We start from the raw sequence: 55757 nt of genomic DNA on the forward strand, positions 1-55757 counted from the left end.
CCCTGCTCTCGGTGTCCCACTTCTCCCCCCTCGTCCGCCACGACTACCGACTCGGCGTACCCCACGACATCCCCGCATGGCACGAGGCACTCAACACCGACAACGCCCGCTACGGCGGCAGCGATGTCACCGGCCGGGGCCTCGCCGTGCCGCACGACGGACACCTCCGCGTCACCCTGCCGCCGCTCGCGACGGTGTGGCTGGTGCCGGCGCCCGCGGTCTGATCCGATCAGTTCGCCGATCCCGACCCCAAGCGCGCTCACCTGGGCTAGATTCGAGCACCGTTGAACACAATCGTGTTCAACAGCGTCACCCTCCGTACATCCCAGGAGCAGCGCATGCGCGACCCCGCTCTCGCTCCGGACCCCACTCCGGACATGCACGGCGGGCTCGCCGACACCGTCTTCGACACGGCGGCCCGCAATCCCACCCTGCCGGTGCTCGCGCGCCGCACGGACGACGCCCTGGCCGCATGGCGGCAGGTGACGGCCGTCGAGCTGCGGGACGAGGTGGTGGACCTGGCCAAGGGCCTGGTCGCCTGCGGGATCTCCCCGGGCCACCGGGTCGCCGTGATGGCCCGCACCCGCTACGAGTGGACCGTGTTCGGCCACGCGCTGTGGACGGTGGGCGCGGAGATCGTGGCGATCCATCCCAACGCCTCGCGCGAGCAGGTCGAGTGGATCCTGCGCGACGCCGGCTGCGTGGCCGTGCTGGTGGAGGACGAACAGGGCGTCATGACGGTGGGGACCCTGTGCGCGCGGCTGCCGCGGCTGCGGCACGTGTGGCAGTTGGACACGGACGCGCTGCCGCAGCTCGTGGAGCGGGGCGCGATCGTCCCGCTGACCACCGTGGAGTCGCTGCGCCGGATCGTGCTGCCGGACTCCACCGCGGTCATCGCCTACACCTCCGGCACCTCCGGCCGTCCGCTGGGCTGCGCGCTGAGCCACCGCAGCCTGGCGTATCCGTGCGACACGCTGCTCGCGGGCTGGGCGCACACGGCGGCGCCGCCGGGCGAGCAGGCGTCGGTGCTGGCCTTCCTGCCGTTCTCACATGTCTACGGGCTCATGATCCAGGTGTTGTGTCTGCGCGGCGGCATCCTGCTGGGCCACGAGCCGGAGATGACCGACGCGGCGCTGGCGTCGGCGCTGCGCTCCTTCCGGCCCACCTACTTCTGCGCGGTGCCGTCGCTGTTCGAGAAGCTGTACAAGAACTTCCTGCGCGCGGCCCAGCAGGGTGGCCGGGGCGCGCTGTTCGAGCGGGCGGCGCAGACGGCGCGGGACTTCGCCGCGGCCGAGGAGCGGCGGCGGCTGGGCGCGGGGCCCGGCCCCGGGTTGGATCTGCGGCTGCAACACGCCCTGTACGAGCGGACGGTGTACCGCAGGCTGCGGGCCACGCTGGGCGGCCGGGTGGTCCGCGGCTCCTCGGGCGGCTCGTCGCTCAGCCGGGAGCTCTCCCTCTTCTTCGAGGGCATCGGCATCTATGTGAACGACGGTTACGGGCTGACGGAGTCGGGCGGCGGGATCACCATGCAGCCGCTGGGCCGGGAGAAGTCGGGGACCGTGGGGCAGGCCCTGCCGGGCACCCGGATCCAGGTCGCCGAGGACGGGGAGGTCCTGGTCCGCGGCCCCTCGGTGTTCCAGGGCTACGTCAGCGACGAGGCGGCGACGCGGGCGGCGCTGAGCGGCGGCTGGCTGGCCACCGGGGACCTCGGGCGGCTGGACTCCGAGGGCTATCTGACCATCACCGGCCGCAAGAAGGACATCATCGTCACCAGCGGCGGCAAGAGCGTGGCGCCGGCCGCGCTGGAGCAGCGGCTGCGCATGCATCCCCTCGTCCATCAGGCGCTGGTGGTCGGGGACGACCGGCCGTGCGTGGGCGCCCTGATCACCCTGGACCCGGATTTCCTCGCGTACTGGCGGTCGTCACCGGCGTTACAGGGAAACGCGCCCGGCCGGGAGGCACGGGAGGAGAACGCGCTGCGGGAGGAGATCGCGCGGGCCGTGGCCGCCGCCAACAGCGCGGTGTCACGCTCCGAGTCCATCCGGGTCCACCGGGTGCTGCCCGCGCCGTTCGACACGTCCAACGGGCTGCTGACGCCGTCGATGAAGCTGCGCCGGGACGCCATCACCCGGCACTACGCCGCCGAGATCGAGGCGATGTACCAGGCACGCTCCGACACCCTGCGGCGGCCGCCCCAGCAGGAGCCGGCCGACTGGGACGACCCGGACAGTGTGTTCCGGTGAGCGGGAGGCGTAGCCGGCCCGACCGCGGGAACCCAGCCCAAGGAGAGAACGGCCGGGACGGCGGTCCGGTTCACACGGCGCTGGGGAAGACACGATGGCGACCGGACGACGACGGGACAACACACCCCTCTCGGAGGAGGCCTTCGACCGCTGGGTCTCCTTCTCGGGGGAGCTGCGCAGTGTGACGGGTGCCCGGCTCGCCGCGCAGGACTTCCTCGGCGACCTCGCCCGCAGGACGCCGCCGGCCGCCCTCGAGTACTGGGACGACATCCTGCTGGTGGTCACGGAGCTGGCCGCCAACGCCGTCCAGTACGCGCCGGGGCCGTTCGCCCTCCGGCTGCGCCGCACGTTCGACGGTGTGCACATCACGATGCACGACACCAGCACGGTGCGGCCCGAGCCGCGGCCCTTCAGCCCTCGCACGGGTGGCGGCGGGGTCGGCTGGCGGCTCGTGGACACGCTGTGCGACCAGGTCAGCGTGGTGATCACCGACGGCGGCAAGGACATCCACGCCTTCCTGCCCTGGTGACCGGGCGGCCCGGGCGGCCTGCGGGCGGGTGCCGTCCGCGGCGCGGCGTCAGCCGGGGTGGTGTGCGACCACGCCGAACATCGTCACGGACATGTGCAGACCGCCCTGCTCGGCCGCCTCGGCGAGCGTGGCGTACGCGGCGTCGCGCCGGTCCTCGGTGAGCAGTCCGCGGTGCACCGCCGAGTCGCCCAGCATGCGGATGATCGGCCAGGCGACCGACCGGTGGTCCTGGAAGAGGGCCTCGGAGCCGCGGTCGTCGACCACCAGTCCGGCCGCGGTGACCTGTCCGACGAGCCGGCGCCCGGAGTACGGGTTGGCGGCGCCGGTGAGGGCGCCCGAGGCGAGGGCCCACGTGGTCTCCGGATCCCCGGGATGCAGCACCGTGGTGGCCCAGTCGGTGTCGAGCAGCGCCACTCGGCCGCCGGGGCGCAGCACCCGGGCCATTTCGGCGACCGCCCGGTCCGGCTCGGCGAGGTGCTGGAGGACGCGTTCGCACCAGACCACGTCCACCGAGGCGTCGGGCACCGGCAGGGCCAGCGCGTCGCCGTGCGTGAAGCGGGCCCGGGTGTCCGCGGACCGCTCCTCGGCGACAGCGCGCAGCCCGGGGTTCGGTTCGACGCCCAGGGCCAGGCCCTCGGGGCCGACCGCGGCGGCCAGTTCCCGGGTCTGCGAGCCGGTACCGGCGCCGACGTCCAGCGCCCGCTCGCCGCCCTTGACGGCGAGCGCGGCATGGGCCCAGGCGCGCAGCCGCCGTACCCCGGGGTTGGCGTCCTGCGCGTCGAGCGCGCCGGTCAGGGGTGCCACCTCGGCCGGTTCGGTGGTGTGCGTGCGGAAGCCCGGGCCGGGCCGTGTCTGCGCCATGGCGGGCACTCTACGGTCCCCACGGCCCGCGCGTGGCCCACTCGCACAGACGGACGCCCCCCGCTCCGCCCGGCCGTCGCATACCCCGCAACGGCAGCCGGGACACAGGCACGGAACGGACCGTACAGAGCAGCCTCCGGCACACCGACCCGGAACCGACGGCAGCCCACGTACGGACCCGACCACGGCCCCACACCGGCCGAGACCTCGACGCAATCACTCAGCTCCCCGGCGACCACGACGACGGCCGGGACACAGACGCGGCACGCGTCGTACAGGGCGGCCGCCGACCCGAGGCCGACGGCAGCCCCCCGTACGGACCGACGGCAGACCCGCACCGGCCAGGCCCTCGACGCGGGTCACTCAGGGCCCGGGTGCGGTGCGGCTCGTACGGGACGGCCGTTCGGGGCTGCCGGCCAGGCCGGGCGAGGCCACCCGACCCGGGACCGACGGCAGCCCACGTACGGACCCGACCACGGCCCCACACCGGCCGAGACCTCGACGCAATCACTCAGCTCCCCGGCGACCACGACGACGGCCGGGACACAGACGCGGCACGCGTCGTACAGGGCGGCCGCCGACCCGAGGCCGACGGCAGCCCCCCGTACGGACCGACGGCAGACCCGCACCGGCCAGGCCCTCGACGCGGGTCACTCAGGGCCCGGGTGCGGTGCGGCTCGTACGGGACGGCCGTTCGGGGCTGCCGGCCAGGCCGGGCGAGGCCACCCGACCCGGGACCGACGGCAGCCCACGTACGGACCCGACCACGGCCCCACACCGGCCGAGACCTCGACGCAATCGCTCAGCTCCCCGGCGACCACGACGACGGCCGGGACACAGACGCGGCACGCGTCGTACAGGGCGGCCGCCGACCCGACGGCAGCCCCCGTACGGACCGACGGCGGACCCCGCACCGGCCAGGCCCTCGACGCGGTCGCTCAGGGTCCGGGCGGGCAGGCGTGGTGGTCGTGGGTTCGGCTGCCTGTCGCTCTCGGCTGGCGGAACCGCTCGGGGCACGGTGGGATCAATGGGGTGCGCGGCAGCGATCCGGGGCGGGGTACGGCGCCGAACCGGACCCGCCCGGGGCCGCAGAAGGGATGGACACCGTGACACGACCCAGGATCCTGGTGGTGGGCGCAGGCTTCGCCGGTGTGGAGTGCGTGCGCCGCCTGGAGCGGAAGCTGGCCCCCGACGAGGCCGACGTCACGCTGGTGACGCCCTACTCGTACCAGCTCTACCTGCCGCTGCTGCCGCAGGTCGCCTCCGGCGTGCTGACGCCCCAGTCGATCGCGGTCTCGCTGCGCCGCAGCAGGAGGTACCGCACCCGGATCATCCCGGGCGGTGCCATCGGCGTGGATCTGAAGGCCAAGGTGTGCGTCGTCCAGACGATCACCGACAAGGTCGTCGACGAGCCGTACGACTACATCGTGCTCGCCCCGGGCAGCGTGACCCGCACCTTCGACATCCCCGGTCTGATCGACCACGCCTACGGCATGAAGACCCTCGCCGAGGCCGCCTACGTGCGCGACCACGTCATCTCGCAACTCGACCTCGCCGACGCCAGCGACGACCCCGGCGAGCGCGCCGCGCGGCTGCAGTTCGTGGTGGTCGGCGGCGGCTACGCCGGCACCGAGACCACGGCCTGTCTGCAACGCCTGACGCACGCGGCCCTGCGGCGCTACCCACGGCTTGACCCGGCCCTGATCAAGTGGCACCTGATCGACATCGCGCCCCAGCTGATGCCGGAGCTCGGCGACAAGCTCGGCCGCAGCGCGCAGCAGATCCTGCGCAGGCGCGGGATCGACATCTCCCTGGGGGTGTCGATCGCGAAGGCGGGTGCGCGGGAGGTCACCTTCACCGACGGCCGGGTGGTGCCCACCCACACCCTGATCTGGACGGCCGGAGTCGTCGCCAGCCCGCTGATGGCGACGCTCGGCGCCGACACCGTGCGCGGGCGGCTCGCGGTCACCGCGGAGATGACGCTGCCGGGGCACGACGGGGTGTTCGCGCTGGGCGACGCCGCCGCCGTCCCGGACCGGGCCGAGCACGAGGAGGGGGCGGTCTGCCCGCCCACCGCGCAGCACGCAAGCCGGCAGGGCAGGCAGGTCGCCGACAATGTCATCGCGACGCTGCGCAACCAGCCGCTGAGCCCGTACGTGCACCACGACCTCGGGCTCGTCGTCGACCTCGGGGGCCGGGACGCCGTCTCCAAGCCGCTGGGCGTCGAGCTGCGCGGGCTGCCCGCCCAGGCCGTCGCCCGCGGCTACCACTGGTCGGCGCTGCGCACCAATGTCGCCAAGACCCGCGTCCTGACCAACTGGCTGCTCAACGCCATCGGCGGAGACGACTTCGTGCGGACCGGGTTCCAGGCGCGCCGCCCCGCGAAGCTCAAGGACTTCGAGTACACCAACACGTATCTGACGCCCGACCAGGTGCGGGCGCACGTGGCGGGCCGGGCCCTGGACAGCCCGGCCGACTGAACCGGGCGCCGTGCCATGCTGGGTCGCAGATCACGGGGCGGCACGGGAGAGAGCGCGGCGGCGTGAGGACAGCGGAACGGTCGATGCGGGCGCAGCCGTGGGACCGGCTCGCGGCGGCCGACCCGGGGCTGCTCCGGCTCACCGCCGGGCTGCGCACGGTGACGGCCGTGGCCCTGGCCCTGCTCGTCCTGGCGCTGCTGCGGGCCGGGGTGACCCATCTGGTGGCCGGGGCCATGGCGGCGATGGTCGCCACCTTCGCCGTCCGTGAGAAGCGGCGCGACCGGCAGGCCGTGACGCTGGCGCTGGGCCTGCCCGTGGCGCTCGTCTCCCTGTCGCTCGGCACGCTGCTGAACGCGCACGTCGTGATCGGTGACCTGTTCTTCGTGGCGCTCATCTTCTGCGCCGTCTACGGCCGCCGGTTCGGCGACCGGGGCACGGCGCTCGGCCTGATCGGCTTCCAGGTCTACTTCCTGTCCCTCTTCGTGCGCGCGACCGTGCCGTTGCTGCCCGGGCTGTACGGGGCGCTCGTGCTGGCCTTCGGGTGCAGCGCGGTGGCCCGGTTCGTGCTGGTGGCGCAGACGCCCGCGGGCGTCCTGGACCGGCTGCGCCGGGCCTTCCGGGCCCGGCTCGCCCAGTTGGTCGCGGCACAGACCGAGCTGCTGGACGCCGGCCCGCAGGACGTGGAGAAGGCCCTGGAGGTGGTCCGGGTCAGGACCGCGCGGCTGCACGAGAGCGCGCTGATGATCCAGGGCCGGCTGGAGGACGGCACCTCGGACGAGGCGGTGGCGCGGCTGTTGCAGCGGCGCGTCGCGGAGGCCGAGATCGCCGCCGAACGGCTCGGCCTGATGCTGCTGACCGCGCGCAGCGCCGAGCGCGCGGACACGCTCACCCTGCATCTGCCGGGCGCGCCGCTGCCCTCGGGGGTCGGGCAGCCGGTGCGGGACGAGGCGACCGAGGTGCTGCGCCGGGACCTGGAGGCGCTGCGCCTGCTGGTGCTGCGGCCGGACCGGGGGGCGGCACTGTCCCGGGTCCGCAACCGGCTGCTCGGCTACCGCGACGAGGAGAACCTGCCGCACGCCTCGGCCGCCGTGCAGGACGTCTTCCGGGGCCTGGGCGAGGCCGCGCGGGCGGTCCTGGGGCTGCGGACCGCCCTGGACGGACCGCAGGACGAGTCCGACGACTCCCCCGCGACGACCCGCTCGCGCGAGGAGCTGGACGCGGAGGACGCGGCGATCGGCGGCAGCGAGGAGCGCGAGGCGGACGAGGCGGCGCCCACGGGGCTGCGGCGCCCCACCACGCGGGCGGCCGTGCAGGTGGCCGTCGGGTCGGCGCTCGCCATCGGCGGCGGCGAGCTGCTGTCCAGTCAGCGCTGGTACTGGGCGGTGCTGACCTGCTGGATCGTGTTCATCAACACCGCGTCCACCGGTGAGATCCTGGTGAAGGGCTACCGCCGGCTGCTGGGCACGGTCCTCGGGGTCGTGGCGGGCATCGGGCTTGCGGGGCTCGTCGGCCACCACACGTGGACGGCGTTCGCGCTGGTGCTGCTGTTCATGTTCGCGATGTTCTACACGGCCCCGTTGTCCTACACGCTGATGTCGTTCTTCGTCACGGCGATGCTGGGGCTGCTGTACACGCTGCTGAACACCTACAGCCTCGCCGTCCTGGTGCTGCGGGTGGAGGAGACGGCGCTGGGCGCGGCCTGCGGGATCATCGCGGCGGCGGTGGTGCTGCCGGTGGGCACGGACCGGCGTACGAACGAACTGCTGGTCACCGTGCTGGACCGGCTCGCGGACGTCACACGGTCCGCGGTCGACCAGCTGAGCGGCGCGCCCCCGGCGGATCTGCTGGACCGGGCGCGCGAGCTGGACCAGGCGCTGGCGGACCTGCGTGCCTCGGCGCAGCCGCTGACCCACCCGATCACGCCGTTGCGGACGCGCCGGGACACCGCGCGCTATGTGGTGGCGCTGCTGGAGACGTGCGCCTATCACGCCCGGTCCCTGGCGGCCACCGCCGTGCTGCTGCCGGCGAAGCCGTCGATAGCGGCGGATCCGCGGCTGCGCGGGGCGGGCGGCCGGATCGTGCACAACGTGGAGGCGATCGCCGCGAGGGTCGCGGACCGGCAGGCCGTGGCCGAGGTGGAGACCGGGCAGAGCATCGCGTCCCTGCTGCGGCCCTGCACGCCGGCCGTCCCGCGCTACGGGCAGGTGACCGACCGGGTGCTGCGGCACCTGCAACGGCTGGACCAGGCGGTGGTGGGTCTGGCCCGGCCGCTCGGCGTGCCGGTCGCGCGGGGCGCGCAGTGAGCGCGGACCGTCGGCGGCTTCGGCACAGCCGCGTCCGGGAGATGCCGAGGCGGCCGGCGATGCGGCCCTTCGTCCGCCCGTTGTCCGCCCGCCGGGCCGGATTCCCGTCATTCTGCGGCCCCCGAGGTGCCCGGGGCGGCGCCAGCGGCTGAAATGGGCGTAGGGAGAACTCCGGAATCCCCCGGCGAGGAGCCCTGCGCCATGACCAAAGCGATAAAACTGCTGACCGCCCTGCCGCAACCACAGCGCGAGCGCCTCATGGAACTGGCGCGGGAGGTGTCCTTCGCCGAGGACACCAGGATCTTCGAGGCCGGCGGCACGGCCGACCGGTTCTGGGTGATCCGGTCGGGCGCGGTCAACCTCGACCAGCAGGTGACCTCCCATCAGCGGGTGACGGTGGCGAGCCTCGGCGCGGGCGACCTGCTCGGCTGGTCATGGCTCTTCCCGCCGTACACCTGGGACTTCGGTGCCGTGGCGTTCAGCTTCGTACGGGCCTACGAGTACGACGCGTCCGCGGTGCTCGCGCTGAGCGTGGAGGACCCGCTGCTCGGGCTGTCGCTGGTGCGGACCGTCGCCGAGATCCTCGCCCACCGCCTGGAGCTGACGCGGGGCAAGCTCATGGAGCAGTACACGGTCCACCGGCGCAGCACGCTGTAGCGGCTCAGATGCGGTAGCGGCGCAGCGCGGGCACCGCTGCGGCCAGCCCCAGCATCACGGCGACCACCAGCAGGCCGCCGCCCACGACGGCGGCGCGCGGGCCGAAGGCGGCGCCCGCCGTGCCGTGCAGCACGTCGGCCAGGCGCGGGCCGCCCGCGACGACGACCGTGAAGACGCCCTGCATGCGGCCGCGCATCTCGTCGGTGGCGGCGGACAGCAGGATCGCCCCGCGGAAGACCATGGAGATCATGTCGGCGACGCCCGCGGCGGCGAGGAACGCGAGCGCGACCCAGAGGTTGCGGCTCAGCCCGAAGCCCGCGACGGCGATGCCCCAGCCGACCACCGCGCCGATGACCATCCAGCCGTGCCGGCGCGCCCGGGAGAACGTGCCGGAGAGCAGCCCGCCGATCACCGCGCCGACGGGGATCCCGGCGAACAGCACACCGAGCGCGAGCCCTTCGCCGTACGAGGCGTAGGTCTCCGCGGCCAGCTGCGGGAACAGGGCGCGGGGCATGCCGAACACCATGGCGACGATGTCGGCGAGGAAGGACAGCAGCAGCACCTTGTGCAGCGACATGTAGCGGAAGCCGGCCGCTATCTCCCGCAGGCCGGCCCGCCGGGCCGACGGCTTGCCGAGCGGCGGCAGCGCCGGGAGCCGGGCGACCGCCCACACGGTGACGCACAGCGCCACGGCGTCGAGGAGGTACAGCTCGGCCAGGCCGACGACCGGGATCAGCGCGCCGGCCAGCAGCGGCCCCGCCACCAGGCCGGTCTGCATCACCGTCGAGCCGAGGGCGTTCGCGGCGGGCAGTTCCTCCGCCGGGACGAGCCGGGCGATGGAGGCGTTGCGCGCCGGGGCGTTGAGACCGAAGAACGCCTGCTGCACGGCGAGCAGGACCATCAGGACGACCACCGAGTCCGTCCCGGTGACGGCCTGCACCCAGAACAGCAGCGAGGTGACCGCGATGCCGATGTTGGTCACCAGCAGCAGCTTGCGGCGGTCCACGGTGTCCGCGACCGCGCCGCCCCACAGCGCGAACACCACCATGGGCAGCAGCCCGGCGAGGCCGGCGTAGCCGACCCAGGCGGAGGAGTGCGTGATGTCGTAGATCTGCTTGGGCACGGCGACGGCCGTGAGCTGGCTGCCGACCGCGGTGACGATCGTCGAGGACCACAGCCTGCGATAGGCGGGACGGCGCAGCGGGCGGGTGTCCATCGCCCAGCGGCGCCAGCCGCGTCTCGGTTCCGGTTCCGGCTCGGGGGTGTCGGACCGTGCGGCGCGGCTGCCGTCGGTGCTCTCGCTGGTGTCCACGGGCTTCCTGGTTGCTCGTTACATCTTTCGATTCGGGCTTCACTATGGCAGCAGCGGCCGTGCCCGCCGAAACGGTGCGCTCGGTCGTCTCAGGATCCGGCGACGAGCAGCGCGCCGAGCGTGATCATGATCACCGCGACCAGGCCGTCCAGGACCCGCCAGGCCCGCGGTCCGGCGAGGACACGGCCGAGCAGCCGGGCGCCGAAGCCGAGCGCCGCGAACCAGCACAGGCTGGCCAGGGCCGCGCCGAGGCCGAACGTCCAGCGCAGCGGGCCGCGGTCGGCGGCGAGCGAGCCGAGCAGGAACACGGTGTCCAGGTAGACGTGCGGGTTGAGCCAGGTCAGCGCGAGACAGGTGAGCACCGCCCGCCGCCGGGAGCCCGCGGCCTCGCCCTCCGTGCGCAGCCCGGTGGCGGCGGGCCGGACGACGCGGCGGGCGGCGAGGGCGCCGTAGCAGAGCAGGAAGGCGCCGCCGGTCAGCCCGACCGCCGTGAGCGCCCCGGGCCAGGCGACCACGAGCGCGCCCACGCCGCCGACGCCCAGCGCGATGAGCACCAGGTCGGAGAGGGCGCAGATACCGACGACCGCGAGGACCGCGTCGCGGCGGACGCCCTGGCGCAGGACGAACGCGTTCTGGGCTCCGATGGCGACGATGAGCGAGAGGCCGGTGCCGAATCCGGCGGCAGCGGCGGTCAGGGCGGCGGGCATGCCGATGACGCTAACCATGCGATCACCCGGCGTACAGCTAAAGGTTTTTACGTACCATTAGCGGATCTGCAGGCCGCCCGAGGAGGAGGTGAGAGGCCGCGATGGTGCCGGAGCTGCCCCTCGACCAGGTGCGGACGCTGCTCGCGGTGGTGGACGAGGGCACGTTCGACGCGGCGGCCGCCGCCCTGCGGGTGACGCCCTCGGCCGTCAGCCAGCGGGTGAAGGCGCTGGAGCAGCGCACGGGCCGGGTGCTGCTGCAGCGCACCAAGCCGGTGCGGCCGACGGAGTCCGGCGCGGTGCTGGTGCGGTACGCCCGGCAGCTGGCCCGGCTGGACCGGGACGCGCGGGGCGAGCTGGGGCTCAGCGGCGCCGGGGAGCCCACGCGGGTGTCGGTGGCGGTCAACGCGGACTCGCTCGCGACCTGGTTCCTGCCGGCGCTGCGACGGGTGCCGCAGGAGCCCTGGCTCAGTTTCGAGCTGCGGCGCGAGGACGAGGACCACACGGCGGCGCTGCTGCGGGAGGGGCTGGTGATGGCGGCGGTGACCTCGTCGCCCGATCCGGTGCCGGGCTGCTCGGTGCGTCCCCTGGGGCGGATGCGCTACCTCCCGGTGGCGGCGCCGGAGTTCGCCGCGGAGCGGCTGGCCGGGCCGCTGTCGGACGCGCTGGCCGTGGCGCCGGTGGTGGTCTTCGACCGGCGGGACGACTTCCAGGACGACTTCGTCCGCACACTGGGCGGCGGCTCCGGTGCCGCGAGCGCGCACCGGCACTACGTGCCCACCTCCGAGGGGTTCGCCGAGGCGGTGGCCGCGGGACTCGGCTGGGGCATGGTGCCCGAGTCCCAGGCCGGTCCGCTGCTGCGCACCGGCCGCCTCGTCCGGCTCGCCCCCGGCCGCTGGGCCGACACCCCGCTGTACTGGCAGCAGTGGAGACTCGACTCCCCCGCGCTGGCGACGGTGGCCGAGGCCGTGACGGCGACGGCCCTGGAGAGTCTGCGGCGCTGAACGCTCCGCGGGCAGGGCCGTGCCGCGCCGTCGGTCGGCTGCGGCGGCATCGTGGCCGGTCGGGCCCTCACGTGCTCAGCCCGCTTCGGGGCCGGCGCTCAGCTGGTGGGCCGCGCTGTCCAGGAGCAGGTCGAGGGCCGCCGGATAGGCGCTGGTGAGCATGCGGGTGGCCAGCAGGGGAGCCGCCTCGGCGATACGGGGGTGGGTGGCGGCGGGCAGCCGGGCGTAGGTCGAGCTCCACTTGGCCTCGTCGGCGCGCAGGGAGTCGCTCGGCAGGGCCAGCGACGCGGCGTCCAGGGCGGCGAAGGCCAGGGTCTGGTCGATGAAGGCCTGGTAGACGCGCACGGTGTCGGCGAGCGGGAAGCCGGCGGTGCGCAGGATGTCCAGGACGGCCTCGTCGGCGGCCAGTTCGTGCGCGCGGCCGGTGACCCGGTTCGCGGTCAGCAGGGCCGCCTGCGGGTGGGCCACGTACGCGGCGTGGATGCGCAGGCCGAGGGCCCGCAGGTCCGCCCGCCACTGACCGGTCCGCCGCCAGCCTCGCAGCGCACGCCCGATGAGCGCGTCACCGATGGCCAGGGTGAGATCGTCCATGCCCCGGAAGTAGCGGTACAGGGTGCTGGGGTCGCAGTCCAGGGCCAGGCCCAGGCGCCGCGCGGTCAGGCCGGCGCTGCCGTGCTCGCGCAGCATGCGCAGCGCGGTGTCGACGATCAGCCGCTCGGACAGCACGGTGCCGCTCCTGGTGGGGCGGCGGCGCCGCCGCTTCTCCTCGGGCACGACCGGCTTCGGCACGGCCCGCCTCCCTCCGGGAAGCCGGGGTGCGCCCCGGCGCTCTTATGCCAACGCCATTGACCTTACGCGGGCCTCCGGCGTTGTATTCCGGCCGGGCGCGTCCGCCCGTCCCGACCCCGGATTCCGTTCGACAGGGAGTTTTCGCCATGCGTGTACTGCTCGTGGGAGCGGGCGGTGTCGGCACCGCCGTCACCCGGATCGCCGCCCGGCGTGCGTTCTTCGACCTGATGGTGGTCGCCGACCACGACCTCGCCCGGGCCGAGGCCGCCGTCGCGGCCCTGGGCCAGGACGGGTCCCGGTTCCGCGCCGAGCGCGTCGACGCCGCCGACGAGTCGGCGGTGGCCGGCCTGTTGGCGCGGCACGGCTGCGACGTCCTGTTCAACGCCACCGATCCGCGCTTCGTCATGCCCCTGTTCCGGGCGGCACGGGCGGCCGGCGTCACCTACCTCGACATGGCGATGTCCCTGTCGCGCCCGGATCCCGAGCGGCCGTACGAGGTGTGCGGGGTCAAGCTGGGCGACGAGCAGTTCGCGCACACCGCCGACTGGGCGGAGGCGGGCGCGCTCGCGCTCGTCGGCATGGGCGTGGAGCCCGGTCTGTCGGACGTGTTCGCCCGGTACGCGGCCGACGAACTCTTCGACGAGATCGAGGAGATCGGCGTCCGCGACGGTGCGAACCTCACCGTCGACGGCTATGACTTCGCGCCGTCGTTCAGCATCTGGACCACCATCGAGGAGTGTCTGAACCCGCCGGTCGTCCACGAGGCGGAACGCGGCTGGTTCACCACGGAGCCGTTCAGCGAGCCCGAGGTCTTCGACTTCCCCGCCGGCATCGGGCCGGTGGAGTGCGTGAACGTGGAGCACGAGGAGGTGCTGCTCGTGCCGCGCTGGGTGACGGCCGGGCGTGTGACGTTCAAGTACGGTCTGGGCCGGGAGTTCATCGAGACGCTGCGGACGCTGCATCTGCTGGGCCTGGACCGCACCGAACCGGTGACCGTGCCGGGCGCGGACGGCCCGGTCGCGGTGTCGCCCCGGGACGTCGTCGCCGCCTGCCTGCCCGACCCGGCGACGCTGGGCGGGCGCATGCACGGCAAGACCTGCGCGGGCACCTGGGTGCGCGGCACGAAGGACGGCGCCGCGCGCGAGGTGTATCTGTACCACGTCGTCGACAACGAGTGGTCCATGGCGGAGTACGGGTGCCAGGCCGTGGTGTGGCAGACGGCGGTCAACCCCGTGGTCGCGCTCGAACTCCTCGCCACGGGTGCCTGGTCGGGGTCGGGCGTCCTCGGCCCGGAGGCGTTCCCGCCCCGCCCGTTCCTCGACCTCCTGACGGCGTACGGCTCGCCGTGGGGCATCCGCGAACAGTGACCGCCGCCCGGTCCCGCCGGTGCGCCCCCGGGCGTCCTGCGCAACGGGCGCGCACGCATGGGGAGTTCGGGGCGGCCGGCGGGGTCAGCCGTCGCGGGGCGGTGGGATGCCGGGCAGCCGCAGGGTGAGGACGGCGCCTTGGCCGGGCTCGCTCGCCGCGCCGGCCGTTCCGCCGTGGGCGGCGACCAGATGGCGGACGATGGGCAGGCCGAGGCCGCTGCCGCCGGTGCGCCGGCTGCGGGACTTCTCCGCGCGCCAGAACCGGTCGAAGACGTGCGGCAGATCGTCCGCGGCGATGCCGTGGCCGGTGTCGGCGACGGTGAACACGACCTCGTCGCCGTCCCGGCGCGCGGCCAGGGTCACGGTCCCGTCGGCGGGCGTGTGCCGCAGGGCGTTGGAGACCAGGTTGCCGAGTGCCTGGCGCATCCGCACCGGGTCGGCGTCCAGCCACGGGTCGCCGCCGGACTCGGTGCGCAGGGTGACCCCGCCCGCGTCGGCCGCCACCCGGTGGGCCGCGGCGACCTGGTCGAGCAGATCGCCCGCGGCGACCGGCTCGCGGTGCAGGCGCAGGGTGCCCGCGTCGGCGGCGGCCAGGTCCTGGAGGTCGTCGATGACGCGCTGGAGCACCAGCGCCTCCTCGTGCAGGGAGTCGAGCAGCGCCGGATCGGGTTCGACGAGGCCGTCCCGGGTGACCTCCAGCCAGCCGCGGATGTTGGTGAGCGGACTGCGCAGTTCATGGGCGATGTCGCTGACCATCGCCTTGCGCTGGGCTTCGAGGCGTTCCCGCCGCTCGGTCAGGTCGTTGAACGCCTCCGCCAGGATCCCCGTCTCGTCCCGCGTGGTCACCGGGACCCGCACATGCCGTTCGGGCGGCTGCTGGGCGGCCGCGGTCAGCGCCCGCAGGGGCCGGACCAGCCGGGTGGCGACCACGGCGGTCACGGCGACCGTGACGGCGAGCACGAGACCGGCCGCCCCGACGACCTTGGCCTTGTTCGCCGGGGACATGTCGAAGCGGGGGGTCGCCTGGTCGCCGAAGCCGAGGAACAGCTCGGCCACGGGCGCGACGTACGGGTCGAGCTGAGCGCGGCGGGCGCTGTCGACGCAGCTCTGCACCAGGCGCGTCCCCTTGTCGTCGGCCGCCCCGGCGTACTTCACGAGGAACCGGCCGGAGGCGCCGGCGCTGCCGGGGTCGAGCATCAGGTACAGCGGCAGGTCCGGGTCCATGCCCTTGCGCGCCAGGCAGGCGCTGGTCCGGCCGGTCAGCGCGGTCAGCGCCCTGCGTTCCGTGGCGGTGGGGGCGGCCGGCGGGTAGCCGCACCGGTCCTCGAAGTAGCCGGGCGCCGCCGTCCCGTCGGCGGCGGTGACGAACGGCCGCCCGGCCGGGGTCCGTTCGATCGTGGCCCGGATGCCGAACCCCTCGAAGCAGGCCCGCTGTTTCGCGGCGACCGCGTCCAGCCGCTCGCGCTCCCCGGCGGTGAGCCGGTACGGGCCGACCGCCCGCGGGTCCAGGCCGCTCAGCTGCGCCCCCGGCTCGGTGTAGGTGTCGGTGCGCAGCGGGTCGACGGAGGCGGCGGGCCGCGGCGGCAGCGGGGTGCCGCGGGGCGCGGAGTCGGCGAGCAGCACCCGGTCCGGGCTGGTCAGGGCGATGCGTCGGCCGGTCTTCGCGGCCAGGTCGCGGACGGTCTGCCGGACGCCCTTCCAGTCGGGGTGGCCGGCGGCGTACCCGCTGAGCCGGGCCAGGATGTCCATGTCGGCGGCGAGGTCCTGGCCCTGCTCCTCCCGCAGGGCGCTGGTGGTGGTGGTCACGGCAAGCCAGGCCGTCGCCGCGACCGAGCACACGGCGATCAGCACCGAGGCGATCAGCAGCCGGACCAGCAGCCGTTTGCGCAGCGGTATCCGGCCCGTCACGGCCGGCCGCCGCTGAGCTTGTAGCCGACCCCGAACACGGTGAGCAGCCGCACCGGCCGGCGCGGGTCGGCCTCGATCTTCCGGCGCAGGTTCATGATGTGCACGTCGACGGCCCGTTCCGTGGAGGCCCGGTCGAAGCCGCGGGTGGCCTGCAGCAACTGCCGCCGGGAGAAGACCCGTTCCGGCTCGGCGGCCATGGCAAGCAGGATCTGGAACTCGGCCGGGGTGCACTCCACCGGCACGCCGTCGCAGCGCACCTCGTGGCGCACCGGGTCGACGCTGATGCCCGCGGCGCGGGCGACGGGGTCCTCGCGCACGCCGACGCCCCGCCCGCTGCGCCGCAGCACGGTCCGGATGCGGGCCATCAGCTCGCGCGGGCTGTAGGGCTTGGTGAGATAGTCGTCGGCGCCCAGTTCCAGGCCGAGCAGGAGGTCGTCCTCGGCGGAGCGGGCGGTGAGCATGAGCACGGGGATGTCGGCGGTGTCCTGTGCGCCGCCGCGCAGCACCCGGCAGACCCCGAAGCCGTCGACCACCGGGAGCATCAGGTCCAGGACCACCAGGTCGGGTCCGAGCCGGCGGGCCGCGTCCAGGGCGGCGGCGCCGTCGTGGACCACGGTGGCGGTGTGACCCTCCGCCAGCAGGGAGCGGCGGATGAGTTCGGCCTGCATCTCGTCGTCCTCGGCAACCAGCACATGTGCGCACACGCGGCGGATCCTAGGCCCTGTCTCGGCGTCGGGTCATGTGCCGATCTTCGCCGACACCTGTGAGGAACTCGTCAGGTTCCCGAAGGCCGACGAGCCCATCACGGCCTGGCAGCGGAGCGCTCAGGTTTCCCCTCGGTGTACAGCCAGGTGTGGAACAGGCTCTTCAGGTCCTTCCCGGACTCCTGCTCGGCCAGGCGGACGAACTCCCCGGTGGTGCCGTGCCCGTCTCGGTGCCGGGTGGGCCAGGCGCGCAGGATCCGGAAGAACGCGGGGTCGCCGACGGCCGTGCGCAGCGCGTGCAGGGTCATGGCGCCCCGGTCGTACACCGGGGCCTCGAAGAGGGTGTCGCCGCTGCCCGGATCACCGGGCGGGATGTCCCACAGGCCGTCGTCGTCCGGGCTCGCGTACAGCTCGTCGAAGGTCTCCTGCGCGGTGTCGCCGCCGTGCTGTTCGTCGTAGAGCCACTCGGCGTAGCTCGCGAAGCCCTCGTTGAGCCAGATGTCCTTCCAGGAGGTGAGGGCGACAGAGTCGCCGAACCACTGGTGGGCGGTCTCGTGGACGAAGGTCGACAGGTCCGGTGCGACGGCGTAGACGGGCCGGCTCTGGCTCTCCAGGGCGTACCCGACGTCCGGGGCGTGGTCGACGATCGATCCGGCGGCCCGGTACGGGTACGGGCCGAACAGCCCGCTCGCCCATTCCAGTACGGAGGGCAGCTTCCGCAGGACGGGCGCCGCCGCCTTCGCCTCCCGGGGGTCGACGGCGTTGTACACCTCGATGCCGTCGCCGGTGGTGTACCGCTCGACCTGGAACGTCCCGACCGAGGCCGTGGCCAGGTAGGCGGCCATCGGCTCGCTCTGGCGCCAGCGGAAGGTGGTGCGGCCGTGCGCGGTGCGCTGCCCGAGCAGGACACCGTTGGCGACGGCGGTGCGCCCCTCGGGGACGGTGATCGTGATGTCGTACGAGGACTTGTCCCGGGGGTGGTTGTTCGCCGGGAACCAGGTCATCGAGCCCTGCGGCTCGCCGGCGACGAACGCGCCGTCGTCGGTGGGCATCCAGCCGTCCTGCGAGCCGTCGGACTCGGTGACGGGCCGGGGCGTGCCGTCGTAGTCGACCCGGACCTGGAACTCCTGGTCCTTGTCGAGGGGCCGGCGCGGGGTGACGACCAGTTCCTGGCCGCTGCGGCGCACGCCCGCGGCCTCGCGGTCGACGGTGACGCCGGTGACCCGGAGCCCCTGGAGGTCGAGGTCGAAGCGGGACAGCGCATGGGTGGCACGGGCGGTGAGGACCGCCGTGCCGTCGAGGTGCCGGGCGCCGGGGTCGTAACGAAGTGTCAGGTCGTAGTGCCGGACGTGGTATCCGCCGTTGCCGGCGAGCGGAAAGTACGGGTCGCCCACGCCGGACGCTCCGGGCGCGCCGGCCACGGACGGTGCGGATGCGCCGAGCAGCGCCGCCAGGGCGACGGGGACGGCGGCGAGAACGGCCTCGCGGCGCAACGCCCTGATGCGTCGTCCCGCGCCCTGCTGCGGGGGTGGCGTCACATGCGCTCCTTGAGAGGGGTGGCCGACGGTCGATCTGCCGCGGACCGGGGGCGGTCTCTCCCCTGGTCCGCGCACGTCCGGGGTGTCGCGCCGCGTCGTCCGCCGGTCGGACGGTCTCGTCACAGTACGCTCACAGCACCGTCCGCGCCGCAGAGAGGTGCCGATCGTGAGCGTACGCGTGCGCCGTGTCCACGAACCCCCCGAGCCCGACGACGGCCTGCGGGTCCTGGTCGACCGGCGCTGGCCGCACGGCATGGCCGAGGACGCCGCCGAGATCGACGAGTGGCCCAGGACCCTGACCCCGTCGGCCGAGCTGCGCGAGTGGTACCACGCGGGCGAGGGCGACTACGCGGAGTTCCGCCACCGCTACGAGGCCGAGTTGGCGGAGCCCGGGTCCGCCGCTCTCCTCGACGGACTGCGCGAGTCGGCCCGCACCGGTCCGGTGACGCTGCTCACCGCCTCCAAGAACCCGCGGCACAGTCATGCGGCGGTCCTGGCGGCGCTCCTCAGCACCTGACGCGGCGAACTGCCCCGGCCGCTCACCCGGTCTGCCGCGCCGCGGCCCGCCCCGCGGCGCGGCCGGAGAACAGGCAGCCGCCGAGGAAGGTGCCCTCCAGCGCGTTGTAGCCGTGGACGCCGCCACCGCCGAACCCGGCCACCTCACCTGCCGCGTACAGCCCGCCGAGGGGCTGTCCGTCGGCGCCCAGGGCGCGGGAGTCCAGATCGGTCTGGATGCCGCCGAGCGTCTTGCGGGTGAGGATGTGCAGCTTGACGCCGATGAGCGGGCCCGCGGCGGGGTCGAGGACGCGGTGCGGGACGGCGACCCGGCCGAGGCGGTCACCGATGTAGCGGCGGGCGTTGCGGATGCCCTGCACCTGGGAGTCCTTGCTGTAGGGGTTGTCGATCTGCAGGTCGCGGGCCTCGATCTGGCGGCGCACCTCGGCGGGGTCCAGCAGCGGCCGCTCCGTGAGGCCGTTCATCTTCTCGACGAGCCGCTCCAGGGTGTCGGCGGTCACGAAGTCCGCTCCGTGGCGCACGAAGTCCTGCACGGGCCCGGGTGCGCCCTTGCCGAGCAGCCGGTCGCGCAGCACCGCCCTGCGGTCCTTCGCGGTGATGTCGGGGTTCTGCTCGGAGCCCGACAGCGCGAACTCCTTCTCGATGATCTTCCGGGTGAGGACGAACCAGGAGTGGTCGTGGTCCTTGAGGTCCTCGGTGGTGCGCAGGTGTGCGAGGGTGCCCAGGGTGTCGTAGCCGGGCAGGCAGGGGTCGGGGAGCCGGCGGCCGAGCGCGTCCAGCCAGACCGAGGAGGGGCCGGGCAGGATGCGGATGCCGTGGCCCGGCCAGATCGGGTCCCAGTTGTGCAGGCCCTCGGTGTAGTGCCACATGCGGTCCCGGTTGACCAGGCGCGCGCCCGCCGCCGCGCTGATGTCGAGCATCCGGCCGTCGACATGGGCGGGGACGCCGGTGACCAGGTGCGCGGGGGGTGTGCCGAGCCGCTCGGGCCAGAACCGGCGCACGATGTCGTGGTTGGCGCCGATGCCGCCGCTGGTGACGATCACGGCCTGGGCGGTGAGTTCGAAGTCACCGATCCGGTCCCGGCTGGAGGCGACCCCGCGGGGCGCGTCGTCGGGGGCGAGGACGGTGCCGCGCACGCCGGTCGCCTGCCCCGCCTCGACGACGAGTTCGTCCACCCGGTGACGGTGATGGAAGGTCAGCAGCCCGTCCCGGGAGGCTTGTCGGGCGTGGCGCGCGAACGGCTCGACGACGCCGGTGCCGGTGCCCCAGGCGATGTGGAAGCGCGGCACGGAGTTGCCGTGCCCGTCGGCGCGCAGATCGCCGCGCTCGGCCCAGCCGACGGTCGGCAGCAGGGAGATGCCGTGTCCCTGGAGCCAGGACCGCTTCTCGCCGGCCGCGAACTCGACGTAGGCGCGGGCCCAGCGCACCGCCCAGGAGTCCTCGTCGGCGAGCCGGTCGAACCGCGCGCTGCCCTGCCAGTCGTTCCAGGCGAGGTCGAAGGAGTCCTTGACGCCGAGGCGCCGCTGCTCCGGGGAGTCGACGAGGAAGAGCCCGCCGAAGGACCAGTACGCCTGACCGCCGAGGTTGGCGGCGTTCTCCTGGTCGACCAGGGCCACGCGCCTGCCCCGGCTGGTGAGTTCGTGCGCCGCGACCAGGCCGGCGAGGCCCGCTCCGACGACGATGACGTCCGCGTCCATGGCGACCGTTCCCTTTCCTCTACGACTCGTGCGGGGTGGTGCTGCCGTCGGTCAGCAGCGCGGTGAGCAGGTGGCCGAGCCAGGCACGGGCGGCTTCCACGTCCCGGTCCAGCAGCAGTTGGGTGGTGACTCCGTCGTAGGCGGCGACCACGGCGTGCGCGGCGCCGTCGGCGTCGCCGAGCGCGGCGGGGAGTGTGTGCCCCGCGGCCCGGGGGAGCCGGTCCGCGATCGCCCCTCTGAGGCGGGCCCGGTGGTCGAGGAGCGCCTGGGCCACGGCGGGGCGGCGGGCGGCGTGCACGAGGAAGTCCGTCTTGACCAGCAGCCAGTCCACGTCCAGCAGGAGCACCTCGGTGACCCGGGCCACGGAGGCGGGGACGTCGAGGACGGGGCCGTCGAGGGCCAGCGCGTCGGCCACCTGCTCGGCGATGAGGTCGGCCCGCTCCTGGTAGAGGGCGAAGAACAGCTCGTCCAGGGTGGCGAAGTTGGAGTAGAAGGCGCCTCTGCTGAAGCCGGCGGCCTCGCAGACCTCCTCGATGGAGACGCGGCCGAACCCCTTCGCGGCGAACACCGTGAACGCGGCGTCGAGCAGCCGGGCCCGGGTCCGTACCCGGCGCCGGGTCACCCGCGCCGCCGTCTGCTCCGTCGCCATCGGGACCTCCATCGGATACGTGAATGTATCGGATACGCCGATGCATCGACAGGGGCCGGGAAGCGCCGTCGCACAGCGGCAGGCGCCCGGCGCGCGATCATGGGAACACATTTTCGATTAGCGGGTTACGCTGGTCGCATGGCCACGCACTTCCAGGGCTCGCTGTTCGACCAGGCCGACGAACCGCGGCTCGCCGCCCTCGACGGCGCGCGCCGGACCGAACTGGGCGCCGGCGCCTGGATCGATGTGCTGCCCGGCTGGCTGAGCGGGGCGGACGCGCTGTTCGAACTGCTGGCCGCGGACGTGCCCTGGCACGCGGAGCGGCGCACGATGTACGACAGCGTCGTCGACGTACCGCGGCTGCTCTCCTTCTACGGGACGGACGACCCGCTGCCGCACCCCGTGCTCGCCGAGGCCCGCGCCGCGCTCTCCCGCCATTACGCCGGCGAACTGGGCGAACCCTTCACCACGGCCGGCCTGTGCTACTACCGCGACGGCCGGGACAGCGTCGCCTGGCACGGCGACCGGATCGGGCGCGGCGCCCGCGAGGACACCATGGTGGCGATCCTCTCCGTGGGCACGCCCCGGGACCTGCTGCTGCGCCCGGCGGGCGGCGGCCACTCGGTCCGCCGGCCGCTCGGCCACGGCGATCTCATCGTGATGGGCGGCTCCTGCCAGCGGACGTGGGAGCACTGTGTGCCGAAGACGACCCGCGCCACGGGGCCGCGCGTCAGCGTCCAGTTCCGCCCGCACGGCGTACGGTGAGCGTCGCGCACCCCGCATGCCGCGGCGGCCCGCGCGTCTGGTTGGCTGTCCCCGTCGGGCAGCGCGCTCAGGACTCGGGGAGATCATGCGGGCAGACGTACGCCAAGTCGCCGACGGCGCCTATCTGGTGCACGGCAACAACACCAACTGGGTGATCCTCACGGACGGGGACGCGGCGACCCTGGTGGACACCGGCTATCCCGGGGACCGGCAGCTGGTCCTCGACTCACTGGCCGAGGTCGGCAGTTCGCCCAAGGCGGTCCAGGCCGTGCTGATCACGCACGCGCACAACGACCACCTGGGCTCGGCCGCGTACCTGCACCGCACCTATGGCACCCCGGTCTATCTGCACCAGGCCGAAGTCCCGCACGCCCGCCGGGAGTTCCTCCAGCAGGTCACCGTGGGCGCGGTGCTGCGCAACGTCTGGCGGCCGGGCGTCCTGCCGTGGCTCGTGCACGTGCTGCGCGCCGGGGGCACGGAGCAGCACCCGGTCACCGCCGCCGAGGCGTTCCCCACCGAGGGCGCGCTGGACCTGCCCGGCCGGCCGGTCCCGGTGCACACCCCCGGCCACACCGACGGGCACGCCGCCTACCACCTGCCCGACCTCGGCATCGTCATCTCCGGCGACGCCCTCGTCAGCGGCCACGCCACCAGCCGGCTGCGCGGGCCCCAGCTGCTGCCGGCCATGTTCGACCACGCCCGGGCCCGCGCGGCGGACTCGCTGGACCTGATCGCGCGGCTCGACGGCGACATCCTGCTGCCGGGCCACGGGCCGGTGCACCACGGGTCGGTGCGCGAGGCCGCCGAGCAGGCGCGGGACCGGGCACGCTGAACCGCGCGCGAGGCCTTATAGGCTTCGTGCCATGGCCATGCAGATCAGCGCCACCAACCCGGAGCACCCCGCGCTCCTGCTGGAACTCCCCTGGAGCCTGCCCCTTCAGGAGTGGCCCGAGGACTGTCTCGTGCCGCTCCCGCGCGGCATCTCCCGGCACGTGGTGCGCTACGCCCGGGCCGGCACCGAGATCATCGCGGTCAAGGAGCTCGCGGAACGGCCCGCGCTGCGCGAGTACGAGCTGCTGCGCGACCTGGACCGGCTCGGCATCCCGGCCGTCGACCCGCTGGCCGTGCTCACCGGCCGCACCGACGCCGCCGGGGAGCCGCTGGAGTCGGTGCTGGTCACCCGGCATCTGCGCGGCTCGATGCCGTACCGCTCGATGTTCGAGACGACCATGCGGCCGGAGACCATGCACCGGCTGATGGACGCCCTGGCCGTGCTGCTGGTGCGGCTGCACCTGGCCGGGTTCGCCTGGGGCGACTGCTCGCTGTCCAACACGCTGTTCCGGCGCGACGCGGGCGCGTACGCCGCCTACCTGGTGGACGCCGAGACCGGCGAGCTGCATCCGCGGCTCAGCCCCGGGCAGCGGGAGTACGACCTCGACCTGGCGCGCGTCAACATCAGCGGCGAGCTGCTGGACCTGGAGGCGTCCGGGGCGCTGCACCCCTCCGTCGACCCCGTCGAGTTCGGCCATGAGATCTGCACCCGCTACGACGGGCTGTGGCAGGAGCTGACCCGCACCTCGGTGTACCCGGCGGGCAAGTACCACTACATCGAGCGCCGCATCCGGCGCCTGAACGACCTCGGCTTCGACGTGGCCGAGATGCAGATCGAGCACTCCGCCAACGGCGACTCCGTCACCTTCGTGCCCAAGGTCGTGGACGCGGGCCACCACCAGCGCCAACTGCTGCGCCTGACCGGCCTGGACACCGAGGAGAACCAGGCCCGGCGGCTGCTGAACGACCTGGAGAGCTGGATGGCCACCCAGGAGGACTACGCGCCCGGCGCCCCTCCCGCGAGCTCCCGGCTCCACTCGGCCAAGGGGTACCCGGAGGCCGCCCGTCCCGAGGTGCTGGCCCACCGCTGGGTGCGGGACGTGTTCCGGCCGACCGTGCGGGCCGTGCCGCCCGGGCTGCGCGGTGCGATGGATCCCGCGGAGATCTACCACGAGCTGCTCGAACACCGCTGGTACCTGTCCGAGCGCGCGCAGCACGACATCGGTCTGGACACGGCGGTCGCCGACTACATCGCGAACGTCCTGCCTGAGGCGCGCGCGCCGCTGGAGCCTTGACGCTTCGCTGGATCGGCCGGGGTGTGTCGTTGTTCGGCTGCGGCGCCGAGCGCTCCGCCGGAAGAGCCGCGGCGTCCGTCGTTCGTGTGCGGCGCCATCGTGGCTGGGCGCGCAGTTCCCCGCGCCCCTGACGGGGCGCTGCCCAGCTGCCACGGCAACAGTAAGAGCCACCGTCAGCCGTCGTTCGTCTGCGGCGCCGTCGCGGCCGAGCGCGCAGTTCCCCGCGCCCCTTCGGGGCGCCACCGAACCGTTGCGCAGTAGCCGCGCGCTCCGCACGAACAATCACCCTTCGCCGCCGGAAGGCCCTCGGTCAGGCGTGTGGTACCACCGCCACCGGGCACGGGGCGTGGTGCAGTACGCCGTGGGCCACCGAGCCGATGCGGGCGCCGACCGCCGTGTGGTGTGCGCGGCGGCCCACGACCATCAGCTGGGCCCGGTCGGCGAGCGACAGCAGCACCTGGCCCGCGCTGCCCATCTCGATGTGCTCGGTGACGGGGACGGCAGGGAACCGCTCCCGCCACGGCGCGAGCGCCTCGGTCAGCGCCTTCTTCTCGTACGGCTCCAGGCCCCCCGCGTCGTCGAGGAGCTTCATCGAGCCCGGGCTGTAGGCGAAGACGGGCGGCAGGGTCCAGGCCCGGACGGCGCGCAGCGTGGCCCGGCGGGCCGCGGCGGTCTCGAACGCGAACCGCAGGGCGGCGGCGCTGTCCTGCGGGCCGCCCTGCTGGCCCACGACCACGTCCCGGCCGGACGCCTCGGTGGTGGCCCGGTCGCCGGCGCGCACCAGCACGACCGGCCGTGCGGCCGCGGCGATCACCTGCTGTCCGACGGAGCCGAGCAGGAACCCGACGACCGCTCCGTGCCCACGCGAGCCGAGCACCAGCAGCTCCGCGTCGGCCGCGGCGGCGACCAGCGACTCGACGGCATGGCCCTCGACGACGTCCACGGACACCGTCAGCTCCGGGTGGCGCTCGGTGACCGTGCGCACCGCCTCCGCGGTCGCGCCGCGCACCCAGCCGTCCTGGGTGTCCCGGTCCGCCGCCGCGACGCCCTCGTGCGACTGGAACCGCCAGGCATGCACCACCCGCAGCGGCCGGTCCCGGCGGACGGCCTCGCGGGCCGCCCAGGCCAGCGCGGCCAGGCTCTCCTCCGTACCGTCGACCCCTGCCGTGATCGGGCGAGTCATGTGCATGCCTCCTCGGCGTCGCGTGTCTGCGGGGTTCAGTCTTCACCACCCGGGCCGCAGCACGGCCCGGCGGGGGTACCGCGGGCGCAGCGGAGCGAAGCCGGACGATCGAACATACGATGGGCGTGACCGGTGCGGTGACGAGGGCGACACCGCCCCTGGACCTGACCGCTCGGGGTGGGAGACACATGGCACAGGCCGCCGACGCGACGCGGACCGTCATCCTGACCGTGGACGACGACCCGGGTGTGTCCCGTGCCGTCGCCCGGGATCTGCGGCGCCGCTACGGCGAGTCGTACCGCATCGTGCGCGCGGAGTCCGGCGAGTCCGCGCTGGACGCGCTGCGCGAGCTGAAGCTGCGCGGCGACCTCGTCGCCGTGATCCTGGCCGACTACCGGATGCCGCAGATGAACGGCATCGAGTTCCTGGAACAGGCCCTGGACGTGTACCCGGGCGCGCGCCGGGTGCTGCTGACCGCGTACGCGGACACGAACGCGGCGATCGACGCGATCAACGTCGTGGACCTCGACCACTATCTGCTCAAGCCGTGGGACCCGCCGGAGGAGAAGCTCTACCCGGTCCTGGACGACCTGCTGGAGGCGTGGCGCACCAGCGACCACCGGCCCGTGCCCAGCACCAAGGTCGTGGGCCACCGCTGGTCGGCCCGGTCCTCGAACGTACGGGAGTTCCTGGCCCGCAACCAGGTGCCATACCGCTGGTACTCGGTCGACGAGCCGGAGGGCGGGCGGCTGCTGGCCGCGGCCGGACAGGACGGGCAGCGGCTGCCGCTGGTGATCACCCCGGACGGGGCGGTGCTGGTCGAACCGGAGGCGCCCGAGCTGGCCGCGAAGGTGGGCCTCGCGACGACGCCGACGGCCGACTTCTACGACCTCGTCGTCATCGGCGGCGGACCGGCCGGGCTCGGCGCGGCCGTGTACGGGGCCTCGGAGGGGCTGCGGACGGTGCTGGTGGAGCGGTCGGCGACCGGCGGCCAGGCCGGACAGAGCTCCCGGATCGAGAACTATCTGGGCTTCCCGGACGGCGTCTCCGGCGCGCAGCTCACCGACCGGGCCCGCCGGCAGGCCACCAAGTTCGGTGCCGAGATCCTCACCGCGCGCGAGGTGACCGGCCTGGAGGTCAACGGGGCGGCCCGGATCGTACGGTTCGCGGACGGCTCCGCGGTGGCGGCGCACAGCGTGATCCTGGCGACCGGGGTGCAGTACCGGCAGCTGCCCGCCGACGGCTGCGACGGCCTGACCGGCTGCGGGGTGTTCTACGGCTCCGCGCTGACCGAGGCCGCCTCCTGCCAGGGCCACGACGTGTACATCGTCGGCGGCGCCAACTCGGCGGGCCAGGCCGCGATGTACCTGGCCCGGGGCGCCAAGTCGGTGACGCTGCTGGTGCGCGGCCCGGACCTGTCGGCGTCCATGTCGTACTACCTGATCCAGCAGATCGACGAGGCGCCCAACATCTTCGTGCGCTCCCGCACCGTCGTCGAGGCCGCGCACGGCACGGACCGTCTGGAGCAGCTGACGCTGCGCGACTCGGCGACCGGGGAGACGGAACGCGTCGACGCCCAGTGGATGTTCGTGTTCATCGGCGCGGCGCCGCTCACCGACTGGCTGGACGGCACGGTGCTGCGCGACCGGCGCGGGTTCATCCTGGCCGGGCCCGATCTGACGGCCGACGGCCGGCCCCCGGCGGGCTGGGAGCTGGACCGGCCGCCGTACCACCTGGAGACCAGCGTTCCCGGCGTGTTCGTGGCGGGCGACGCCCGCGCCGAGTCCGCCAAGCGCGTCGCGTCGGCCGTCGGCGAGGGAGCCATGGCCGTGATGCTCGTCCACCGGTATCTGGAGCAGTCATGAGCGGTCGCTTGATGCCGTGCAATCCCACGGAGATCGGTTCGCTGTTCCTGTTCGAGCGACTCGAACCCGAGCAGCTCGCCCGGTTGTGCCACGAGGGGCGGGTGGAGCTGTTCGAGCCCGGCCCGGTGTACACCGAGGGCGAGCCCGCCACCTGTTTCTTCGTCATGCTCGACGGCACCGTCGTGCTGTCCCGCCGGGTGGCCGGCGACGACATCGAGGTCACCCGGACCTCGCAGCGCGGCGTGTACGCGGGCGCCATGCAGGCCTACCTGGGCGACCGGGTGCGGCAGCTCTACAACAACTCGATGCGCGTCACCGAGCCGACGCGGTTCTTCGTGCTGCCCGCCGACACGTTCGCGGACATCATGAGCGAGTGGTTCCCGATGGCGGTGCATCTGCTGGAGGGGCTGTTCTTCGGTTCGAAGAGCACGCAGGCGGCCGTCGGACAGCGTGAACGGCTGCTGGCGCTCGGCTCGTTGTCGGCCGGTCTCACGCATGAGCTGAACAACCCGGCGGCGGCCGCCGTGCGGGCCACCGCGACCCTGCGCGAGCGGGTGGCGAAGATGCGGCACAAGCTGGCCGTCATCGCCGAAGGCCCGTTCTCCCGGGACGCGTTGGCGGATCTCGTCGAGATCCAGGAACGCACCGCCGAACGGGTCGCCAAGGCGCCCGCGCTCAGCCCCCTGGAGGCCGCCGACCGGGAGGACGCCCTCACCGACTGGCTCGACGACCACGGCATCGACAACGGCTGGCAGCTCGCGCCCACCTTCGTGCAGGCGGGGCTCGACGTCGACTGGCTGGAGCAGGTCGGGGCGGCGGTCGGCGCGGAGATCCTGCCCAATGCGATCGGCTGGCTCAACTACACCGTCGAGACCGAGCTGTTGATGAACGAGATCGAGGACTCCACGTCCCGGATCTCGCACCTGGTCGACGCGGCCAAGCAGTACTCGCAGCTGGACCGGGCGCCCTACCGAGTAGTGGACGTGCACGAACTCCTCGACAGCACGCTGCTGATGCTGTCCGGCAAGATCGGCCCGCGGATCGAGGTCGTCAAGGAGTACGACCGTACGCTGCCGCCGGTGCCGGCCTACCCGGCGGAGCTGAACCAGGTGTGGACCAACCTGATCGACAACGCGGTCGCCGCCATCAACAGCGCGGACGGCGAAGGCACGTTGACGGTCCGCACGGCGGCGGACCACGAGCGGATCCTGGTCGAGTTCCGCGACACCGGACCGGGTGTGGCGCCGGAGATCCGCGACCGCATCTTCGATCCCTTCTTCACGACCAAACCGGTCGGCGAGGGCACCGGGCTCGGCCTGGACATCTCCTGGCGGATCGTCGTCAACAAGCACCACGGCACCCTGCGGGTCGAGTCGGTGCCCGGCGACACCCGCTTCCAGGTCCTGCTCCCGCTGACCGCCGAGCCCCCCGCCGAGACGCCTGAGGAGGCAGCATGAACGACGCCGCGATCGACCCCGCCGTCCCGCCGAGCGGCACCGGCTGCGTGGAGTGCGACGAGGCCGGCGGGTGGTGGTTCCACCTGCGGCGCTGTGCGGAGTGCGGGCACATCGGCTGCTGCGACGACTCGCCCGCCAAGCACGCCACCGCGCACCACGAGGCCACCGGTCACCCGGTGATCCGCAGTTTCGAGCCGGGCGAGGAATGGTTCTGGAACTACGTCACCGACGAGTTGTACGAGAGCGGTCCCGAACTGGCACCGCCGAGCGCCCACCCGGCCGACCAGCCGGTCCCCGGCCCAGCGGGCCGCGTCCCCGCCGACTGGGCCCAGACCCTACGCTGACCGACTCCCCCGCCCGCCCGACGGCGGCGGCCATGGCCTGCATCCCGCTGTCGTCGGGGTGGCCATGGCCCCCGCCGTCGAGGAAGAGCAACATCCGCCCGTCTTCCCGCGGGCAACGTCGACGTACCGGTCGCCGCTCATGAAGGAGCCGGGCGTCCGACGCCGTCCAGCTTGAGGAAGTCGTAGTCCCCCACGAGCCCCGCAGCCGATGCCGCCGCTGACATCGTTGTCGACGGGTGCGGTCCCGTGACCCAGGTGGCCGGTCCGGCCAGGGCCATGTCCCGCCAGTCCAGGAAGGGCGCCCGCACCAGCCCGGCCGTCGGGAGAAACAGCGGCTGCCGAGAAGGCAGTTGGCCCGGCTCACTGCGTGCCCCGCCGCCCCGGCACCCGGTGGCCCGCCACACCACCGGGTGAACGGCGGCCGGCCGGCTGTGTGTCAGCCGCGCGGAGGTGACGGCACGCGAGAAGGTTGCCTCGCCCGGACCCCGGGTGTTCCCGACGGACCATCACAGGATGGGAGTGCAGACCGGATGATCTCAGCAACGGTGGGCAGAGGCGCGGTACTCGGCGCGGTGACGCTGTCGCTGCTCGGCGTGCCCGCACAGGCGGCACCCGGCCAGACGCGCACCGAGGCGGCGGCCGCGCTGCCGGCCCCGGACACCGCGGCGCTGCGCAACGTGCTGCGCTCGGCGGTGAAGCAGGGCGCCCCCGGCGCGATGGCCCGGATCGACGACCACGGATCCGTGTACACGGCGGCGCGGGGCTTCGCCGACCGGCGCGCCCAGCGGGCCATCGCCGCCACCGACCGCTTCCGCGTCGGCAGCGTCACCAAGACCTTCACGGCCGTCGTGCTGCTGCAACTGGTGGACGAGCGCAAGCTCGCTCTGGACACGTCCGTCAACCGCTATCTGCCCGGCCTGCTGCCCGACAACCGGATCACGGTGCGGCACGTGCTGAGCCACCGCAGCGGCCTGTACGACTACACCAACGACCTGTTCGCGCACACCGTCTCCGGCTTCGAGTCGGTGCGCAAGAAGGTCTACACCTACCGCCAGTTGGTGAAGCTCTCGCTGAAGAAGGCGCGCACCAACGCGCCGGGCGCCGCCTACTCCTACTCGAACACCAACTTCGTGGTGGCCGGGATGCTGATCGAGAAGCTCACCGGGCACTCGGTGCGCTCCGCGTACGAGAACCGCGTCTTCAAGCCGCTGAAGCTGAAGGACACGTCCTACGTGCACCCCGACGCCAAGATCCCGGGCCGCTACGCCCGCGGCTATCTCACCCCCGACAAGGCCGGGGCGGCCCTGATCGACTCGACCGAGCAGACCCTCTCGTGGGCGCAGAGCGCGGGCGCCATCATCTCCACCCCCCGGGACCTCAACACCTTCCTGTCCGCGCTCGCCGGCGGCAAGCTGCTCTCGTCCACCGCGCTCCGGGAGATGGAGCGCTTCAAGAAGGTGAACAGCACGACGGCGTACGGCCTCGGGCTGCGCCGCCGCACCCTGTCCTGCGGCGTCTCCGTGTACGGCCACACGGGCGTCGTCCAGGGCTACTACACCTACGCGTTCACCAGCAAGGACGGCCGGCGCAGCGTCAGCGCGCTCGCCAACACCTCCAACAACACCAAGGTGCTCAACACGATGGCGGGCACGCTGGAGTCGGCGTTCTGCGGGAAGCAGTCGAATCCGAAGCGGGCCAGGACGGTCTTCGAGCGCACCGAGGACGTCGCCCCTTCGGTGGTGCGCCGCTGACCGACCCCGCGGGAACCATCGCACGCTGCCCGGGCGTTGCCCTGAGGGCCCACCGGCCCCGGACCTCCACTTCTCCTGGGCGGTGCGATGAGCGAGCTGGTTCCCGGGGGCAATCTGCCCCTGCCGGGCGGCACGCTGACCCTGCGGGTGCCCGGCCCCTTCGATGTGTCCGCGATCGTCACGGGTGAGAGCGGGAAGGCCGGGGGCGACGCCGACTTCGTGTTCTACAACCAGCCGGCCGCCCCGGGCGTCCGGCTGCGCGGCGACACGCTGAGCGTGGAACCGGCCCGGCTGCGCGCGGGGGCCGTCCGGGTCACGGTGGCCGTCAGCGCCGCCGAGCCCGGCACGCCCCTCGGCCGGCTGCCCGCGGCCACCCTGCGGGTCAGCGATCAGCAGGGCCGCCCGGTCGCCCGGTTCGACCCGCCGCGCCCCGGGCCCGAGACCGTGCTGCTGCTCGCCGAGCTGTACCGCCGGGGCACCGGCTGGAAGCTCCGGGCGATCGGGCAGGGGTACGCCGACGGACTGGCCGGACTCGCCCGGGACTTCGGGCTGGAGGTGACCGACGACGACCCGGCGCCCGCTCCCGCCGCCGCCTCCCGCGCGCCCGGGGGCCGCGTCGCCTCCCCCGCGTCCGGCCTCGCGGCTCCCCCCGGGTCCGGCCTCGCCGCCGCCCCCGCATCCGGTGCCGCCGTCTTCCCCGCGCCCGATCCCGAGGGCTGCCTCGCCCTCGTCAACCCCGCCCGCGCCCGGGCCGGCGCGCCGCCCGTCGTCCTCGACGCCCGGCTGGTCGCCGCCGCGCGTGCCCATGCGGCCGCGATGGCCGAGGCCGGCCGCCTCGCCACCGAGAGCCCGGACGGCACCTCGCTCCACCAGCGGATCACCGCGGCCGGATTCGCGTACGCGACCGTCGGCGAGCACCTGGTCTCGGGACCGCGCACCCCCGCCGAGTTCGTCGCGTACTGCCTGCGCACCGAGCAGGCCAGGCGCACCCTCCAGGATCCGGCCCTCACCCACGCCGGAATCGCGTACACCCTCGGCCCGCGCACGGGCGACACCTACTGGACGGCGGTGTGGGCCAGGCCCCTGACCCCCGAGGAGCTGGCGCGCAGCCGTGCGGACGTGGTCGAGCTGACCAACCGTGAGCGCGGCCGGGCGCGGCTCGCTCCCCTGGCCGTCGATCCACTGCTCACGGCCGCCGCGCAGGCGCACAGCGCGGACATGGTGGCCCGCGACTTCTACTCCCACACCTCGCCCGAGGGCTCACAGCCGTGGGACCGGGCCGCCGCCGCGGGGTCCCGGCGGCGCACGATCGGCGAGAACATCGCCTGCGGCCAGCGCTCCGCCGCCGAGGTGGTGGAGGGCTGGATGAACAGCCCGGGCCACCGCGCCAACATCCTGAAGCCGGACTTCACCCACATCGGCGTCGGCTTCGTCGGGGGCGGCCGGACCGGAACGTACTGGACGCAGCTCTTCGGCGGCTGACCGCGCCCGCGCGACCACGTGCCGTGATCTTGGCGGAACGGAGCGCTCCGGGACACCATGCCCACATGAAGGGTGATCTCTTTTCCAGTGAGCACATGGTGCGCCCGGCCGTCGAGCCCGGCATGTCCGTCGAGAACTCCAAGTGCATCAAGTACGCCGTCGACGGCGAGATGCTCGCACGCCAGGGCGCGATGATCGCGTACCGCGGCGGCCTGCAGTTCGAACGCAAGGGCCAGGGCGTGGGCGGCATGCTCAAGCGCGCGGTCACCGGCGAGGGACTGCCCCTGATGACGGTGCGCGGCCAGGGCGAGGCGTGGTTCGCGCACGAGGCGCAGAACTGCTTCGTCGTCGAGATCGAGCCCGGCGACCAGTTCACCGTCAACGGGCGCAACGTGCTGTGCTTCGACGCCTCGCTCGCGTACGAGATCAAGACCGTCAAGGGCTCGGGCATCGCCGGGGGCGGCCTGTTCAACAGCGTCTTCAGCGGGCACGGCCGGCTGGGCCTGGTCTGCGAGGGGACCCCGCTGGTCATACCGGTCTCCCCGCAGTACCCCGTGTACGTGGACACGGACGCGGTGGTCGGCTGGACCGCCCGGCTGCAGACCTCGCTGCACCGCTCCCAGTCCATCGGCTCGATGCTGCGCGGCGGTTCCGGCGAGGCGGTGCAGCTGATGCTCCAGGGCGAGGGGTACGTCGTGGTGCGCCCGAGCGAGGCGACCCCGCAGAAGGCCCAGCAGCACTGACGCGCCGGCGGGCCGCGCGGCCCGCCGGGCCCTGATCCGTTCAACCGGAGTTGACCTGCGCGGCGTCCCCGGGTGAAGGTGCCCATCGGCGCGGTTCTCCTCGCCCTCCACCGCGCCGGAAAGGGTGACAGCCTTGATCGGCATCTCGGACATCGAAGCCGCGGCACGCAGCATCGCCGGACACGTCGTACGCACCCCGACGGTGCCGAGTCCCGGCCTGTCCGCGCTGCTCGGCGCCCCCGTCACCGCGAAGCTCGAACTGCTCCAGCGCACCGGCTCGTTCAAGGCGCGCGGCGCCACGGCGAAGCTGCTGTCGCTGAGCGCGGCCGAGCGTGCGGCCGGAGCGGTCGCGGTCAGCGGCGGCAACCACGGCATCGCCCTCGCGGTGATGGCCGCCGCCCTCGATGTGAAGGCGACGGTCGTCATGCCGGAGACGGCGCCCGCGCGCTCGATCGGGATCGCGCGGGAGGCCGGGGCGACGCTGCGGCTGACCGACGGCATGGACAGCGCGTTCGCGCTGGTGAAGGAGTTGCGGGACGAGGGTCTTACCCTGGTCCACCCGTTCGACGACCCCGTCGTGATCGCCGCGCAGGGCACGGTCGGGCTGGAGTTCGCGGACGACGCCGACGAGCTGACCGACGTGATCGTCAGCGTCGGCGGCGGCGGGCTGATCGCCGGGGTGGCCGCCGCGCTGCGCGCCCGCCGGCCGGGCGTGCGCGTGTGGGGGGTGGAGACGGAGGGCGCCCAGGCCATGTCCGAGGCGCTGGCCGCCGGCGGGCCGGTACCGGTCGCGCTGTCCTCGGTGGTCACCACGCTGAGCGCCCCGTCCGTGTCCCGGCTCACGTACGACCATGTCGCCGCGCTGGTCGAGGACGTCCTCGTGGTCCCCGACCGGGAGGCCGTGCGGGGCTGTCTCGATCTCGCCGAGCACGCCAAGGTGTGGGCGGAGCCGGCCGCCGGCTGTCTGCTGCCCGCGGCCCGTCAGGTGCTGGCCCGGGTGGGCGGCGGCGCCCGGCTCGGCCTTGTGGTGTGCGGGGGCAACGCGACGCCCGGAGAGGTCATGGCCTGGACGGAGCGGTTCGGGCTGCGCTGACGGGCGGCCGGCGGCGCGGCCCCTGCCGCCGGTCACCTCCGGGACGGCCCTCGGTAACCCTCCGTTCTCCCGAAGGCGCGGACCGCGCCGAGACGTTGAACAAAAGGCAGGAATCGTCCCGGAGTTGCCGGTCCTTTGAACACTCCGCGTCGCGCCCCGCGTACTCCTGGGAAAGACGACGCAGGGGTTCAGCGAGGGATGGCCATGGCCGAGACACAGGTCCGCGCGCACGAGTGGCCGGCCGGACGGTACCGGCTGCTGGAGGTCGTCCAGCGCGGGACCAACCGCGTCTGCTGGTACGCGGAGGACGCCGCGACGGGGCGGCCACGCCTGGTGACCCGGGTGGAGCTCCCGGCGGGCGGGACGCCGGAGACCGGGCGGCTGACCGCCGCCCGGGTCCTGCGCGCCTCCGAGGTCATGGCGCGGCTCTGCCCCGGCCGGGTCGCCACGGTCCTCGACGCCGCCGAGGAGGCGGGCGCGCTGTGGACGGTCGCCGAGTGGATCGACGGCATGCCCCTGGACGAACTCCTCGCCCGGCAGGGCGCGCTTCCCTACGCGCGGGCCGCCCGGATCGGCCTGGAACTGCTCGACGTGCTGGAGGCCGCGCACGGGGAGGGCGTCACCCACGGCGAACTCAGCCCCGGCCAGGTCTTCGTCCGCGCCGAGGGCCCGGTCGTGGTCACGGGGTTCGGCTGGGCGGGCGCCACCCTCGTCCCGCGGGTCACCGCACCGTCGTACGCCTCCCCCGAGCAGGCCCGCGACCAGCGGATCGGCCCGGCCGCCGATCTGTGGGCGCTCGGCGCCATCCTCTACACCATGACCGAGGGCCGGCCGCCGTTCCGCGACCGGGGCGGGCCCGAGGCCACGCTCAGGGGCGTGGACCGGCTGCCGCTGCGCACGCCGCTGCGCGCGGGCCCGCTGACCCCGGCGGTGCAGGGGCTGCTGCGCAAGGAGTCCGGGGAGCGGCTGCCACGGCCGCTGGCCCGCGAGGCCCTGACCCGCGTGCTCGCCGAGGACGCGCGGGACGGCGCGCCGACCGGTCCCGGGGCCCGGCTGCGCGCCGCCGTGCGGCGCACCGGCCGGGGGTGGGGCGGACGGACCGTGGCCGCGGGAACCGCACTGGCCGTCGTCACCGTCTCCGGGGCCGTCCTGTACGCGACCCGGGACCTGCCCGGCACCGAGCCCTCGGCGGCCGTGCCGCCGCCCCGGACGTCCGCCGCGCCCACCCCCACCGGCTCCTCCCCCGCGGCCGCGCCCACCCCGGCCCCGACCGCCTCGGCCACCGCGCCGGCCGCCCCGGGCGGGAACGTCCTGCCGAACGGCTACCGCGGTCACACCGCCCCGGAGGGCTTCACCGTGGCCCTGCCCGACGGCTGGAAGCGGCTGCGCACCGCGCGCGGGGGCGACCGCTCGTACCGCGTCACCTACGGTCCGGGCGGTTCCGACCCGCGCACCCTGTCCGTCACCTACAGCGAGCGCCTCGGCCCGGACCCGGTCGCCGTCTGGCGGGACGACGTCCAGCCCGGTCTGGAGCGGCTCGGCGGCTTCCGCCGGATCGGCACCGTCCGGGCGACCAGGTACCAGGGGTACGAGGCCGCCGACATGGAGTGGCTCTCGGGCACCGGGAGCGACCGGGTGCGCACCTTCGGCCGGGGCTTTCTGCTCGGCGGCCACCGCGGCTACTCGCTGCGGTTCACGGCCGCGGCCGGCGCCTGGGACTCGGCGGACAGCCGGTCCGCCCTCGACACGTTCCTGCGCACGTTCCGCGCGCAGGACAACTGAGCGGCCGCCCGAGGACGATCTCATCGCGGCGTCCTGACAAAGCAGCACCAACGGGTCGATATAGGCTGCCGTTCTGTGCCCGCGCCGTCCTGCGCGGGCCCATCGTGCCACGCCTACGGGAGAGTTCTCCGTGACCTTAGCGATCGACCCGGCCGAGATGTCCCCCGCGTCCGCGCCGTCCCCGGCGCCCCGCTCCGAACTCGTCGCGCGCGACGCGCACGCCTTCGGGGCCCATGTACGCACCGGAGGCTGGGCCTTCGGCCTGCTGGTCGCCCGCAGCGTGCGGCCGGGCGGACAGGGCGCGGACGAGAGCCCGAAGGTGTCGGCGAAGGAGTTCGCGGACCTCGCCGGGTGCTCAGCCGAGCGGGTCATGCGCTACTACAAGGCCTGGGACCGGGCCGCCGACGACGGGCTCGTCCCGCACTTCGAGGCGCTCGCGCCGGGCCAGGAGGTCGATCTCCCGGACGCTGACGCCTGGCAGTCCTACTACGTCTCCCGCTCCGGTGCCGCCTCGGAGCGCGGCGTCGCCATCACGGAGGCCGCCGAGGCGGAGGGCATCCGGCCGACCAAGGCCCTCGAAGTCGCCGAGAACCCCACCGCGCTGCGCGCCGCGATCCTCGCCGACCCCTCCACCGCCCGTGCGGCGCGCACCGCACTCCTCGACCGGCTGCGTGAAGACCCGGATCTGCAGGCCGAGTTGGCGCGCGACGTGGTGCGCACCGACGACCTGAAGAAGGCCGTCGCCAGCGAGAGCCGGTCGGCGGACCGGATCGGCTACGTCCGGCAGATCGCCGAGTCGGGCCTGATCCGGACCCCGGCCGGGCAGTCCGTGGACGCGCCGGTCACGGTGCGCCAGGAGGCCGAGCGGCATCTGTCGCTCCTCGACGAGCTGAACGACGGCGAGGACCCCGGCGAGTGGGCCACCGAGGCCTACGACACCATGCGGTCCCTGGTGGCCGAGACGGTCGAGGCCGATCCCGAACTGCGGGTCCAGGAGCGGCGGACGAAGTTCTACAGCAGCCTGCACAAGGCGACGAAGGCGTTCGAGGAGCTGACCTTCGACGACGCCCAGGACTTCTACGAGGACGACATGGTCCAGCGCCTGGAGGAGCTCCAGCGGGCGATCGGGAGCTGTCTCGACGCGCTGCGCGGGGCAGGAGGAAATCAGGCGGGCGACTGAGCAACTCGCGCTCCACAGGGGTACTGGAGGGCACTACGGCGACCGTCCCGGGAGGCCCAGACGTGAAACCCCGCGTGCACAAGTCCCTGGTGGTGCAGCTCCAGGCGGGCGGCACGGGCCGCTTCACCGTGCTCGCCCATCTGACCTACGACGCCGGCGACCCGTTCGCCGTCACGGCGGTGTTCGGGCACGACGGCCATGTCCTCGCCCGCTGGCGGCTGGACCGCGAGATGCTCGCCGAGGGCCTGCGCGGGCCGGTCGGCATCGGGGACGTACGGCTGCGCCCGGTGGCCACCGGGATGTGGCAGGAGCTGCGCATCGACCTCCTCGGCGACGTCAGGCCCGACGGCGGCCGGCACCACGCGGTGGTGTACGCGTGGGCGCCCGCGGTCGCCGCGTTCCTGCGGGAGTCCCGCGAGGCCGTGCCGCCGGGACGGGAGGAGGTACCGGTCGACGACGTCCTCGCGGAGATCCTCGCCGCGGGGTGACGGCCTCCGGTGCCGGCTCAGCGCATGGTGTGACGGCGGCGCACCCACAGCGGCACCAGGTACCAGCACAGGACGTACCAGGCCACCACCGCGGCGACCAGCCACGCCACGGCGGGGTCCTTCGTGGCCACCCGGAGGATCAGCAGCAGCGAGGCGGCCATCGTGGCCAGCAGCAGGAACAGGCCGACGAAGGTGAGCCGGGACGCCCAGTCGACCGCCCGGGGTTTCACCCGTCGCCCCGAGACCATGCGGTGCAGCGAGACCGGTCCGATGAGGGCGCCGGTGGAGCAGGCGCCGAGCACGACGGTCACGGTGTAGATGACCCGGTCGGCGTGGTCCAGGTGGTCGTACTCGGCACTGAAGACGACGGTGAGCAGGAAGCCGAACAGGATCTGCACGCCCGTCTGGGCGACGCGGACCTCCTGGATGAGTTCGCTCCACATCCGGTCGGCCCGCTCCTCGTCGCTCTCGTCGCGCCCCGTACGGCCACCCGCCTGCGTCATGCGATGCGGGTAACCGTCCCGCCGGTCCGTCAAACGGCGGGTACCCCTACCAGCGGTCCTCCACCTGCGCCTTGATCCGGCGGTCGTACAGGTCCCGGACAGCGGCGAGGGTCTGCGCGGACAGCGGCGGCAGTCCGGCGGCAGCCGCGTTGGCGCGGGCCTGGCCGGGCGTACGGGCGCCCGGGATCACGGTGGTCACGCCGGGCTGTTCGACGATCCAGCGGAGCGCGAGCTGGGCCGGGGTGTACCCGTCGAAGGCGAGGGCGGCGAACTCGGCCGCGGCCTCGACGCCGGTGTCGTAGTCGACGCCGGAGAACGTCTCGCCCTGGTCGAAGGCCTCGCCGTGCCGGTTGAACGTGCGGTGGTCGTTGGCGGCGAAGACCGTGTCCCTGGTGTACCTGCCGGACAGCAGGCCGGAGGCCAGCGGCACCCGCGCGATGATGCCGACGCCCGCCTCCCGGGCGGCGGGCAGCACCTGGGCCAGCGGTTTCATGCGGAACGGGTTGAGGATGATCTGCACGCTGGCCACGTTCGGCCGGGCGATCGCGGTCAGTGCCTCGGCGCAGGTCTCCACGCTGACGCCGTACGCGGCGATCCGTTCCTCGGCGACCAGGGTGTCCAGGGCGTCGAAGACCTCGTCCGAGGAGTACACGGGCGTCGGCGGGCAGTGCAGCTGCACCAGGTCGATGCGGTCGACGCCGAGGTTGCGCCGCGACCGGTCGTTCCAGGCGCGGAAGTTGTCGAGGACGTAGTTCTCCGGGATCTGGTCGACGCGGCGGCCCATCTTCGTGGCCACCAGCACGCGCAGGTCCGGCCTGCCGCGCAGGAACCCGGCGATGGTCTGCTCGCTGCGGCCGTCGCCGTAGACGTCGGCCGTGTCGAAGAACGTCACTCCCGACTCGGCCGCCGCCTCCAGCACGGCGAGTGCTTCCTTGTCGTCCACGTCGCCCCAGTCGGCGCCCAGCTGCCATGTGCCGAGGCCGACGACCGATGCCCGCTGCCCCGACCTGCCGATTACGCGTTCGTCCATGCGGTCAGTGTGTCATCCGCCAACGGCCCGCGCGGAACGGCCCGCTCCGGGGGATCGCGGTCGCCGCCCGGGATCAGGCCCGGGGGTCAACTGGGCCTGGATGACGAGCCCGTGACGCCCGGCGACGGCGGCATGCGCAGACGCGGGCAATTGCGCACATGACGCCGGGCCGACGAGCGCGGCGACGGCGAGTTCGGCACGCAGGCCCGCCTCGGGCGATGGGCTCGCCCGCCGCGTACGAGCGGCCGCACCCGCAGCGGCCGGAGAACTTGGCCTTGATGGTGCGACCGGAGGAGCCGCCACCCGTCCGGCGCGGTGCCTTGCGCCGGGACCCCGCGGATGCCGGAGTGCCGGACGACGACGGCGGCGGCTCCGGTGAGCCGAGGGCACTGCCCGCCTCGGGGCCGCCGGGCCGGCCAGGCGTGCGGTCACCCGGGCACGGAAGGTGGCGCGCGGCACGACTAGGGAGCGGGCCCGGTCAGGCCTCGGCGGTGCGGCACTCCGGGTGGCCCCAGCCCTGGTCGTTCTTGGCGATGGGCTCGCCGGCCGCGTACGGGCGGCCGCACCCGCAGCGGCCGGGGAACTTGGCCTTGATGGTGCGACCGGAGGAGCCGCCACCCGTCCGGCGCGGTGCCTTGCGCCGGGACCCCGCGGATGCCGGCGTGCCGGACGACGACGGCGGCTCCGGTGAGCCGAGGGCACTGCCCGCCGGCTCCTGGGCGGAGGCCGCCTGGCTGGCCGCCCGGTCGGCGAAGTCGTTCAGCGGGTCACCGTCGACCTGGTGGGCGGGGACGTAGCGGAACTCGACGGAGCGGCCCGTGAGCAGCTCGTCGATGCGCACCACCAGCTCCTGGTTGGCGACGGGCTTGCCGGCCGCCGTCCGCCAGCCGTTGCGCTTCCAGCCGGGCAGCCAGGTGGTGACGGCCTTCATCGCGTACTGCGAGTCCATCCGGACCTCCAGCGGCAGCCCGGGGTCGGTCGCCGCCAACAGGCGTTCCAGAGCGGTCAGTTCGGCGACGTTGTTGGTGGCTCTGCCGAGCGGTCCGGCCGCCCAGCCGGCCGGCGCCTCCGCCTCGTCGGACACCACCCAGGCCCAGCCCGCCGGGCCGGGGTTTCCCTTCGAAGCCCCGTCGCACGCGGCCACCACACGTTCACGCATGGGCACGATCATGCCATGGCCGCGCGGGCCCTCCGTCCGCCGCCGGTCAGACGTCCCTGAGCGGCGGCATCTCGCCCTGGGTGGTCGCGGTGTCGATCACCGAGAAGTTCGCGCCCTGCGGGTCGCTGATCGCCGCGAACCGGCCGAATGGGCTGCTCATGGGGCCGAAGCGGAGGATGCCGCCCCGTTCGGCGGCCGTGGCCACGGCCGCGTCGCAGTCGGCGACGTCGAAGTAGACGTTGATGTACGAGGGCACCTCGGGCGGGAAGTCGTCCGTCATCTTCATACGGCCGAGCACGGTCGCGTCACCGAGGTCGAACACCCGGAAGTCGACGGCGTCGTCCTCGACCTGCTTGGCACGGTAGGAGAAGAGGGCGGAGAAGAACGCGTCCGTCGTCTCGGGCTCACGGGTGAACACCTCGGCCCAGCAGAACGCGCCGGGCACCGCCGTCGCCTCGAAGCCCTCGTGGCTGCCCGGCTGCCACACGCCGAACAGGGCGCCGCCTGGCTCACGGGCCAGGCACATGGAGCCGAACGCGCCGACCTGCATCGGCTCCATCACGATCTCGCCGCCGTTGTCCCGGATCCGGGCGGCGGTCGCCGCGGCGTCGGCCGAGGCGAAGTACAGACACCACTGCGGCGGGGCCTCCTGGCCGGGCATGGGCGGGACGACGGCCGCCACCGCCTTGCCGTCCGCGTAGGCCAGGGTGTAGTTGCCGAACTCCGCCGACGCCGCGCCGAAGGTCCAGCCGAGGACCTCGCCGTAGAAGGTCTTGGCGCCCTCGACATCGTTGAACATCGCATCGGCCCAGCAAGGGGTTCCCTCGGGTGGTACGGCCATGGCTCGGCCCTCTCACGTGAGACGTTCCCCGCTCTCACGCTAGCCATCCCGGCTGCGGCCCGCGCGCCGAACGGGCGGGCCTGCCCGAGACTGGAAGCGGCGGCGGTCCACGGCGGGCTGCGACGGGACGGGGCACGGCATGACGGACTCGACGGCGGCAGGGACGATGCGGGCGTGGTCGGTGGCCGCTCCGGGGCCGGTGGAGGGGGAGCCCCTCCGGCTCGTGCGACGGCCGGTGCCGGTCCCGGGGGACGACGAGCTGCTGGTGCGGGTGCGCGCCTGCGGGGTGTGCCGCACCGACCTGCACGTCACCGAGGGGGACCTGCCGGCGCGCCGGGCCGGGGTGACGCCCGGGCACGAGGTGGTGGGCGAGGTCGCCGGGGCGGGCGCGGCCGTCGCGGACTTCACCGTGGGCGACCGGGTCGGGGTGGCCTGGCTGCGGCGCACCGACGGCAGCTGCGCCTACTGCCGTCGGGGCGCGGAGAACCTGTGCCCGCGCTCGGAGTACACCGGCTGGGACGCCGACGGCGGTTATGCGGAGTACACGACCGTGCCGGCCGCGTTCGCCTACCGGCTGCCGGACGCCGTGGAGGACGTGGCGCTGGCCCCGCTGCTGTGCGCCGGGATCATCGGCTACCGCGCGCTGCGGCGGGCCGCGCTGCCGCCGGGCGGCCGGCTCGGGCTGTACGGCTTCGGGGGCAGCGCGCATCTGTGCGCCCAGGTGGCGCTCGCCCAGGGGGCCACGGTGCACGTCCTGACCCGCGGCGCGCCGTCCCGGCGGCTCGCCCTCGACCTGGGTGCCGCCTCGGCGCGCGACGCGTACGACGCGCCGCCCGAGCCGCTGGACTCCGCCGTCCTGTTCGCCCCGGTCGGCGACCTGGTGCCGGTCGCCCTGCGGGCGCTCGACCGGGGCGGTGTGCTGTCCGTCGCGGGCATCCACCTCAGCGATGTGCCGGCGCTGCGCTACGAGACCGACCTGTTCTACGAGAAGGAGCTGCGCAGCGTCACCTCCAACACCCGTGCGGACGGCCGGGAGTTCCTGGACCTGGCCGCGCGGCACGGGGTCCGCGCGACGACGCATCCGTATCCGCTGTCGCGGGCCCCGCAGGCGCTCAGGGACCTCAAGGCCGGCCGCTTCGACGGCGCGGCGGTACTGGTCAACGACTTCACCTGAGCCCGGACGCGAGCCCCGGCCGTGTCCGGCCGTGTCCGGTCGTGCCCGGTCGGCTCCTCCGGCATCCCTGCGCCGCGCACGCGCGAGCGCGCAGGCCGTTGTGGACCGGGCACGGGTCCGACGTCGCGGGCGAGCGGCTACTCGCCCGCGTGCACCCTCTTCAGCTCGGCGATGTCGAGCTTGCCCATCGCGTACATGGCCCGGGTGGTGCGGGCCGCCTTCTCCGGGTCGGCGTCGTACAGCATCTCGACGAGCCCCTCGGGGATCACCTGCCAGGAGACGCCGAACCGGTCCTTGAGCCAGCCGCAGGGGCCCGGCGCGCCGCCGTTCTCCGTGAGCCCGGCCCAGTAGTGGTCGACCTCCTCCTGGTCCGCGCAGAGGATCTGGAAGGAGACCGCCTCGTTGAAGGTGAACTCGGGGCCGCCGTTCACCGCGACGAAGCTCTGGCCGTTGGCCGTGAACTCGACCGCGACCACGGAGCCGGCCGGGCCAGGACCGGCCTCGTTGTAGCGGCCGATCCGGCCGATGCCGGAGTTCTTGAAGATCGAGACGTAGTAGTGGGCGGCCTCCTCGGCCTGCCCGTCGAACCAGAGACAGGTGGTGAATCCGTCGGCGGTCATCGATACCTCCCAGGACGTGGAACACGGTCGCCGGTACCGACCGTCCGGCGCCGCGAAACTCATCGCCCACCGGAGGGATATTCCGCGGGCCCGGCCGCAGGGCAGGGCTAGCATCCGGGGCATGACGTCTTCGCCCGGCGAGAGTGTCCGTCCCTTCCGGCTCGCGGTTGCGCAGAGCGAGCTCGACGATCTGAACGCACGGCTCGACCGCACCCGCTGGCCCCGGGAGCTGCCCGGCGCGGGCTGGGCGTACGGGGTGGCGGCGGACTATCTGCGCGACCTCGCACGGTACTGGCGCGAGGAGTACGACTGGCGCGCGGCCGAGGCGCGGCTCAACGCGTTGCCGCAGTTCACCACCACCATCGACGGCGCGACCCTCCACTTCGCGCACATCCGCTCCCCGGAGGCGGACGCCACGCCGCTGATCGTCACCCATGGCTGGCCGGGCTCGATCGTCGAGTTCCTCGATGTGGTCGGCCCGCTCACCGACCCGGCGGCGCACGGCGGGGACCCGACCGACGCCTTCCACCTGGTGCTGCCGAGCCTCCCCGGCTTCGGGCTCTCCGGGCCCACCGAACAGCCCGGCTGGGAGCCCGGCCGGATCGCGGACGCCTGGGCCGAGCTGATGTCCCGGCTCGGCTATCCGCGCTTCGGCGCCCAGGGCGGGGACTGGGGCGCGGCCGTCTCCCGCGAGCTGGGCCGCGCCCATCCCGACCGGGTCATCGGCGTGCATCTCACCCTGCTGCCGGGCGCCCAGGCGAGCACCGAGCCCACGGCCGAGGAGCTGGCGGCGCTCGGCCCCGAGGAGCGGGAGCGCACCCTCCGCTCGTGGGACCGGTGGGCCGCCTGGTCGCGGGAGGGCACCGGGTACGCCGCCCTGCAGTCGACCCGGCCGCACACCGTGGCCTACGGGCTGACCGACTCACCCGTGGGACAGCTCGCCTGGATCGTGGAGAAGTTCCGGGAGTGGACGGACTCCACGGACACCCCCGAGGAGGCCGTCGACCGGGACCTGATGCTCACCAACGTGATGCTGTACTGGCTGACCGGTACGGCCGGTTCGTCCGCCCGGATCTACTACGAGCGGGCGCACGCCACCGGCCGTACCGCCGCCCCGGCCGAGCCGTCGACGGCGCCCACCGCCCTCGCCGTGTTCCCGGCGGAGCTGCAGGTCCCGCTGCGGCACCGGGCGGAGCGCACCGAGAACATCGTGCGCTGGACGGAGTTCGACCGGGGCGGGCACTTCGCCGCGATGGAGGAGCCGGACCTGCTGGCCGGTGACGTCCGGGCGTTCTTCCGGCAGCTGCGCGAGCCGCAGACCGGGTGAGCCGGCCGGCCCCTGCCCGTCAGGCGGCCAGGCACAGCCCCCGGGTGGGCGCGGCGGACGGACGCCGGGCCACGGCGGTCCGCCTGACCAGTTCGCCCTGGGCCCTGGACAGCAGGTCGCCGAGGCCAAGACCGAGGGCCCGGGCCGCCGCCGCGAGGACCTCGGAGGATGCCTCCTTGCGCCCGCGTTCGACCTCGGAGAGATACGGCAGGGAGATCCGGGCCGCTTCGGCGACGTCCCCCAGCGTGCGCTCCTGCGCCTGGCGCTCGCGGCGCAGCACGTCCCCGACCAGGTCGCGCCACAGGGGTTCGCCGGCCGCGGGGGCCGGGGTCCCGGGGCGTTCGGCCCCGGGACGCAGGGGGACGGCTCGGGCATCGTTCGGCGTATCGCTGCTCATCCGGTCAGCCTAGGGATCTCGGGCATGCTGGGAAGGGCCTGGCGTTGCGCCGTGGGTGGAATCGTGGACGGGAAGGAGCCGGAGGGCCATGCTGCGCGACACGTTCGACGAGGCCGCCGAGTTGTACGAGCGGGCGCGGCCCCGCTATCCGCGGTCCCTGCTCGCGGGGCTCGCCCGACAGGCGGGCATCGGGCCGGGCAGCCGGGTGCTGGAGATCGGCCCGGGGACGGGCAAGCTCACCGTCGACCTGGCCGAGTCGGGCTGCCGGATCACCGCCGTGGAACTGGGCCCGGCGCTCGCCGCCGTCGCCCGGCAGCGGCTGCGGGGACACCCGTCGGCGACGGTCGTGGTGGCCGACTTCGAGCGGTGGGAGCTGCCGGCCGAGCCGTTCGACGCGGTGGTGTGCGCGACCGCGTTCCACTGGATCGATCCGGCGCTGCGGGTGGTGAAGGCGGCTCGGGCGCTGCCCCCCGGCGGCTGCCTCGCCCTGGTCACGACCCATCATGTGGCGGGCGGCACGGGGGAGTTCTTCGAGCGGGCGCAGCGGTGCTACGAGCGCTGGGACCCGGCCACCCCGCCCGGTCTGCGGCTCGTCCCGGAGTCGGAAACGGCCACGGACAACCGTGAGTTGACCGAGTCACCGCACTTCGGCGACGTCACCGTGACCGGGCACCCGCAGGAGATCACCTACTCGACCGACGCATACCTCGACCTGCTGCTCACCTACTCGAACCACCGGGCGCTGGACCCGGCCGCCCGGCGTGGACTGCTGTCCTGCATCCGCGAGTTGATCGACACCCGGCACGGCGGCAGCGTCACCAAGCGGTACCTGCACGAGCTGATCACGACCCGGCGGACGGGTGCCACGCCGCCGTCCGGGGCGCATGCCCCGCGTCCCCCCGGGTAGGCGCACCGCGAACGAGGCATGGCGCGCCGGTTCGCGGGGACCGGAGCCGGCACGTCAGGGCACTGGGGTTCGCGGTCGCGGCACACGGGCCGCGGATCCGGACGACGAACCGTGACTTTCGTGGGGAGAGGGCAATGGACACCGCCGGGATCCGGTCGGAAGCAGTCGTCGGGAAGACCGCCGAGGACGGGGCGGGCGAGTGGCCACTGCCGGGGATCGAGGACCCGAAGTCGGTCGCGCCGCGTGACGCGCGGGAACTGTCACGCCAGTTCTTCCAGCGTCTGGCGGAGCTGGCGGAGGGCACGCCGGAACACCAGTACGCGCGCAACACGCTGATCGAGATGAACATGTCGCTGGTGCGGTTCGCGGCCGGCCGGTTCCGGGGCCGCGGCGACGAGATGGAGGACATCGTCCAGACCGGGATGATCGGTCTGATCAAGGCGATCGACCGGTTCGAGCTGTCCCGCGAGGTGGAGTTCACCTCGTTCGCGGTCCCGTACATCGTCGGTGAGATCAAGCGGTTCTTCCGCGACACGACCTGGGCGGTGCACGTGCCGCGGCGTTTGCAGGAGCTGCGGGTCGAACTCGCCAAGGCACGCGAGGAGTTGTCCAGCCGGCTGGACCGCGAGCCGACGGCCGCGGAGCTGGCGGCGCTGATGAACATCTCCGAGGACGAGGTGGTCGAGGGCCAGCTGGCCGCCAACGGGTACAACTCGGCGTCGCTGGACGCGGCGCTCACCGGTGACGGTCCGGAGGACGGCGAGGCGGTCCTCGCCGACTTCATCGGCATCGAGGAGGAGGGGCTGCGGCTCGTCGAGGACTTCCAGTCCCTGGCCCCGCTGATCGTCGGACTCGGCGAGCGGGACCGGCAGATCCTGCATCTGCGGTTCGTGGAGGAGGCCACCCAGGCGGAGATCGGCGAGCGGCTCGGCTGCTCGCAGATGCATGTCTCCCGGCTGATCAAGCGGGTCATCGCGCGGCTGCGCCGGGGCATGCTGGGCGAACTCGGCTGCGCCTGAGAGCGGGACCGACACCGCGCGGCGGCCCGGCGGGACTCCGTCCGCCGGGCTCGTCAGGCGCGGCACGCGCCTCGGCCTCGGCGGACCACACGCCCCCGGTCCCGGCGGGCTCGCGGTCCCGGCGGGCTCGCGCGCTCAGCGGGCGAGGGTGAACAGGGCGCGTACCCGCTTGCCGACGGGTACCCGCTCGGTGGTCACCTCGGCGGCGAGGGCGTGCACGATCTCCAGGCCGTGGCGTCCGACGCGTTCGGGGTCGCGCGGGTAGCGCCGGGGCAGTGCCACGCTGCTGTCGTAGACGGAGACGGTGACCGCCGCGTCGGTGCCCTCCAGTTCGAGGATGTACGGGCCGTTGCTGTGCCGGTCGGCGTTGGTGACCAACTCGCTGACCACCAGGAGCAGTTCCTCGTCGGCACGGTCGTCGATGGTGGCCCGCCAGGCGGTCCTGAGCTGCTGGAGGAAGAGCGCGGCGAAGGACCGGGCCGCGGCGATGCATCCCGGCTCGCCGGTGTAGTGCGCCGCCCGCCGAAGCGGTTCCACGGGCACGTCGAAACCAGTCGGTATCACTGCCCCGTCCAGGTGCTCGAACATCTGTGTCTTCCTCGGAGGCCGGTCCGGCCGGTCACCGCTGCACCAGTGCTCGTACCCCGAGCGGGGCGCCACAGTCCCCGGCGCGTGTTCGCCGACCGCGCACAGCGGACAGCGTGACGGCGCTCGGGGACACCCGGAGGGTGTCCGGCCCGGACGGCGCACCCCGCGGACGGACCGCTGCGGGGGCGGACGGCCCGGACGCTGCTTAGCGTGGCTACGTGAGCCCCACACCCGTCGCCGACCGGGCCGTCCGCCGTCACGGCTGGGGCCGGGCCGTGGCCGCGGTGCTGGCGGGGCTCGCCGCCATGCTGGGGGTGGCCGCGCTCGGCCTGTGGGCGGCCGGGGCGGCGGGGCTTCCGGACGGCGCGTTCGCCCGGGTCGTCGTGGCGACCGTGGTGACGGCGGTCGGCGGCAGCGTCGAGCTGTCGGGGAACGCCGGGGTGTTCGCGCAGACGCGGGCGGGTCTTGCGGTGATCCCGCTGTCGGTCACCCTGGTCGGTGCGCTGGTGATCGCCGAGGCGTTCCTGCGTCCGCTGCGGCACCGGGCGGTCACCGGCGCCGGTGAGCCGGCCCGGTGGGCCGCCAGGATCGCGCTGCTGTGGCTGCTCGCGCTGATCGGCCTGGCCCTGGCCGCCCGCCACACCTTCGCCGTCGACCTCCGCAACGGCACGCTCAGCGATCTCACCGGCCTGTTCGGCGTGGCCCCGACGCTCGGTTTCACCACCGACGTGCCGCTGACGGTGCTGTTCGGTCTGCTGTGGCTGGCCGAGGTGCTGGTACTGGCGCTGCTGGTGTCGCGCGCGCCGCCGCTGTCCGGCCGGCTGCTGCGGTTCCAGCGGGCGGCGCGGCCGGCCGCGTCCGCCGCCGTCGGGCTGCTGCTCGCGTACGTCGCGCTGGGCGCGGTGGCCGGGGTGGTGACGGCGGCCACGCGAGGGCACGCCGCACAGACCTTCGCGGTGCTCCTGCTGGGTCTGCCGAATCTGGCCTGGCTCGCGCTGACGCTCGGTCTCGGCGCGACCTGGCACGGCCGGGTGGACGGCCCGTTCGGGCTGCCCCTGCCGCACGTCCTGGACGAGGTGCTGCGCACTCCGGACGTGTCCACGCTGAATCTGCGGACGCTCGCCGAGCACGACGGCAGGGCGTGGTGGCTGCTGGTGGCGGCCGCGGTGCTGGTGCCGGCCGCCGCGGTCCTGACGGCGGTGCGGTCACCGGCCCGCACACCGGCCTGGCGGCACGCGCTGTCCTTCGGCGCTGCGCTCGCCGCGGCGGTGCTGATGATCTGTCTCGTCGGCCGGATCTCGGCGCACTACGGCCTGTCCGTGCTGGGCATCGGCGACCTGGGCGGCGGGCTGTCCGGAGAGCTGCTGCTGCGGCCGGAGCTGTGGCCGGCGGTCGGCCTCGCGGCGCTGTGGGGGCTGGCCGCCGGGTTCCTCGGCGGGCTGCTGGCGCTGCCGGTGCGGCGGCGGGCCGGGGCCGGGCGGGAGGGCCGTACGGGGACGCGGTGACGCGGGCCGGCCGGGCACGGGTCCGCACCGGCCGGTCCCGGCTGCCTCATGTGTCGCCGTCCGGTGCCACGGCACGGGTCGGATCGGGGCCGGCCGGCGGCCGGCCCGGATGCTCGCGGTCGTCGGCGCGGGTGCTCAGCCGCCCGCCGTCGACGTACAGCCACCGGCCCTGGCCGGCGTCGTACAGCCACATCGACGCGCCGTCGATCAGCACCCCGACCCGCAGGCCGCGGGTGCGCTCGCGGAACGCCTCGGTGTCCAGGCCGCCCGCGACGAGATCCGCGACGGCCGCCCGGTAACCGGCGAGGGCCCGTTCGGCGCGGGCGAGCAGCGCCCGCGGATCTGCCGTGTCGCCGGCCGGTACGCCGTCACCGGGCGGATCCTGCGGTACGGGGACGAGACAGCGGCCGTCGGCCCAGGCGGTCCAGGCGATCCAGTCATCGGAGCACCGGAGGTGGGCCCGGTCGCCGCGCAGCACGACGAGCTGGACCGGCAGCAGCGGGTCGAGGGGCACCATGGGCCGGAAGCCGGAACCGGTCATCGCGCACCGCCCGCCTCCGCGCAGGCGCGCGTCCGGGGGCCCGCGCCGGTCTCCGGGACCGGTTCGGGCGCCGAAGGGGCGACCGGCCGCTCCGCCATGCCAGAATTCTACCGATCTGCGCACATACGCACCCACCTGTCAGGCGACGGGCAGGACGAGTGCGGGGACGGTGCGCTGCATCCGCAGCGCGTCGACGGACTCGGCGAGCAGTTCGTACTCCGTGGTGTCGTCGTTGGCGGCGATCCGCACCAGCCGCCCGGCCGCCAACTCGTCGGCCACCAGCTCCTGTCGGACGTCGTCGGCGCACCAGGCGCGGAGCACGCCGGGCACGTCGGGCACGTCCTCCGCCACCGGGACGAGGGCACCGGCCGGGACGTTCGGGCTCTCGGGGCTCGGATCGAGGCGTTCGGCGATCCAGGACGCCCGGTCGCGCAGCCACCACAGGGCGAGGGCCAGGGTGGGCGCACGGTAGGTGCCCAGCGGTACGCCGATGCGCTGTCCGTCGCACGTCCCGTACGCCGTGACATGGCACAGGAATTCGTCGTGCACGATCACTCCCCCGTCGCCTCGCGGTCCGTGCCGGCCGGTCCTCGCTTCCCGTGCGGCTCGTATGCGGTGAAGTGCCCCTGACGTACGAGTATCTTCACTGCTGAAACACTGTCACCACGTCTTTCCGGCCACTCTCCTGGCATGTTCGCGCTCGCACCTGGCCGGAATGCGACACCCGCTGCGGTGCCGTCGTCATGACCTGAGAGGTAATCGACCCGGCCCATGGAGCCGGGCAGGGTGGTCACACCGGACCGGCACACCCGCGGTCCGGGCTCTGACCGGCAAGGACGACCTCGATGGAGGCTGATTCGCCATGTCCGCGCACACCGAACGTCATCACAGCGCCGCCGCCCGCTACTTCGAGGCATGGAACGCCACCGGGCCTGAGGCCCGTGCGAAGGCGGTCGCCGCGGCCTGGGCCGTGGACGGCGGCTACACCGATCCGCTCGCCGACGTCCGGGGGCACGAGCGGATCGCGGCCGTGATCGCGGCGGCGCGGGAGCAGTTCCCCGGTTTCGCCTTCCGTCCGCTCGGCGCCGTGGACGGTCACCACGACACCGTGCGCTTCTCCTGGGAACTGGTGAACGAGGCCGACGGCTCGGCCCCGGTGGCCGGTTCCGACGTGGTCACCCTGGACGAGGACGGCCGGATCACCCGGGTCCTCGGCTTCCTGGACCGCGTACCCACCGGGCCCTGACGGCCCGCCCCGCCCGTCGGCTCCCTAGGTCCTGTCGTCAAACTCCCGTCGTCCGCCCGGAGGGCGGGTCCTGCGGCGTCGTGGGGGTCCCCCTGGTCGAGCGGAGCCGAGAGCTCGGGGGAGCGTGCTCTCGGTGTGCCGGGCGCAGGCCCTCGTACTGGACTCGGGCCCATGCCCGGTGCGGCGAGTGGGGGTCCCCCTGCTCGAAGAGCTCGAGGGAGCGTGCATGGCGTCGCGCGGCTGGGGGCACCTCCCGGCCGGAGGCTGGGGGAGGGAATTTGACGACAGGGCCTACGGCCACTCGCCGCTGCGGAGCCGGCGCCGCACGGGGGTGGGCGCCGGCTCCGGAGTGTCCCTACGCGGTGACGATCGCGTCGATCCGGGCCAGCTCGTCCGCGTCGAAGTCCAGGTTGCGGACGGTCGCGACGCTGTCCTCGATCTGCTGCGCACTGCTCGCGCCGACCAGCGCGGAGGTCACCCGGCCGCCGCGCAGCACCCAGGCGAGAGCGAGCTGGGCCAGGGTCTGGCCGCGGCCCTTGGCGATCTCGTCCAGGGCGCGCAGCTTGCCGATCAGTTCCTCGGTCACCGACTCCGCCTTCAGGAAGGGGCTGTCGCCCGCCGCCCGCGAACCCTCGGGGATGCCGTCGAGGTAACGGGCGGTGAGCAGACCCTGCTCCAGCGGGGAGTAGACGATCGAGCCGACCTCCAGCTCGTCCAGGGCGTCCAGCAGCCCCTCGTCCTCGGGACGGCGGTCGAGCATCGAGTAGCGCGGCTGGTGGATGAGCAGCGGGGTGCCCAGCTCGCCCAGGATGCGGGCGGCCTCGCGGGTCTGCTCGGCCGAGTAGTTGGAGACGCCCACGTACAGGGCCTTGCCCTGCTGGACCGCGGTGTGCAGCGCGCCCATCGTCTCCTCCAGGGGAGTCTCCGGGTCGTGGCGGTGCGAGTAGAAGATGTCGACGTACTCCAGGCCCATCCGCCCCAGGCTCTGGTCGAGCGAGGACAGCAGGTACTTGCGCGAGCCCCACTCACCGTAGGGGCCGGGCCACATCAGATAGCCGGCCTTGGTGGAGATGATGAGTTCGTCGCGGTACGCCCTGAAATCCGCCTTCAGGGCCTCCCCGAGGGCGGACTCGGCGGCGCCGGCCGGCGGGCCGTAGTTGTTGGCCAGGTCGAAGTGGGTGACCCCGAGATCGAAGGCGCGACGCAGGATGGCGCGCTGGGTCTGCACCGGGCGGTCGGGGCCGAAGTTGTGCCACAGGCCGAGGGACAGGGCGGGGAGATTCAGGCCGCTGCGTCCGGTGCGCCGGTAGGGCATGTCGGCGTAGCGGTCGGGGTGTGCGGTGTACAACGCGACTCCAGAGGGGTTGGCACACGGTCGTTCCCACTCTTCCGCTGCCCGCGGGCAGCGGTCCAACAGGAGAATCCGATGGAATTCAGCGGTTAGGGTTCTCAATCATGGAACTGCGTCACCTCCAGCACTTCGTCGCGGTCGCCGAGGACCAGCACTTCACCCGGGCCGCGGAGCGGCTGATGGTGTCCCAGTCGGGTCTTTCGGCGTCGATCCGGGCGCTGGAGCGCGAGCTGCGGGCGCCGCTGTTCGTGCGCACCACCCGCCGGGTGACCCTGACCGAGGCGGGGCGCGCGCTGCTGGCCGAGGCCGAGCGGATCCTGGCCCAGGTACGGACCGCGCACGAGGCGGTCGCGGCCGTGCAGGGCGTGCTGCGCGGGACGCTGGCGCTGGGCACCGAGCAGTGCATCGCCGGGGTGCATGTGGCGGGGCTGCTGGCCGCGTTCAGGCGGCGCCACCCGGACGTGGAGATCCTGCTGCGGCAGGCGGGCTCGGGGGCGCTGGCCGAGGACGTCGCGGCCGGCCGGCTCGACCTGGCCTTCGCCTACCGCACCCAGGACGACACGGACCAGTTGCGCTCGGTGGCGCTGACCAGCGAGCCGATGACCGTGCTGTGCCATCCCAGCCACCGGCTGGCCGCGGCGGGGGCGGCGCTGGTCCCGGCCGATGTCGGCGGCGAGGTCTTCGTCGACTTCCACCCGGACTGGGGGCCGCGGCGCACCACCGACGGGGCGTTCGCCGCGGCGGGGGTCCGCCGTACGGTCTCGCTGGAGGTCAACGACGTACACAGCCTGCTGGACCTGGTCGACGAGAACCTGGGGATCGCCGCCGTGCCCCGCCACTTCCGTCACAAGCGGCCCTCGCTCACCGCGCTCCCGCTGAAGGGCAGCGGCGAGGCGGAGTACGAGACGGTCGCGCTGCTGCCCCCCGAGCGGTCCACCAGCCCGGCGGCCCGGGCGCTGATGACCCTGCTGGAGGCGGGGAGCCCGGTGCCGCGCCAGGGCGAAGCGCACGCCTGCTGACCGCGCCGGCCGCAGACTCGTGTGCTCCGCACGGCGACCGGACGCCGCCGGACCGTCGGACGAAGCGGCTCGGCGCGTCCTGCCCGGTGCCGCCGGGCTTGGGTGGAAGCCGGGTTCCGGGCGCAGGGCGGCGGGCGATGCGCGATGGTGGACGTATGCACGCACGGGACATCCTCATCGACGGCTACGGCCGTATCCACGAAGAAGTCCATGCCACCCTCGACGGCCTCGGGCCGGGCGAGCTGAACGCCCGCCCGGTCCCGGACGCCAACTCGGTCGCCTGGCTCGTCTGGCATCTCACCCGGGTCCAGGACGACCATGTCGCCGATGCCTTCGGCCTCGACCAGGTGTGGCCGGCCCAGGGCTGGGAGAAGCGTTTCGGCCTGGATCTGCCGCGCCGTGACACGGGGTACGGCCACAGCGCGGCGAAGGCCGCCAAGGTGCGGGTCGACTCGGCCGGCCTGCTGACCGGGTACTACGACGCCGTGCACGAGCAGACCCTCGGGGTGCTGCGCGAGCTGCCCGCCAAGGACCTCGAACAGGTCGTGGACGAGCGCTGGGACCCGCCGGTCACCCTGGGCGTCCGGCTGGTCAGCGTCCTGTCCGACGACCTCCAGCACATCGGGCAGGCCGCCTATGTGCGCGGACTGCTGCGCAGCGCGGCGGCGTAACCCGGCAGGACCACGTCCTCGATGAGCGCCCTGCGCTCGTCGAACGGGACGAACGCGCTCTTGACGGCGTTCACCGTGACGGTGCGCAGGTCCTCGGCCGTCCAGCCGGCCTCCTCGACCAGCAGGGACATCTCCCGGGTCATCGTCGTACCGGACACCAGCCGGCCGTCGGTGTTGAGGGTGACCCGGAAGCCCAGCTCCTTGAGGGCGGTGATCGGGTGCTCGGCGATCGAGGCGACACAGCCGGTCCGGAGATTGGAGGTGGGGCACATCTCCAGCGCGATACGGCGGTCGCGCACCCAGCTCGCGAGCCGGCCGGGCGTGCCGTCGACGATGTCCTCGGTGAGGCGCACACCGTGCCCGATCCGCTGCGCCCCGCACACCTGCACGGCCTGGTGGATGCTGGGCAGGCCGTGCGCCTCACCGGCGTGAACGGTGAAGGGCACGCTCTCGCGGCGCAGATGCTCGAACGCGGCCAGATGGTCGGCGGGCGGGAAGCCGTCCTCGGCGCCGGCGATGTCGAAGCCGACGACCCCCGCGTCGCGGTGGGCCACGGCCAGGTCCGCGATCTCCCGGGTGCGCTCGAACATCCGCATGCCGCACAGCAGGGTGCCGACCCGGACCGGGGTGCCGGCGGCGGCCGCTCGCGCCATGCCGGCGGCGAGCCCCTCCTGCACGGACTCCACGACCTCGCGCAGGGTCAGGCCGTCCCGGACCATCAGCTCGGGGGCGTAGCGCACCTCGGCGTAGACGACGCCGTCGGCGGCGAGGTCGAGGACGTACTCCTCGGCGGTGCGCAGCAGGCCCTCGCGGGACTGCAGGACGGCCAGGGTGTGATCGAAGGTGGCGATGTAGCGGACCAGGTCGCCGGAGCCGGCGGCGGCCACGAACCAGGCGGCCAGCTCGTCGGGGTCGGTGGTGGGCAGCCGGTGGCCGGCCTCGGCCGCCAGCTCGACGACGGTCGCGGGGCGCAGGCTCCCGTCGAGGTGGTCGTGGAGCACGGCCTTGGGCAGCCGGCGGAGGGTGTCGGTGTCGATGCGGGGCGCGGTCATGCGGGCGTTTCCTCGGGCAGGTGGTGCGATGCGGTCAGGCGGCGGGCTGGAGCAGGTCCCAGCGGTTGCCGTACCGGTCCTGGAAGACCGCGACGGTGCCGTACGGCTCGTGCCGCGGCTCCTCCAGGAAGGTCACGTCGTTGGCGCGCATCCGGGCGTGGTCGCGGGCGAAGTCGTCGGTGTGCAGGAAGAAGCCGACCCGGCCGCCGGTCTGGTCGCCGATCCGGGCACGCTGCTCCACGTCCTTCGCGCGGGCCAGCAGCAGGCCGGTGCCGTGCTGGTCCGGGCCCGGCGCGACGACGACCCAGCGCGCTCCGTCCGGCCGGGGGCTGTCCTCGACGAGCCGGAAGCCGAGGGCACGGGTGTAGAAGCCGATCGCCTCGTCGTAGTCGTCGACGACGAGGGTGACCAGGGCGATGCGTCTCATCGGTGCCTCTCGGTGGGGTGGACGGGGGCCGAGGTTATACGTAAAACCCGATGGATGCCAGTCGTCTTCGGCGGCCGGTGGGACACGGCGGCCGGCCCGGTCGGGGCCCGGGTCGGATCAGCGGCTCTCGTCGCCCTGGGCGACCTCCACCCGGTGGTGGAAGTCGATCATTCCGGTCCCCGCGGCGACGCAGGAGACGGCGGTGCAGCCGACCAGCAGGACGGTGATCCAGGGAACGGCCCGGCGCGGGACGTGCGGGCCGGACAGGAGGGCCTGGACGCGCCGGGGCACGGGGCCGGTCGTCGCGGCGGGCGCGAAGTCCGGGCGGGCGGAGCGGGCGCTCTGGCCGGCGAGGGCGGCCCGGGCGATGGCGCGGGCGGTCAGCCGCCGGTCGCCGACGGCGCCGGCCGCGGCCTCGTCGGCGGCCCGTTCGGCCGCGAGCCGGATGGTCTCGCGGACCGGGCGCAGCGCGGGGTGGCAGTGCGCGGCGAGTTCGGCGGCGGCGAGGAAGAAGTGGTGGCCCGCCTCGTTGTGCGCCCGTTCGTGGGCGAACAGCGCCTCGCGTTCGGCGGCGTCCAGGCTGCGCAGCATGGCGGTCGTGACGACGATGCGATGCGGTCGACCGGGCAGCGCGTAGGCGTCCGGCCGCGGCGAGTCGACCACGCACAGATCGCCCGCGGCGGGCCCGTGCCCGGCCTCGGTGCGCGCGGTCCTGAAGGCGCGCAGCTGGCGCAGCACCGAGCGCGCGAGCGTCCACGCGCATACGGCGAGTCCGCCGACCGAGGTCGCGGCGAGCGGCACGACGAGGAGGTCGGAGGCGGTGCGCAGCGGGTGGACCAGCTCGCCCAGCGCGGCGAAGA

The 55757-nt window shown here is 73.9% G+C and carries 53 protein-coding genes (1 of these 53 running past the window's edge); 30 read left to right on the top strand and 23 right to left on the bottom strand.

Annotated features, from left to right (window positions below; genetic code table 11):
* From CTZ28_RS42370 to CTZ28_RS42380, 3 genes are all read left to right on the top strand, one after another.
* On the top strand, positions 1-224 hold a 224-nt coding region (locus CTZ28_RS42370; protein ID WP_183154865.1), incomplete at its 5' end, for an alpha amylase C-terminal domain-containing protein.
* Positions 225-338: 114 nt separating this feature from the next.
* Positions 339-2243, top strand: coding sequence for an AMP-dependent synthetase/ligase (locus CTZ28_RS42375; protein WP_121895097.1), 1905 nt, complete (start codon positions 339-341; stop codon positions 2241-2243).
* Positions 2244-2337: 94 nt separating this feature from the next.
* On the top strand, positions 2338-2772 hold the full coding sequence (locus CTZ28_RS42380; protein WP_121895098.1) for an ATP-binding protein: 435 nt from the start codon (positions 2338-2340) through the stop codon (positions 2770-2772).
* Between the two features lie 48 nt (positions 2773-2820).
* Here CTZ28_RS42380 and CTZ28_RS42385 read toward each other — a convergent pair whose 3' ends face one another.
* Complete coding sequence (locus CTZ28_RS42385) at positions 2821-3633, bottom strand: methyltransferase domain-containing protein (protein ID WP_121895099.1); 813 nt, start codon at positions 3631-3633, stop codon at positions 2821-2823.
* Between the two features lie 1097 nt (positions 3634-4730).
* On the opposite strand from CTZ28_RS42385, the gene CTZ28_RS42390 reads away from it, so the two are divergent.
* From CTZ28_RS42390 to CTZ28_RS42400, 3 genes are all read left to right on the top strand, one after another.
* On the top strand, positions 4731-6113 hold the full coding sequence (locus tag CTZ28_RS42390) for an NAD(P)/FAD-dependent oxidoreductase (protein ID WP_121895100.1): 1383 nt from the start codon (positions 4731-4733) through the stop codon (positions 6111-6113).
* 83 nt (positions 6114-6196) lie between these two features.
* Positions 6197-8416 carry an FUSC family protein gene (locus tag CTZ28_RS42395; RefSeq protein WP_121895101.1) on the top strand — a complete coding sequence of 740 codons (2220 nt, stop codon included), beginning with the start codon at positions 6197-6199 and terminating at the stop codon, positions 8414-8416.
* Between the two features lie 201 nt (positions 8417-8617).
* Complete coding sequence (locus CTZ28_RS42400) at positions 8618-9073, top strand: cyclic nucleotide-binding domain-containing protein (RefSeq protein WP_121895102.1); 456 nt, start codon at positions 8618-8620, stop codon at positions 9071-9073.
* 4 nt (positions 9074-9077) lie between these two features.
* Here the strand turns inward: CTZ28_RS42400 and CTZ28_RS42405 are convergent, their stop codons facing one another.
* Complete coding sequence (locus CTZ28_RS42405; RefSeq protein ID WP_121895103.1) at positions 9078-10385, bottom strand: MFS transporter; 1308 nt, start codon at positions 10383-10385, stop codon at positions 9078-9080.
* A gap of 89 nt (positions 10386-10474) precedes the next feature.
* The gene (locus tag CTZ28_RS42410; protein WP_121895104.1) at positions 10475-11092 is read right to left on the bottom strand and encodes a LysE/ArgO family amino acid transporter; all 618 of its coding nucleotides are present in this window, start codon (positions 11090-11092) and stop codon (positions 10475-10477) included.
* A 101-nt stretch (positions 11093-11193) separates the two neighbouring features.
* Between CTZ28_RS42410 and CTZ28_RS42415 the strand changes: the two genes are divergently transcribed.
* On the top strand, positions 11194-12093 hold the full coding sequence (locus tag CTZ28_RS42415) for a LysR family transcriptional regulator ArgP (RefSeq protein ID WP_121895105.1): 900 nt from the start codon (positions 11194-11196) through the stop codon (positions 12091-12093).
* A gap of 75 nt (positions 12094-12168) precedes the next feature.
* Here CTZ28_RS42415 and CTZ28_RS42420 read toward each other — a convergent pair whose 3' ends face one another.
* Positions 12169-12882 carry a TetR/AcrR family transcriptional regulator gene (locus CTZ28_RS42420; protein ID WP_121895106.1) on the bottom strand — a complete coding sequence of 238 codons (714 nt, stop codon included), beginning with the start codon at positions 12880-12882 and terminating at the stop codon, positions 12169-12171.
* Positions 12883-13028: 146 nt separating this feature from the next.
* Here CTZ28_RS42420 and CTZ28_RS42425 point away from each other — a divergent pair, with 146 nt between their 5' ends.
* Entirely contained in the window at positions 13029-14249 is a 1221-nt protein-coding gene (locus CTZ28_RS42425) for a saccharopine dehydrogenase family protein (RefSeq protein WP_121895107.1), read from the top strand.
* Positions 14250-14333: 84 nt separating this feature from the next.
* Here the strand turns inward: CTZ28_RS42425 and CTZ28_RS42430 are convergent, their stop codons facing one another.
* The 3 genes from CTZ28_RS42430 to CTZ28_RS42440 form a co-directional block, all read right to left on the bottom strand.
* Positions 14334-16157, bottom strand: a complete 1824-nt coding sequence (locus CTZ28_RS42430; RefSeq protein ID WP_121895108.1) for a sensor histidine kinase — start codon at positions 16155-16157, stop codon at positions 14334-14336.
* Entirely contained in the window at positions 16154-16861 is a 708-nt protein-coding gene (locus CTZ28_RS42435; RefSeq protein ID WP_121895109.1) for a response regulator transcription factor, read from the bottom strand. The genes CTZ28_RS42430 and CTZ28_RS42435 overlap by 4 nt, the downstream gene beginning before the upstream one ends.
* Positions 16862-16959: 98 nt before the next feature.
* Complete coding sequence (locus CTZ28_RS42440) at positions 16960-18399, bottom strand: M1 family metallopeptidase (protein ID WP_259472071.1); 1440 nt, start codon at positions 18397-18399, stop codon at positions 16960-16962.
* Between the two features lie 166 nt (positions 18400-18565).
* Here CTZ28_RS42440 and CTZ28_RS42445 point away from each other — a divergent pair, with 166 nt between their 5' ends.
* Positions 18566-18916, top strand: coding sequence for a DUF488 domain-containing protein (locus CTZ28_RS42445; RefSeq protein WP_121895148.1), 351 nt, complete (start codon positions 18566-18568; stop codon positions 18914-18916).
* Positions 18917-18938: 22 nt separating this feature from the next.
* Here CTZ28_RS42445 and CTZ28_RS42450 read toward each other — a convergent pair whose 3' ends face one another.
* Complete coding sequence (locus CTZ28_RS42450; protein ID WP_121895111.1) at positions 18939-20612, bottom strand: FAD-binding dehydrogenase; 1674 nt, start codon at positions 20610-20612, stop codon at positions 18939-18941.
* A 19-nt stretch (positions 20613-20631) separates the two neighbouring features.
* Positions 20632-21261 carry a TetR/AcrR family transcriptional regulator gene (locus tag CTZ28_RS42455; protein ID WP_121895112.1) on the bottom strand — a complete coding sequence of 210 codons (630 nt, stop codon included), beginning with the start codon at positions 21259-21261 and terminating at the stop codon, positions 20632-20634.
* Positions 21262-21399: 138 nt separating this feature from the next.
* Here CTZ28_RS42455 and CTZ28_RS42460 point away from each other — a divergent pair, with 138 nt between their 5' ends.
* The 3 genes from CTZ28_RS42460 (at position 21400) to CTZ28_RS42470 (ending at position 24152) form a co-directional block, all read left to right on the top strand.
* Positions 21400-22026: an alpha-ketoglutarate-dependent dioxygenase AlkB gene (locus tag CTZ28_RS42460; protein WP_121895113.1), complete on the top strand. Its 627-nt coding sequence runs from the start codon at positions 21400-21402 to the stop codon at positions 22024-22026.
* An 85-nt stretch (positions 22027-22111) separates the two neighbouring features.
* Positions 22112-22858, top strand: a complete 747-nt coding sequence (locus tag CTZ28_RS42465) for an MBL fold metallo-hydrolase (RefSeq protein WP_121895114.1) — start codon at positions 22112-22114, stop codon at positions 22856-22858.
* 31 nt (positions 22859-22889) lie between these two features.
* Positions 22890-24152: a DUF4032 domain-containing protein gene (locus CTZ28_RS42470; protein WP_121895115.1), complete on the top strand. Its 1263-nt coding sequence runs from the start codon at positions 22890-22892 to the stop codon at positions 24150-24152.
* A gap of 310 nt (positions 24153-24462) precedes the next feature.
* On the opposite strand, the gene CTZ28_RS42475 is transcribed toward CTZ28_RS42470, so the two are convergent.
* A complete protein-coding gene (locus CTZ28_RS42475) occupies positions 24463-25335 on the bottom strand; it encodes a universal stress protein (protein WP_121895116.1) in 873 nt (290 codons plus the stop codon).
* Between the two features lie 188 nt (positions 25336-25523).
* On the opposite strand from CTZ28_RS42475, the gene CTZ28_RS42480 reads away from it, so the two are divergent.
* From CTZ28_RS42480 to CTZ28_RS42525, 10 genes are all read left to right on the top strand, one after another.
* Positions 25524-27200, top strand: a complete 1677-nt coding sequence (locus CTZ28_RS42480) for an NAD(P)/FAD-dependent oxidoreductase (RefSeq protein ID WP_121895117.1) — start codon at positions 25524-25526, stop codon at positions 27198-27200.
* Entirely contained in the window at positions 27197-28657 is a 1461-nt protein-coding gene (locus tag CTZ28_RS42485) for an ATP-binding protein (protein ID WP_121895118.1), read from the top strand. The genes CTZ28_RS42480 and CTZ28_RS42485 overlap by 4 nt, the downstream gene beginning before the upstream one ends.
* Positions 28654-29001, top strand: a complete 348-nt coding sequence (locus CTZ28_RS42490) for a UBP-type zinc finger domain-containing protein (RefSeq protein WP_121895119.1) — start codon at positions 28654-28656, stop codon at positions 28999-29001. Before CTZ28_RS42485 ends, CTZ28_RS42490 begins: the two co-directional genes overlap by 4 nt.
* Positions 29002-29531: 530 nt before the next feature.
* Entirely contained in the window at positions 29532-30752 is a 1221-nt protein-coding gene (locus tag CTZ28_RS42495; protein WP_121895120.1) for a serine hydrolase domain-containing protein, read from the top strand.
* Between the two features lie 87 nt (positions 30753-30839).
* A complete protein-coding gene (locus CTZ28_RS42500; protein ID WP_121895121.1) occupies positions 30840-32234 on the top strand; it encodes a CAP domain-containing protein in 1395 nt (464 codons plus the stop codon).
* Positions 32235-32299: 65 nt separating this feature from the next.
* Positions 32300-32977, top strand: coding sequence for an AIM24 family protein (locus tag CTZ28_RS42505; RefSeq protein ID WP_121895122.1), 678 nt, complete (start codon positions 32300-32302; stop codon positions 32975-32977).
* 133 nt (positions 32978-33110) lie between these two features.
* Positions 33111-34070, top strand: coding sequence for a threonine/serine dehydratase family protein (locus tag CTZ28_RS42510; protein WP_121895123.1), 960 nt, complete (start codon positions 33111-33113; stop codon positions 34068-34070).
* A gap of 198 nt (positions 34071-34268) precedes the next feature.
* Entirely contained in the window at positions 34269-35852 is a 1584-nt protein-coding gene (locus CTZ28_RS42515; RefSeq protein WP_121895124.1) for a serine/threonine-protein kinase, read from the top strand.
* A gap of 130 nt (positions 35853-35982) precedes the next feature.
* The gene (locus tag CTZ28_RS42520) at positions 35983-37032 is read left to right on the top strand and encodes a hypothetical protein (protein ID WP_183154866.1); all 1050 of its coding nucleotides are present in this window, start codon (positions 35983-35985) and stop codon (positions 37030-37032) included.
* Positions 37033-37094: 62 nt separating this feature from the next.
* Positions 37095-37520 carry an SsgA family sporulation/cell division regulator gene (locus tag CTZ28_RS42525; protein ID WP_121895125.1) on the top strand — a complete coding sequence of 142 codons (426 nt, stop codon included), beginning with the start codon at positions 37095-37097 and terminating at the stop codon, positions 37518-37520.
* Positions 37521-37537: 17 nt separating this feature from the next.
* Here CTZ28_RS42525 and CTZ28_RS42530 read toward each other — a convergent pair whose 3' ends face one another.
* The 4 genes from CTZ28_RS42530 to CTZ28_RS42550 all read right to left on the bottom strand — a co-directional run bounded on the left by CTZ28_RS42530 (position 37538) and on the right by CTZ28_RS42550 (position 41053).
* A complete protein-coding gene (locus tag CTZ28_RS42530; protein WP_121895126.1) occupies positions 37538-38023 on the bottom strand; it encodes a DUF6328 family protein in 486 nt (161 codons plus the stop codon).
* 46 nt (positions 38024-38069) lie between these two features.
* A complete protein-coding gene (locus CTZ28_RS42535; RefSeq protein WP_121895127.1) occupies positions 38070-39053 on the bottom strand; it encodes an aldo/keto reductase in 984 nt (327 codons plus the stop codon).
* Between the two features lie 478 nt (positions 39054-39531).
* Positions 39532-40212: a ribonuclease H family protein gene (locus CTZ28_RS42545; RefSeq protein WP_398657876.1), complete on the bottom strand. Its 681-nt coding sequence runs from the start codon at positions 40210-40212 to the stop codon at positions 39532-39534.
* A gap of 46 nt (positions 40213-40258) precedes the next feature.
* Entirely contained in the window at positions 40259-41053 is a 795-nt protein-coding gene (locus tag CTZ28_RS42550) for a VOC family protein (RefSeq protein WP_121895129.1), read from the bottom strand.
* Positions 41054-41219: 166 nt separating this feature from the next.
* Here CTZ28_RS42550 and CTZ28_RS42555 point away from each other — a divergent pair, with 166 nt between their 5' ends.
* A complete protein-coding gene (locus tag CTZ28_RS42555; RefSeq protein WP_183154867.1) occupies positions 41220-42227 on the top strand; it encodes a zinc-binding alcohol dehydrogenase family protein in 1008 nt (335 codons plus the stop codon).
* 137 nt (positions 42228-42364) lie between these two features.
* Here CTZ28_RS42555 and CTZ28_RS42560 read toward each other — a convergent pair whose 3' ends face one another.
* Positions 42365-42847, bottom strand: a complete 483-nt coding sequence (locus tag CTZ28_RS42560; protein WP_121895131.1) for a VOC family protein — start codon at positions 42845-42847, stop codon at positions 42365-42367.
* A gap of 121 nt (positions 42848-42968) precedes the next feature.
* On the opposite strand from CTZ28_RS42560, the gene CTZ28_RS42565 reads away from it, so the two are divergent.
* Positions 42969-44174: an epoxide hydrolase family protein gene (locus tag CTZ28_RS42565; RefSeq protein WP_121895132.1), complete on the top strand. Its 1206-nt coding sequence runs from the start codon at positions 42969-42971 to the stop codon at positions 44172-44174.
* Positions 44175-44193: 19 nt separating this feature from the next.
* Here CTZ28_RS42565 and CTZ28_RS42570 read toward each other — a convergent pair whose 3' ends face one another.
* Positions 44194-44571 (bottom strand): helix-turn-helix domain-containing protein, encoded by a 378-nt coding sequence (locus CTZ28_RS42570; protein WP_121895133.1) that lies wholly within the window; start codon positions 44569-44571, stop codon positions 44194-44196.
* Between the two features lie 88 nt (positions 44572-44659).
* Here CTZ28_RS42570 and CTZ28_RS42575 point away from each other — a divergent pair, with 88 nt between their 5' ends.
* Together CTZ28_RS42575 and CTZ28_RS42580 are read left to right on the top strand one after the other, a co-directional pair.
* Complete coding sequence (locus tag CTZ28_RS42575) at positions 44660-45478, top strand: class I SAM-dependent methyltransferase (RefSeq protein ID WP_121895134.1); 819 nt, start codon at positions 44660-44662, stop codon at positions 45476-45478.
* Positions 45479-45612: 134 nt separating this feature from the next.
* Entirely contained in the window at positions 45613-46497 is an 885-nt protein-coding gene (locus CTZ28_RS42580) for an RNA polymerase sigma factor SigF (RefSeq protein ID WP_121895135.1), read from the top strand.
* Between the two features lie 135 nt (positions 46498-46632).
* Here CTZ28_RS42580 and CTZ28_RS42585 read toward each other — a convergent pair whose 3' ends face one another.
* Positions 46633-47085 (bottom strand): ATP-binding protein, encoded by a 453-nt coding sequence (locus tag CTZ28_RS42585; RefSeq protein ID WP_121895136.1) that lies wholly within the window; start codon positions 47083-47085, stop codon positions 46633-46635.
* 218 nt (positions 47086-47303) lie between these two features.
* Here CTZ28_RS42585 and CTZ28_RS42590 point away from each other — a divergent pair, with 218 nt between their 5' ends.
* On the top strand, positions 47304-48590 hold the full coding sequence (locus CTZ28_RS42590) for a streptophobe family protein (RefSeq protein WP_121895137.1): 1287 nt from the start codon (positions 47304-47306) through the stop codon (positions 48588-48590).
* A gap of 46 nt (positions 48591-48636) precedes the next feature.
* Here the strand turns inward: CTZ28_RS42590 and CTZ28_RS42595 are convergent, their stop codons facing one another.
* Positions 48637-49131 (bottom strand): hypothetical protein, encoded by a 495-nt coding sequence (locus tag CTZ28_RS42595; protein ID WP_121895138.1) that lies wholly within the window; start codon positions 49129-49131, stop codon positions 48637-48639.
* Between the two features lie 138 nt (positions 49132-49269).
* Positions 49270-49680: a hypothetical protein gene (locus tag CTZ28_RS42600; protein ID WP_121895150.1), complete on the bottom strand. Its 411-nt coding sequence runs from the start codon at positions 49678-49680 to the stop codon at positions 49270-49272.
* A gap of 313 nt (positions 49681-49993) precedes the next feature.
* Here CTZ28_RS42600 and CTZ28_RS42605 point away from each other — a divergent pair, with 313 nt between their 5' ends.
* Entirely contained in the window at positions 49994-50377 is a 384-nt protein-coding gene (locus CTZ28_RS42605; RefSeq protein WP_121895139.1) for a nuclear transport factor 2 family protein, read from the top strand.
* A gap of 355 nt (positions 50378-50732) precedes the next feature.
* On the opposite strand, the gene mgrA is transcribed toward CTZ28_RS42605, so the two are convergent.
* Positions 50733-51725: an L-glyceraldehyde 3-phosphate reductase gene (mgrA, locus tag CTZ28_RS42610; RefSeq protein WP_121895140.1), complete on the bottom strand. Its 993-nt coding sequence runs from the start codon at positions 51723-51725 to the stop codon at positions 50733-50735.
* 107 nt (positions 51726-51832) lie between these two features.
* Between mgrA and CTZ28_RS42615 the strand changes: the two genes are divergently transcribed.
* Both CTZ28_RS42615 and CTZ28_RS42620 read left to right on the top strand, forming a co-directional pair.
* On the top strand, positions 51833-52747 hold the full coding sequence (locus tag CTZ28_RS42615) for a LysR family transcriptional regulator (protein WP_121895141.1): 915 nt from the start codon (positions 51833-51835) through the stop codon (positions 52745-52747).
* Between the two features lie 155 nt (positions 52748-52902).
* Entirely contained in the window at positions 52903-53418 is a 516-nt protein-coding gene (locus tag CTZ28_RS42620) for a mycothiol transferase (RefSeq protein WP_147481282.1), read from the top strand.
* Here CTZ28_RS42620 and CTZ28_RS42625 read toward each other — a convergent pair.
* From CTZ28_RS42625 to CTZ28_RS42635, 3 genes are all read right to left on the bottom strand, one after another.
* Positions 53382-54470: an adenosine deaminase gene (locus tag CTZ28_RS42625; protein ID WP_121895143.1), complete on the bottom strand. Its 1089-nt coding sequence runs from the start codon at positions 54468-54470 to the stop codon at positions 53382-53384. The two genes, CTZ28_RS42620 and CTZ28_RS42625, sit on opposite strands and share 37 nt — an antisense overlap.
* A 34-nt stretch (positions 54471-54504) precedes the next feature.
* A complete protein-coding gene (locus CTZ28_RS42630; RefSeq protein ID WP_121895144.1) occupies positions 54505-54897 on the bottom strand; it encodes a VOC family protein in 393 nt (130 codons plus the stop codon).
* Positions 54898-55014: 117 nt separating this feature from the next.
* Positions 55015-55757, bottom strand: the 3' portion of a protein-coding gene (locus CTZ28_RS42635; RefSeq protein ID WP_121895145.1) for a M48 family metalloprotease. Its footprint extends 187 nt past the window's final position; the window shows 743 of its 930 coding nt (coding positions 188-930); its start codon lies off the right edge, out of view; the stop codon is at positions 55015-55017.

Origin of the sequence: Streptomyces shenzhenensis, assembly GCF_003688995.1 — a bacterium.
GTDB classification, from domain to species: domain Bacteria; phylum Actinomycetota; class Actinomycetes; order Streptomycetales; family Streptomycetaceae; genus Streptomyces; species Streptomyces shenzhenensis_A.

Coding starts and splice junctions, on each gene's coding strand:
- CTZ28_RS42375 (WP_121895097.1), top strand. CDS start 339: ATGCGCGACCCCGCTCTCGCTCCGGACCCCACTCCGGACATGCACGGC.
- CTZ28_RS42380 (WP_121895098.1), top strand. CDS start 2,338: ATGGCGACCGGACGACGACGGGACAACACACCCCTCTCGGAGGAGGCC.
- CTZ28_RS42385 (WP_121895099.1), bottom strand. CDS start 3,633: ATGGCGCAGACACGGCCCGGCCCGGGCTTCCGCACGCACACCACCGAA.
- CTZ28_RS42390 (WP_121895100.1), top strand. CDS start 4,731: ATGGACACCGTGACACGACCCAGGATCCTGGTGGTGGGCGCAGGCTTC.
- CTZ28_RS42395 (WP_121895101.1), top strand. CDS start 6,197: ATGCGGGCGCAGCCGTGGGACCGGCTCGCGGCGGCCGACCCGGGGCTG.
- CTZ28_RS42400 (WP_121895102.1), top strand. CDS start 8,618: ATGACCAAAGCGATAAAACTGCTGACCGCCCTGCCGCAACCACAGCGC.
- CTZ28_RS42410 (WP_121895104.1), bottom strand. CDS start 11,092: ATGCCCGCCGCCCTGACCGCCGCTGCCGCCGGATTCGGCACCGGCCTC.
- CTZ28_RS42415 (WP_121895105.1), top strand. CDS start 11,194: ATGGTGCCGGAGCTGCCCCTCGACCAGGTGCGGACGCTGCTCGCGGTG.
- CTZ28_RS42425 (WP_121895107.1), top strand. CDS start 13,029: ATGCGTGTACTGCTCGTGGGAGCGGGCGGTGTCGGCACCGCCGTCACC.
- CTZ28_RS42450 (WP_121895111.1), bottom strand. CDS start 20,612: ATGGACGCGGACGTCATCGTCGTCGGAGCGGGCCTCGCCGGCCTGGTC.
- CTZ28_RS42455 (WP_121895112.1), bottom strand. CDS start 21,261: ATGGCGACGGAGCAGACGGCGGCGCGGGTGACCCGGCGCCGGGTACGG.
- CTZ28_RS42460 (WP_121895113.1), top strand. CDS start 21,400: ATGGCCACGCACTTCCAGGGCTCGCTGTTCGACCAGGCCGACGAACCG.
- CTZ28_RS42465 (WP_121895114.1), top strand. CDS start 22,112: ATGCGGGCAGACGTACGCCAAGTCGCCGACGGCGCCTATCTGGTGCAC.
- CTZ28_RS42470 (WP_121895115.1), top strand. CDS start 22,890: ATGGCCATGCAGATCAGCGCCACCAACCCGGAGCACCCCGCGCTCCTG.
- CTZ28_RS42475 (WP_121895116.1), bottom strand. CDS start 25,335: ATGACTCGCCCGATCACGGCAGGGGTCGACGGTACGGAGGAGAGCCTG.
- CTZ28_RS42480 (WP_121895117.1), top strand. CDS start 25,524: ATGGCACAGGCCGCCGACGCGACGCGGACCGTCATCCTGACCGTGGAC.
- CTZ28_RS42485 (WP_121895118.1), top strand. CDS start 27,197: ATGAGCGGTCGCTTGATGCCGTGCAATCCCACGGAGATCGGTTCGCTG.
- CTZ28_RS42490 (WP_121895119.1), top strand. CDS start 28,654: ATGAACGACGCCGCGATCGACCCCGCCGTCCCGCCGAGCGGCACCGGC.
- CTZ28_RS42495 (WP_121895120.1), top strand. CDS start 29,532: ATGATCTCAGCAACGGTGGGCAGAGGCGCGGTACTCGGCGCGGTGACG.
- CTZ28_RS42500 (WP_121895121.1), top strand. CDS start 30,840: ATGAGCGAGCTGGTTCCCGGGGGCAATCTGCCCCTGCCGGGCGGCACG.
- CTZ28_RS42505 (WP_121895122.1), top strand. CDS start 32,300: ATGAAGGGTGATCTCTTTTCCAGTGAGCACATGGTGCGCCCGGCCGTC.
- CTZ28_RS42515 (WP_121895124.1), top strand. CDS start 34,269: ATGGCCATGGCCGAGACACAGGTCCGCGCGCACGAGTGGCCGGCCGGA.
- CTZ28_RS42530 (WP_121895126.1), bottom strand. CDS start 38,023: ATGACGCAGGCGGGTGGCCGTACGGGGCGCGACGAGAGCGACGAGGAG.
- CTZ28_RS42535 (WP_121895127.1), bottom strand. CDS start 39,053: ATGGACGAACGCGTAATCGGCAGGTCGGGGCAGCGGGCATCGGTCGTC.
- CTZ28_RS42545 (WP_398657876.1), bottom strand. CDS start 40,212: ATGCGTGAACGTGTGGTGGCCGCGTGCGACGGGGCTTCGAAGGGAAAC.
- CTZ28_RS42550 (WP_121895129.1), bottom strand. CDS start 41,053: ATGGCCGTACCACCCGAGGGAACCCCTTGCTGGGCCGATGCGATGTTC.
- CTZ28_RS42555 (WP_183154867.1), top strand. CDS start 41,220: ATGCGGGCGTGGTCGGTGGCCGCTCCGGGGCCGGTGGAGGGGGAGCCC.
- CTZ28_RS42560 (WP_121895131.1), bottom strand. CDS start 42,847: ATGACCGCCGACGGATTCACCACCTGTCTCTGGTTCGACGGGCAGGCC.
- CTZ28_RS42565 (WP_121895132.1), top strand. CDS start 42,969: ATGACGTCTTCGCCCGGCGAGAGTGTCCGTCCCTTCCGGCTCGCGGTT.
- CTZ28_RS42570 (WP_121895133.1), bottom strand. CDS start 44,571: ATGAGCAGCGATACGCCGAACGATGCCCGAGCCGTCCCCCTGCGTCCC.
- CTZ28_RS42575 (WP_121895134.1), top strand. CDS start 44,660: ATGCTGCGCGACACGTTCGACGAGGCCGCCGAGTTGTACGAGCGGGCG.
- CTZ28_RS42580 (WP_121895135.1), top strand. CDS start 45,613: ATGGACACCGCCGGGATCCGGTCGGAAGCAGTCGTCGGGAAGACCGCC.
- CTZ28_RS42585 (WP_121895136.1), bottom strand. CDS start 47,085: ATGTTCGAGCACCTGGACGGGGCAGTGATACCGACTGGTTTCGACGTG.
- CTZ28_RS42595 (WP_121895138.1), bottom strand. CDS start 49,131: ATGACCGGTTCCGGCTTCCGGCCCATGGTGCCCCTCGACCCGCTGCTG.
- CTZ28_RS42605 (WP_121895139.1), top strand. CDS start 49,994: ATGTCCGCGCACACCGAACGTCATCACAGCGCCGCCGCCCGCTACTTC.
- CTZ28_RS42615 (WP_121895141.1), top strand. CDS start 51,833: ATGGAACTGCGTCACCTCCAGCACTTCGTCGCGGTCGCCGAGGACCAG.
- CTZ28_RS42620 (WP_147481282.1), top strand. CDS start 52,903: ATGCACGCACGGGACATCCTCATCGACGGCTACGGCCGTATCCACGAA.
- CTZ28_RS42625 (WP_121895143.1), bottom strand. CDS start 54,470: ATGACCGCGCCCCGCATCGACACCGACACCCTCCGCCGGCTGCCCAAG.
- CTZ28_RS42630 (WP_121895144.1), bottom strand. CDS start 54,897: ATGAGACGCATCGCCCTGGTCACCCTCGTCGTCGACGACTACGACGAG.